The 50,010-nt window shown below is 47.4% G+C and carries 47 protein-coding genes, 1 riboswitch and 1 other annotated feature; of the genes, 30 read left to right on the forward strand and 17 right to left on the reverse strand.

From position 1 onward, the window contains the following. The 12 genes from A372_RS0106670 to A372_RS0106725 form a co-directional block, all read right to left on the reverse strand. A partial coding sequence (locus A372_RS0106670) for a stalk domain-containing protein (protein WP_019420052.1) occupies nucleotides 1–634 on the reverse strand: 634 nt, incomplete at its 3' end. Between the two features lie 204 nt (nucleotides 635–838). Continuing rightward, nucleotides 839–1,558 carry a stalk domain-containing protein gene (locus tag A372_RS33440; protein WP_019420053.1) on the reverse strand — a complete coding sequence of 240 codons (720 nt, stop codon included), beginning with the start codon at nucleotides 1,556–1,558 and terminating at the stop codon, nucleotides 839–841. A 93-nt stretch (nucleotides 1,559–1,651) separates the two neighbouring features. Continuing rightward, entirely contained in the window at nucleotides 1,652–5,179 is a 3,528-nt protein-coding gene (locus tag A372_RS0106680) for a phage tail spike protein (RefSeq protein ID WP_019420054.1), read from the reverse strand. Nucleotides 5,180–5,191: 12 nt separating this feature from the next. Beyond that, entirely contained in the window at nucleotides 5,192–5,833 is a 642-nt protein-coding gene (locus tag A372_RS0106685; RefSeq protein WP_019420055.1) for a phage tail domain-containing protein, read from the reverse strand. 11 nt (nucleotides 5,834–5,844) lie between these two features. Continuing rightward, a complete protein-coding gene (locus A372_RS0106690) occupies nucleotides 5,845–6,480 on the reverse strand; it encodes a hypothetical protein (RefSeq protein WP_019420056.1) in 636 nt (211 codons plus the stop codon). Nucleotides 6,481–6,494: 14 nt separating this feature from the next. Next, nucleotides 6,495–7,088, reverse strand: a complete 594-nt coding sequence (locus tag A372_RS0106695) for a distal tail protein Dit (protein ID WP_019420057.1) — start codon at nucleotides 7,086–7,088, stop codon at nucleotides 6,495–6,497. A gap of 13 nt (nucleotides 7,089–7,101) precedes the next feature. After that, entirely contained in the window at nucleotides 7,102–11,841 is a 4,740-nt protein-coding gene (locus A372_RS0106700; RefSeq protein WP_019420058.1) for a hypothetical protein, read from the reverse strand. A 51-nt stretch (nucleotides 11,842–11,892) separates the two neighbouring features. Beyond that, nucleotides 11,893–12,054 (reverse strand): hypothetical protein, encoded by a 162-nt coding sequence (locus A372_RS37215; protein ID WP_019420059.1) that lies wholly within the window; start codon nucleotides 12,052–12,054, stop codon nucleotides 11,893–11,895. A gap of 17 nt (nucleotides 12,055–12,071) precedes the next feature. Continuing rightward, complete coding sequence (locus A372_RS0106710) at nucleotides 12,072–12,554, reverse strand: hypothetical protein (protein WP_019420060.1); 483 nt, start codon at nucleotides 12,552–12,554, stop codon at nucleotides 12,072–12,074. A gap of 451 nt (nucleotides 12,555–13,005) precedes the next feature. Beyond that, complete coding sequence (locus A372_RS0106715) at nucleotides 13,006–13,776, reverse strand: hypothetical protein (protein WP_019420061.1); 771 nt, start codon at nucleotides 13,774–13,776, stop codon at nucleotides 13,006–13,008. Between the two features lie 42 nt (nucleotides 13,777–13,818). Next, nucleotides 13,819–14,541 carry a hypothetical protein gene (locus A372_RS0106720; RefSeq protein ID WP_019420062.1) on the reverse strand — a complete coding sequence of 241 codons (723 nt, stop codon included), beginning with the start codon at nucleotides 14,539–14,541 and terminating at the stop codon, nucleotides 13,819–13,821. A gap of 215 nt (nucleotides 14,542–14,756) precedes the next feature. After that, nucleotides 14,757–16,031, reverse strand: a complete 1,275-nt coding sequence (locus A372_RS0106725; RefSeq protein WP_019420063.1) for a hypothetical protein — start codon at nucleotides 16,029–16,031, stop codon at nucleotides 14,757–14,759. 157 nt (nucleotides 16,032–16,188) lie between these two features. Here A372_RS0106725 and A372_RS0106730 point away from each other — a divergent pair, with 157 nt between their 5' ends. The 5 genes from A372_RS0106730 to A372_RS0106755 all read left to right on the forward strand — a co-directional run bounded on the left by A372_RS0106730 (nucleotide 16,189) and on the right by A372_RS0106755 (nucleotide 20,618). Further along, entirely contained in the window at nucleotides 16,189–17,514 is a 1,326-nt protein-coding gene (locus A372_RS0106730) for a DNA sulfur modification protein DndB (RefSeq protein WP_019420064.1), read from the forward strand. A 26-nt stretch (nucleotides 17,515–17,540) separates the two neighbouring features. After that, nucleotides 17,541–18,518, forward strand: coding sequence for a phage lytic cycle repressor MrpR family protein (locus A372_RS0106735; protein WP_019420065.1), 978 nt, complete (start codon nucleotides 17,541–17,543; stop codon nucleotides 18,516–18,518). Between the two features lie 192 nt (nucleotides 18,519–18,710). Then, entirely contained in the window at nucleotides 18,711–19,148 is a 438-nt protein-coding gene (locus tag A372_RS0106740) for a hypothetical protein (protein WP_019420066.1), read from the forward strand. A 69-nt stretch (nucleotides 19,149–19,217) separates the two neighbouring features. Beyond that, complete coding sequence (locus A372_RS0106745) at nucleotides 19,218–19,490, forward strand: hypothetical protein (RefSeq protein ID WP_019420067.1); 273 nt, start codon at nucleotides 19,218–19,220, stop codon at nucleotides 19,488–19,490. 411 nt (nucleotides 19,491–19,901) lie between these two features. Beyond that, nucleotides 19,902–20,618 carry a transglycosylase SLT domain-containing protein gene (locus A372_RS0106755; RefSeq protein WP_019420069.1) on the forward strand — a complete coding sequence of 239 codons (717 nt, stop codon included), beginning with the start codon at nucleotides 19,902–19,904 and terminating at the stop codon, nucleotides 20,616–20,618. Between the two features lie 380 nt (nucleotides 20,619–20,998). Here the strand turns inward: A372_RS0106755 and A372_RS0106760 are convergent, their stop codons facing one another. From A372_RS0106760 to A372_RS0106775, 4 genes are all read right to left on the reverse strand, one after another. After that, complete coding sequence (locus A372_RS0106760; RefSeq protein ID WP_019420070.1) at nucleotides 20,999–21,535, reverse strand: PepSY domain-containing protein; 537 nt, start codon at nucleotides 21,533–21,535, stop codon at nucleotides 20,999–21,001. Nucleotides 21,536–21,700: 165 nt separating this feature from the next. After that, the gene (locus tag A372_RS0106765; RefSeq protein WP_019420071.1) at nucleotides 21,701–22,453 is read right to left on the reverse strand and encodes a PepSY domain-containing protein; all 753 of its coding nucleotides are present in this window, start codon (nucleotides 22,451–22,453) and stop codon (nucleotides 21,701–21,703) included. Nucleotides 22,454–22,466: 13 nt separating this feature from the next. Beyond that, the gene (locus tag A372_RS0106770; protein WP_019420072.1) at nucleotides 22,467–23,822 is read right to left on the reverse strand and encodes a sensor histidine kinase; all 1,356 of its coding nucleotides are present in this window, start codon (nucleotides 23,820–23,822) and stop codon (nucleotides 22,467–22,469) included. A gap of 6 nt (nucleotides 23,823–23,828) precedes the next feature. Then, nucleotides 23,829–24,524, reverse strand: a complete 696-nt coding sequence (locus A372_RS0106775; RefSeq protein WP_019420073.1) for a response regulator transcription factor — start codon at nucleotides 24,522–24,524, stop codon at nucleotides 23,829–23,831. 179 nt (nucleotides 24,525–24,703) lie between these two features. Beyond that, a riboswitch (FMN riboswitch) is annotated at nucleotides 24,704–24,861 on the forward strand. 318 nt (nucleotides 24,862–25,179) lie between these two features. Between A372_RS0106775 and ribD the strand changes: the two genes are divergently transcribed. The 18 genes from ribD to A372_RS0106865 all read left to right on the forward strand — a co-directional run bounded on the left by ribD (nucleotide 25,180) and on the right by A372_RS0106865 (nucleotide 41,988). Then, nucleotides 25,180–26,349, forward strand: a complete 1,170-nt coding sequence (ribD, locus tag A372_RS0106780) for a bifunctional diaminohydroxyphosphoribosylaminopyrimidine deaminase/5-amino-6-(5-phosphoribosylamino)uracil reductase RibD (protein ID WP_019420074.1) — start codon at nucleotides 25,180–25,182, stop codon at nucleotides 26,347–26,349. Further along, entirely contained in the window at nucleotides 26,330–27,007 is a 678-nt protein-coding gene (gene ribE, locus A372_RS0106785) for a riboflavin synthase (RefSeq protein WP_019420075.1), read from the forward strand. The genes ribD and ribE overlap by 20 nt, the downstream gene beginning before the upstream one ends. 19 nt (nucleotides 27,008–27,026) lie before the next feature. Then, a complete protein-coding gene (locus tag A372_RS0106790) occupies nucleotides 27,027–28,265 on the forward strand; it encodes a bifunctional 3,4-dihydroxy-2-butanone-4-phosphate synthase/GTP cyclohydrolase II (protein WP_019420076.1) in 1,239 nt (412 codons plus the stop codon). Nucleotides 28,266–28,329: 64 nt separating this feature from the next. Beyond that, nucleotides 28,330–28,797 carry a 6,7-dimethyl-8-ribityllumazine synthase gene (ribH, locus tag A372_RS0106795; RefSeq protein ID WP_019420077.1) on the forward strand — a complete coding sequence of 156 codons (468 nt, stop codon included), beginning with the start codon at nucleotides 28,330–28,332 and terminating at the stop codon, nucleotides 28,795–28,797. A 62-nt stretch (nucleotides 28,798–28,859) separates the two neighbouring features. Beyond that, nucleotides 28,860–29,657, forward strand: coding sequence for a segregation and condensation protein A (locus tag A372_RS0106800; protein ID WP_019420078.1), 798 nt, complete (start codon nucleotides 28,860–28,862; stop codon nucleotides 29,655–29,657). After that, complete coding sequence (gene scpB, locus A372_RS0106805; protein ID WP_019420079.1) at nucleotides 29,626–30,243, forward strand: SMC-Scp complex subunit ScpB; 618 nt, start codon at nucleotides 29,626–29,628, stop codon at nucleotides 30,241–30,243. Before A372_RS0106800 ends, scpB begins: the two co-directional genes overlap by 32 nt. Nucleotides 30,244–30,245: 2 nt before the next feature. After that, nucleotides 30,246–30,944 (forward strand): metal-dependent hydrolase, encoded by a 699-nt coding sequence (locus tag A372_RS0106810; protein WP_019420080.1) that lies wholly within the window; start codon nucleotides 30,246–30,248, stop codon nucleotides 30,942–30,944. A gap of 162 nt (nucleotides 30,945–31,106) precedes the next feature. After that, nucleotides 31,107–31,784: a DUF2953 domain-containing protein gene (locus A372_RS0106815; protein WP_019420081.1), complete on the forward strand. Its 678-nt coding sequence runs from the start codon at nucleotides 31,107–31,109 to the stop codon at nucleotides 31,782–31,784. Beyond that, nucleotides 31,757–32,212, forward strand: coding sequence for a GerW family sporulation protein (gene ytfJ, locus A372_RS0106820; RefSeq protein ID WP_019420082.1), 456 nt, complete (start codon nucleotides 31,757–31,759; stop codon nucleotides 32,210–32,212). Before A372_RS0106815 ends, ytfJ begins: the two co-directional genes overlap by 28 nt. Nucleotides 32,213–32,406: 194 nt before the next feature. Continuing rightward, complete coding sequence (locus A372_RS0106825; RefSeq protein WP_019420083.1) at nucleotides 32,407–33,648, forward strand: D-alanyl-D-alanine carboxypeptidase family protein; 1,242 nt, start codon at nucleotides 32,407–32,409, stop codon at nucleotides 33,646–33,648. A 27-nt stretch (nucleotides 33,649–33,675) separates the two neighbouring features. Then, nucleotides 33,676–34,332, forward strand: a complete 657-nt coding sequence (locus A372_RS0106830; protein WP_026010936.1) for a nucleoside recognition domain-containing protein — start codon at nucleotides 33,676–33,678, stop codon at nucleotides 34,330–34,332. A gap of 100 nt (nucleotides 34,333–34,432) precedes the next feature. Continuing rightward, a complete protein-coding gene (locus A372_RS0106835) occupies nucleotides 34,433–34,978 on the forward strand; it encodes a spore maturation protein (RefSeq protein WP_019420085.1) in 546 nt (181 codons plus the stop codon). A 283-nt stretch (nucleotides 34,979–35,261) separates the two neighbouring features. Then, complete coding sequence (locus A372_RS0106840; protein ID WP_019420086.1) at nucleotides 35,262–36,002, forward strand: pseudouridine synthase; 741 nt, start codon at nucleotides 35,262–35,264, stop codon at nucleotides 36,000–36,002. Nucleotides 36,003–36,262: 260 nt separating this feature from the next. Next, complete coding sequence (gene resA / locus A372_RS0106845) at nucleotides 36,263–36,784, forward strand: thiol-disulfide oxidoreductase ResA (RefSeq protein WP_019420087.1); 522 nt, start codon at nucleotides 36,263–36,265, stop codon at nucleotides 36,782–36,784. Nucleotides 36,785–36,812: 28 nt separating this feature from the next. After that, the gene (resB, locus tag A372_RS0106850; protein WP_019420088.1) at nucleotides 36,813–38,477 is read left to right on the forward strand and encodes a cytochrome c biogenesis protein ResB; all 1,665 of its coding nucleotides are present in this window, start codon (nucleotides 36,813–36,815) and stop codon (nucleotides 38,475–38,477) included. Beyond that, entirely contained in the window at nucleotides 38,474–39,733 is a 1,260-nt protein-coding gene (ccsB, locus tag A372_RS0106855) for a c-type cytochrome biogenesis protein CcsB (RefSeq protein ID WP_019420089.1), read from the forward strand. Before resB ends, ccsB begins: the two co-directional genes overlap by 4 nt. Nucleotides 39,734–39,832: 99 nt before the next feature. Further along, nucleotides 39,833–40,549: a response regulator transcription factor gene (locus A372_RS0106860; protein WP_019420090.1), complete on the forward strand. Its 717-nt coding sequence runs from the start codon at nucleotides 39,833–39,835 to the stop codon at nucleotides 40,547–40,549. 2 nt (nucleotides 40,550–40,551) lie between these two features. After that, a complete protein-coding gene (locus A372_RS0106865; RefSeq protein ID WP_019420091.1) occupies nucleotides 40,552–41,988 on the forward strand; it encodes a HAMP domain-containing sensor histidine kinase in 1,437 nt (478 codons plus the stop codon). Nucleotides 41,989–42,144: 156 nt separating this feature from the next. Here the strand turns inward: A372_RS0106865 and serA are convergent, their stop codons facing one another. After that, nucleotides 42,145–43,731, reverse strand: coding sequence for a phosphoglycerate dehydrogenase (gene serA, locus A372_RS0106870; RefSeq protein WP_019420092.1), 1,587 nt, complete (start codon nucleotides 43,729–43,731; stop codon nucleotides 42,145–42,147). A gap of 65 nt (nucleotides 43,732–43,796) precedes the next feature. After that, nucleotides 43,797–44,039: a binding site (T-box leader), on the reverse strand. Between the two features lie 247 nt (nucleotides 44,040–44,286). Here serA and A372_RS0106875 point away from each other — a divergent pair. From A372_RS0106875 to prsW, 7 genes are all read left to right on the forward strand, one after another. After that, entirely contained in the window at nucleotides 44,287–44,877 is a 591-nt protein-coding gene (locus tag A372_RS0106875) for a type II CAAX endopeptidase family protein (RefSeq protein WP_019420093.1), read from the forward strand. Further along, on the forward strand, nucleotides 44,874–45,263 hold the full coding sequence (locus tag A372_RS0106880) for a hypothetical protein (protein WP_019420094.1): 390 nt from the start codon (nucleotides 44,874–44,876) through the stop codon (nucleotides 45,261–45,263). The genes A372_RS0106875 and A372_RS0106880 overlap by 4 nt, the downstream gene beginning before the upstream one ends. 6 nt (nucleotides 45,264–45,269) lie before the next feature. Beyond that, complete coding sequence (locus A372_RS0106885; RefSeq protein ID WP_019420095.1) at nucleotides 45,270–46,103, forward strand: metallophosphoesterase; 834 nt, start codon at nucleotides 45,270–45,272, stop codon at nucleotides 46,101–46,103. Between the two features lie 72 nt (nucleotides 46,104–46,175). After that, on the forward strand, nucleotides 46,176–46,625 hold the full coding sequence (locus A372_RS0106890; RefSeq protein WP_019420096.1) for a hypothetical protein: 450 nt from the start codon (nucleotides 46,176–46,178) through the stop codon (nucleotides 46,623–46,625). Nucleotides 46,626–46,891: 266 nt separating this feature from the next. Beyond that, nucleotides 46,892–47,512: a genetic competence negative regulator gene (locus tag A372_RS0106895; protein WP_019420097.1), complete on the forward strand. Its 621-nt coding sequence runs from the start codon at nucleotides 46,892–46,894 to the stop codon at nucleotides 47,510–47,512. Between the two features lie 176 nt (nucleotides 47,513–47,688). Then, the gene (locus A372_RS0106900) at nucleotides 47,689–48,939 is read left to right on the forward strand and encodes a Glu/Leu/Phe/Val family dehydrogenase (RefSeq protein ID WP_019420098.1); all 1,251 of its coding nucleotides are present in this window, start codon (nucleotides 47,689–47,691) and stop codon (nucleotides 48,937–48,939) included. A 2-nt stretch (nucleotides 48,940–48,941) separates the two neighbouring features. Continuing rightward, a complete protein-coding gene (gene prsW / locus A372_RS0106905; protein WP_019420099.1) occupies nucleotides 48,942–49,712 on the forward strand; it encodes a glutamic-type intramembrane protease PrsW in 771 nt (256 codons plus the stop codon). The last annotated feature ends 298 nt before the right edge of the window (nucleotides 49,713–50,010 follow it).

Consider the following 50,010-nt stretch of genomic DNA (forward strand, 5'->3'; position numbering starts at 1 on the left):
CATTTAAGTCATCACGCAATTCTCCAAAGAAAAAGCTATTTTGATCAATAACGGATAAAAATAACGGTGTTTGCCCATTATTGTCTGGTATATCGACATTCAAGTCATTGCGTCTAATTGCCTTATATGCTTCATAGTTATCTTCAAGCACAACATAATGCATCAGGGTCATACCGGTGTCGGAATCTTGCGCATTTACATCTAAAGTTCCATTGTTTAAAGCTTCCTTGATCTTGGCAGCATCCAGTTTTCCGTCAGTAGAATAGGTTTCTTTCAAATTTTTCATTTTCACCGTCTTAATTGTAGTTTTCGTTTTGTCATTTTTGGCCGTGTTTTTTTGATTTTTTTCTTTGTCCACGTTTGCTTTCTCTTTCAGCGTAATTTCAGAAGAAGTAACAGATTGTACTGAATAGCCTAAAGCGCTCGCCGTGTCGCGAAGAGGGAGATAGGTTTTCCCGTTCACATTTAAAGGAGATTCGCTTAGTTTTGCTTGATTCTCGCCAACTACAACCTTGATATTCATTGGCATTGCTTTATAAAATGTTGCTGCGCCTACGGCTGTGCCCGCAGTTAAAATTGCTCCAACGAGTAGTCCCAGCAAAAATGCAGGGGTTTTGGTTATTAGCTTTTTCACTTTCAGATACCTCCGATTTTTAGCGTAATACCATATATCGGCAAAGATAAATGATAACTTTAGATTACATCACTCTAACTGTTTTTCATCGGCTTTGACGTGATTTGCTGTCTCTCACGTCTTGAAATTAAAAAGCCACTCCATTGAAGAGTGACTTAAATGAATTCATATCTTAATATAAATGATATTAAGGAATGATAGATATTATTTCTTCATATACATATACAAACGAAAATAATCAGGTGAATCTTTTTCAGTGTAGTCAATAGCTTGTTTACCAGATGCATCCTTTATTGAAGCATCGACCTTTAATTCATCTAACAATTCTCCTCGGTAAAAAAGATTTCTGTTTGTTACAGCTATATGCAATGCCGTTTGTTTGTCTTTGTTTTGAATATTGGGATCCAGATCATTGCGTCTAATCGCTTTATACGCTTCATAATTATCTTCTAAAATCACATACATTAAGAGAGTATTACCTGTATCAGTATCTTGCGCATTTACATTCAAAGTTGCATTGTTTAAAGCTTCCTTGATTTTTGCAGCATCCAGTTTGCCGTCAGTAGAATAAGTTTCTTTCAAATTTTTCACCATCTGATTTTCTTTTTTCTGGATATTCTCTTTTGCTTTCGAGTCATTGGTTTGAGCAGAGGTGTTTTGGCTGATTCCTTCCTTAAGCGTAACCGTTGAATGGGTGACAGATTGTACGGAATAACCCAAGGCATTTGCCGTATCTCTAACGGGAAGATACAGTTTCCCATTCACATGAAGTGGAGGATTGGATAATTTCGCTTCCGTGTCATTCACAACAAGCTTCACATTCGATTGAGTTGCTTTTAAGTATGTAGTCGCTCCCACAACAGTTCCGGCAGATAAGGCAATACCTATAAAAATGCCCGTTATTAATATCGTTATTTTTTTCATTGAAACGTTGACCTCCAATATATAGGGAATAGTTCTATTGTACTATATATCGGAAAATGAGCATCGTTATTTTAGAGAAGTTAATCAATTATTTTAATTTAAATCTATTCTCGACGCTGTAAACTTGATATTTGCACCTGCTTCAAAGTTTATATTTCTTTTTGCTTTTAGATTTATATCTCCGCTGTGGGTCATTTCAAAAGTTGTTCCATTAGCCAGATCTATATTCAAATTACCGCCATTCACAATAATATCAAAATCTTTGCTAGATAATTGAATCAATTTATCTTGAGAATATAGAAATACACCGTCATCATTTAATTCAAGTCTCCTATCTTTCCCAGTGTTACCTGCACCATAAGCAATCTTGTATCCACCTTTGTATTTTGTCTCGACCGCCTTTCCGCCATTAGGGGTTCCGTCACCCAAGCCAATCGTACGTGTAGGCTCTGCTTCGTGACCCGAACGTTCAAACGTAATGATTTGTTTCACTTTTTCATCCATATCATATGCCATTGCGGGCCACGGAGTAGGTTCTATTGTCATTTCTCCCGTTCTTTCCGATGATAGCCAGTACAGAAGTCTGCCGTCAGACAACTTTTTCTGCTTGCCGGTCCCCTCCTTGATTCGGCCCGTAATAAACTTAATGCTGTTGCCTTCGATTTTGATATAGTTCGTCCAGCCTTTCTCGGCGGCATTGGTTAAAGTGGAAACTTTGCCGGCAGTCAGATTGGAAATAAAACCGTCTTCATTGGTAAGCATATTTGCGGCAATCAATTCTGCATCGATGGCGGCCGCGCCAATGACGTCCCATTGATTCATGAATAGTTTTTTATTTTCCGAATCCAGAAGCAGATTGTTGTCGCCATCCGTAACGAGCAATTTGCGGAATATGGCCGTTCCGTCCATTTTAATCCAAGCAGGACACGCTTCCGGTATTTCGCTCCCAAAGTACAGCCCATGCTCAGGAAACATGGAGATGATGCCTCCATATTTATCCTCAAGGACCAAGTCTGATCCCCGAATATGGCCGTCTTTGAAGAGTGAATGTTTGATTTCGGCTGAATCGGCAACCAAACGATTCATCCACACATTGCCGAAGTAATCGGCATGGAAGGGGGCATCGGCCCAGCGTGAATTGCCCAGAGCCAAGCCATCCTTGTTGATGGTAAAGACGCGATCGCCTTCGCCGGCTTGGAAATTGCCCTTCATATACAGGTCGCCATCGGACGAGGTGTAGAAGGTCTTGTCGAAAGTACCGTTGCGGCTGCGCTCGATGACGAATCCATCCTCGCTGTTGACCGTGGTGCGGTTCACAATGGTGTTGTCGGCACACTCGGAGGAACGGTAACGGTTTACGACCATGCCGAACTTATCCGGTGTTTTGTCATACAAGCCAAGCCGCATCACTTCGCGTTCGCACCGATCAGATACTGTTAGCTTAGGACCTTCAATCGTGAACAGGCCGTCGGGGTCGCCCACGACGACACGTTGCCCCAAAATGATTTTGCCGAGCACCTGCTCCGCGATGAGGCCGTCAGGCGTAATGGCCGTCTCGTAGCGGAGTCCGCCGCTGCGCGTCAGCCCGAGCGCGCCGTGCGTCGCCCGCAGGAAACGCTGGGAATCATGCGGGTCGATGATCGTGATGCCTTTGCGATCGATCGTGACGTATTCGTTGGACGCCATGTTGATATCGTTCGTCACTTTATTCCAGAAATGCTCGAACAGCTTGCTCATTTCTGAGGTATCCACCACCGCCTTGCCCCATTTATGCTTGTTGCTGTCTACGGTAACGGAGGTGTTTTTGCTGTCATAAATAAATTTCTCCAGCTTCTTCCGGTCATTCGTCAAGTCCTTGGCGTTGCTGATCGTAAGCTGGATGCTCGAATTTTCGTAATCATAGCGGATTTCGGAAATTCGCGCTTCTATTTTGATGTCAAGCAGTTCGTAAGCAATCCGAACATAGTCGCCGATGACCAGCTTGTCCCAATTCCGCTGCTCTTCCACGATATCGAGAAAATGAATGATGTCGATGCTGAACTGGGTTTGCGGGAGCTGCAGCTCTTTGAACTTGCTCTCGGCCGCCTGATAGAGGTCTTCTTCCTCGACATATTTGTCGTCCGCAAACTCTTTTTCAATGACGTAGTAATTCAGCTCCAGCAGTTGATCGTCCGTAAAGTTGCGCGCGGGGGAGAAGTCCTGCTGCAATTCGGCAATCGCCTGCTGCACTTGCTCTAATTCATGCGTCAGATTCGCCAGCTCGATTTCGACGGCTTTCATCTGCATGTGCTTGTGATCCAGACTGAACTTGTCGATAAGCTCCTGCTCGTTGTTGCCCGCTTCGAATTCCTCCAGCGAAATGTTGGCCACCTGCAAAAACACGTCAACATTCGATCCGCCGCGCACTTCCACGGCAACGTTCTCCGCCCGCTGCACCTTGCCGAGCAGCACCCACGTGCCCGATTGGACGGGCTTGGCGGCTCCATTAAGCGTAACCTGGACGCCAGCGGCAGAGCTTACTTTGCATAGCACCGCGTAAGGATAGATGTCCTTCACGGGGAAGCTGCGCGAGCTGGAGGAATCGTGAATATATGTCTCGAAAAACATTTTGCCGTCGAACTGCTGCGCAAGCATCGTGTTGGTGATGACGGCTTCGTTGTTTTGCAGCTTGTGCAGCTCGACTTCCTTCTGTGTCAGGCTCTCTTCCAAGCGTTTCCGGGCGGAAAGCTGCTTGGCGAATTCCTCTTCTCTGGCCTCGATCCGTTCTTCGTAGTCAAGCAGGGCATGGCAGAGCGAATCGCTCATATAGTCGCTTGAGCGGATGACCGTGTTGCTCGCGTCCCGTTCAAATGGATACATGAAGTAGCTAAAATTCTCGATGTAACTTTGCCCGGTTGGGTTCACTTTGTGGATGCTCAGTCCATCCTGGCCAAATGCTTTCAGGCGGGTTACCATTTCGTCCGCTCTGGACTCCTTGCCGAGCGACTTCAAATATTTGCCGTACGAAAATCGCAGCCCTTTGTTCACGCCGAACCATTCGGGCTTCATCATGGATACGGTCCGCCGGTTCGTATCCCACCGCACAACGGCATTGTACGTCTCTGCGACCTGATAGACGGCATCCAGCACCGTCGTATTGCCGAAATCGAACGCGCGATAAGTAAGCTTGAAGTCCGCATCCAAATAATCGATGGTCCAAACCGTATTGGACAGCACGTCGCGCAGCACTTGCTCGGCATGGACCGATTCCACGGCGTAATCGCGAATCAGCTTGTCGCGCAGCTCATAAGGAAGGGCATAGCCATGTATTTCTTTGTAAGCAGTCTCGCCGTCGCCGTTCTCGTTCGTTGAATCAATCATATAGCGCTCTGTATGTTCGCCCAACACGACTTGGACATGATAGCGTTCCTTCAGCAGGGCGATATTTTTGTTGTTCGCGAGCCTATGATTGATGTCGATTCGATAGGGGAGCTTAAACGACAGTTCATTGACGGACGACAACAGGATGGATTGGTTAATATCGTAGGCCTCGCTCAGCTTGCTTATCGTCTCTCCGCTCGGCTTCACCAAGAATAGCTGCGGTTTGAGCGGTTTTTTCAAGAAATCAATATCTCCTAACATCGGATCACCTCCTTATTGAATGCGTTGGAATTGATATCGGAATTGGAAGTTGGCGTCCCCGCGGATTTTAAGCACATTTTTGCCAGGCGGAAGGTCCAAATAGTTGTCATTGAAGCTGCCGTATCGATAGGTGGCGGCCAAGCTCGTCTCGATATGCTCCTGCTCGCTGTTGACATATACCGTTTCCTGATCAAGCAAATCCGCAAAGCGGAACTCGGCGTTGCCTTGCGACGTGTTGACCACGGCAAATTCGCCTTGTCCTTGCTTCGTTATCCATATCTCCGGCTTGCAATTCAGATCGCCTTTGTTGTCGAATACGGCAACGGGCTCGAAATGCAGGGAGAGTTCGCGGAAGGCAGGGGAGACCGAGTATCGATCAGACTGCAGCATGACCCGGAACCGGAGCAGCATATCGTGCAGCGGCGTGTCAATCTCGGCGTCCGGAATGCTGCCGCCATTGACGCACGGCTTCCAATCAGTCCACGAATCGCCTTGATCCGCCGAGAGGGAGGTCTGCACATGGACCTTGCTGTTGCCAGGAGCATCGCTCTTCCACGTCATCCGCGTCAGGGCGCCGTCTCCATGCAAGGAAACAGGGATTGGGGGAGATGTGTAGACGCCTGACAGGTTGCTCAAAGAAAGCCAATTCGCCATCGTTCACACCTCTATTCAATTTTGCCAAACGGTCTGAAAAGCGCGGATATTCCGCTTTCCTTCCATTTGGCAATGCGATATCCCAGCCATACCACGGTGTTATCGTAGATGCTCGTGCCGCTCGTCAAGCTCCAGTCCGGTTCGGACGCCCCGGCCTCGCCTTCGGTGATGCATACATAAAAACGGCCGTTGTCAACGGTCGGGAATACGATATCGTGTTTGAAATACAGCTTGGAGCGCTGCCAAGCGGAAGCGCCGCGTGTGTCTTGAACTTCCCGCTCCGCCGAGCTCGGGAAGACGGGCTCCGTCACTCCGGAATGGCCTGCCTGGATGCAAATGTAGACGTGGCCGTTGTCTTCGGGCGGAATGATGCAGTCTCCATTGCGATAGGAGGCCAGTGCCGTCCACGCGGGAGCCGTACGTCCCGTTCGCGTATTGACCCAGCCGGCATACTCGCCGATGGCGGGCTTCGAGTTCCATATGATGTCGCTCTGCTTCCACAAGCCTTCTACAGGCGGGGAGGGGGCGTCGTCTTTGGATGCTTCATCCAAGGCGGAAAAGTTCTCGCCGAGCTCTTGAATCGTTTGATAGATTTCATCCGTATATTCCGGGATGTGCAGCTTTAGTTTTTTCGTTCGTTGTGACATGTTGTGCTCCTTTCTTATGTAATATCCGGCCAGGCTGCGCCGGAATAGTCGCTCCATCGCGGCACCTTGGAGTCCAGCACAAGCTGCCCGGAGGCATCTTCGGCCAGGCCTGGCTTCGTGCCTGCGGAGAAATCGCTGATGCGATGGTCGAGACGGGTATCTTGCCATTCATACCAAGGGGATGAATAGACAGGGGAGTAGGAATAGGGCGAATCGCAGCGGAACGTGAGATTGACATAGCCTTGCGACAGCGCGTTATGAACCAGTGTAGGCTCGTCGACTGCCAGGGCATAGAAGACGCGCTCGGGGTCGCTGGAGAAGATCAGCTCCTTGTAATAGTCCTGTTCCGTCAGCCATCTGGCTATCTCGCGGATTTGCCGCGTATTCCACGTCTGTTCAAAGGCGAATGACACTTGAAACTTGAGCGGGTCTTTCGCAATGCCTTGGAAATAAGGCTTGCTGCGTCCGCCGATTCTGACCTCCTGCAGCGTGCGCGGGGCCGCGAAAGGCTCTTCCAGCATACCCGAGTTGATGTTTACGTTCACGATGCCGTAATCGCTGCATTTGATCCCGGCATAGGAGAAGGATTCGGAAGATCGGATTGTCAATGGATGTCACCTCCTAAATATTGACGCCGCGCGCTTTGAGGCCGTTAATTAAGGAAGCCGCCATGTCGCCGCCGTCTTTTGGCCCGAAGGCTCCCGTAATGGCTACGTGCAAATTCTGAATCGTCGTGCCGGCATGCGTTGTATTCTGCTGCTGCGTGAAGCTGGGCAGCTTCATGTTCCGGATGGAATCGACGATGTTCCGGGTAATATCGACCACCTTCAGCAAGTTGAAGGAATCGGATTGATTCAGCACGATCTCTTTCTCGTGGGCGAGCAGGAATTTGCCGCCGTTTCCACCCCATGGGGGAGTCATGCCGCCTGACTTCGCGGAGAACGGCTTCATGTTTTCTAACTCGTCATGGGATTTATCCGGGAAATTGTATAATTTGCGATAGGAATCGTTTATTCTGCGCAGCTTGTCGATTTCTTCCTTGATATGAATGATGTCAATCGAATTGGGCTCGGTTCGTTGCAGCTGGATCACTTGCTCGGTCAAGAATTCGGCACGCTGCTTGTTGGCAAGGTACTCTTTCCAGCTTCTTTGCTTCTCGGCATCTTCGTTCTGTTTGCCTCCGCTTGCTTGTCCCGGCACAGTGGAGCTTCCGGAAGGCGCTTTGCCGGATGAATCGATAGTGTCGCGATACTCCTGCGTATTGGTGTAATCCTGCTCAAAGCCGTATCTGATGTTGTCGGCAATTTTCGAGCCGAACCGCTTGCTTTGCTCTTCGAGATAAGCAAAGAACGAATCATAGTTTAATTGTATCTCGTTCAAGGCCGTATTTACGGCGGCTTTATCTTCATTGAGCAGGGACTGCTTCAGGTCATAGAAGTATTTCTCGTCTTCGAGGATTTGCTTGTAATGCCGTTCGATTTTGCGCTTCTCTTTATCGAGCTTGTCGAGCGCGTCCTCGTGCTGCTTATCCTCGAGCTCTCTTTCTTTCTCGATTGTTGTTCTCCGGACTTCAAGCTGATCGGAGAGGCCTTCTTTGACGAGCTCGCGCTCGCGATCGAGCTTGAACTTGTCGATTTCTTCATTTTTGGAATCGAGCTGCTCCTGCAGCGCTTTTCGCTTTGCTTTTGCTTCGAAGGAATTGTCCAGCGCCAGCACGCTGATCTTGTCGGCAATGTCCTGCCGCTCCTTCATCAGTTTATTTAACTGCGCTTCGTAATCCTCTTCCGCATTGGCCCGATCCAGCGACTTGAGCCGAGCGTTGATGATGTCTTCGTATCGTTTCAGCTCGTCATCCAAATGTTTGACTTTATTGTTATGGCGCTCGTTCTCGCCGCGTATTTCTTCTTCGATTGCTTGCTCGCGAAGTTCTTTTTCCTTCTGGAGCATGTTCTTGTAATTCTCGATGATGCTGTCAGCCCGATCGGATCTGGCTTTCGCTTCCGCATTGTTCATATCGGCAATTTGCTTCAATACGGTGCGCTGATATTCATTGAGAGCATCAAGCTTGGCTTGGGTGAGGCTCCTTTCCGCGATGGATTGGCTCTGATTTAGTTTCCGTGTCAATTCCGCGGTTTGCGATTCAATGGATTGTGCAGCTTGGGCGTAAACGGAAGCAATGGCCTTGTCGATGTCTGTGGCCGCTTGCTGCTTCTCGGGCGTGTCCAATGAGCCCAACAGGCTTTTCTGGAATTCCAGCTCTTTCATCTGATCCTCGAACCCGGAGATGAGGGCGTCCGCTTGTTTTTTCCCGAGGTCCTCGGATTGAGTGACTACCTCTTCATACTTATTGTTTTGAGCATCCAGCAAAGTCTTGAGGTATATTTCCGCAGCCCGTTTCTGGGCGTCCGTAGACTTGCCGCTTCGGATCAATTGCTGGGTTTTATAGATTTCATCATTGATTTGCTTTCGTTCGTTGACGATGTTCTGGACAATCTCTTCCGTATACGTAGCCAACAGCTCTTTTTCTTCCGTGGTGTTGATTTCACCCAGCATGGCAATTTTATGCTTGGACTTGGCTTGTTTCGTTTCGCTGGTGTTCTGAAGACGTTCCAGGCCTTTGCCGAATGTGTCCGCTATGCCCATGACCGCTTGGTTTAACTTTGAATCTGCGTCATTGATTTGCTGGGGAAGATTGAGATATTGTTCGACAAAGGATTCGATCGTTTGGATCGAATGGCCTTGAATGGTGTCCGTGCCGCTGTTGGCGATGGATTCCAGCTTCTGGCCGACGTTCTCGATGACAGCGCCGTTCTTATCTAGCAGCCCGGCCTTGCCAAGAATGCCTCTCAGCTCTTGCTGCTGTTTGACATGCGAGTTTTTTAGATGATCCAAGGATTTCGTAAGATTGTTGTAGAGCGTCAGTCTATTATTAAGTGCTTTGTCGTAATCTTTACCGGAGGCGATAGCTTCATCCAGCTTCTGCTGGTTTTTGTCCAGCGCCGCATTCGCTTTCGTGACGGCGTCCTCTAATTTGTTTATTTTGAGACGGGACTCATAGGCAGCCTTGTCTTTGCTGCTGGAGGAGGAGCGGGACGAAGAGCGGGAACTTACCCCAAACATTGGATCATTGAGAGGTCCAAACATTGCTTTAATCTTATTTTCACTTTGCGTAATAGAAGTGACGTAAGTATCAATAACATCTATTTCTTCGTCAATCCTTGCATTTTTTTCTGCCGTTATGTTTTGAAACTCTGGAATAGCATTGATTGCCGGAGAAAAGTACCCTGTTCCGCTTAATGTGTTATGAGCATTTTTTTGCTCCTTGAGTTCCTTAATTCGTTTTCTAGCGTCTGCAACATTTTTTATGATTTTCAGTTCTGTGCCGTATGCACCTAAACGTGCCAATGTATTATTTAAGGTAGCAGTAGTTTCCTCTTTTTCTTTCTCCATGCTTGCGATGGCTTTTTCAATTCTTGCTTTACGAACCTTTTCCAAAGCGCCATCTTCAAAAGAGTAAACATTTGCAGTCATCTTAATCTGCTCTGCAAGTTCGGGATATCGAGTAATTAGGTCAGCAATTTGCTCTGACGATAATGCATGCCCATTATTAACATCGTATATAAATTGATTAAGTGTTTTTAACTCGGAAGTGTGATCCTGCAATGTTTTTGTCGCAGTTTCAGCATTTTCGGCGGCATTGTTTAACGAATTATTAAAATCTTGCCCTTCTTTAGAAGCCTTTTTGAAGGAGTCACCCAGACTTTCAATTGTTGCATCGGTTAGATTTAGAACAGCTTTAATTTGATTAAAGCGATTAATTTCATCGCTTGAGATTACTCCATCTGACAAAATTTCTATCAAGGTCGCTAGGCTCTTGGTGAATTCATCAATTTTATCTTTGTCATTGACTATATCGGAACCAAGGGAATCGACAATACTTTTCAATTCCTTTGAAGTATCTGGATTTACTTGAATAGAGTTTAGCAGCAAAAGTTTTTCAATGGTAGAGTATATATTATCTCTTAAATCATCTGAGGCAATCGCAATTTGCTCTTCTTTCTCCAGAAGCTGTATTGTAAGTTTAGTAACTTCAATATTGGTCCGTCTTAGCAGTTCTGCATGGTCCATTTTAACAGAGGGATCAAAAACTCCAAAATTCTTTCGAAAGTGCTGTTTGGCCTCTGAGTTTGTTAAATCTTTCTTGAGATTTTTGATTTTTTCTATTTTTTCACTATATGAATCCTTAGCTGATTCAATATCAAGTTTCAATAGAGCTTGGGTTAGTTTTTCTGTTCTTTCGATTTCTCTTTCGACAGCATTTGCATTTTTTAAGTGCTTCTGACCTTTATCATCAATGGATGCTACCAGACCCGGCATAAGAGTGGACAATCGCTCAATTACATTCAGATAAGACTGTTCTTGTTCGTGATTTGCGAACTTTTTCCCATCTTTGGTTACCGCTTGAAGATAATTATAAGTGTTGACAAGCTCTAATATTTCATCTTTATGAGCTGTCCATGACTCGGTGCTCTGTCTCGTTTGTTTTTCTAATTCGATTTGTTGCTGTTTTTCTTCTTCATATTTATTGTATAAATAGGTTAGACCACTCACTACTGCCCCAATAGCGACAGACAACCCCAAGCTTAAAGCAGATTGTAGAGCAACCGTTGCTATTCGTGCTTTGATAGCCGAGCTGGTATAAATTTCTGTGAATACCGAGAGTGCTTTGAACTTTAGTCCACCTTGAGCTATTGCTTCAAAGAATAGGGAGACCATAGATGTATCAAACAGCTTTTTAAAAGCGTCTATATTTACATCTTTAAAAAAATCGTTAACTGTTTTTTCAAACGGATTGGATACAGGGCTTGCCTTCGTTTGGGCTGCGGATTCAACACTCGTTGTAGTTGCTTCGTTACTCCCCATTTCGTTGGCCGACTGTACACGAATTAAATCTTGTTGCTTTGCTTCGAGCCTCTCCATATTACGAATTAGAGTCAGGATAGCGTCGGTTTCTTGGAGGATTGCTGATTTTCTATCATTTATATGTTTTGTGGCTTGGACTGAGCTATCTATACTTGCGCGTATCCTTTGTGTGACTCTATGGATTGCCTCACCAAGAAAGAAATTTTTTGCTATGATTTCTTCAATGAGTTTCTTTTGGAGCTCATAGTGTTTTATTACTTTTTGCCCGGATGAAAGCAATACATCCACGCTTTTCGTATACTTCTGATCAAAATCTACACTTAGTTTTACTTTACTAAGCTTGGGATGCTTCTCGATCTTTTTGATTGCCTTATTGATCTCTTCAACTGTCTTCGTAATATTCAAGGAACCGGTCAGCAGGGTTAAATCGTTTTTCATGGCTTCCACTCCTTTCCTTCATGATGAGCGCATGCGCATTCGTCAGCATGCTCATTCACTTTCTTGGGTGTCGTGCTCCTCCGCGATGGGGTGGGAGAGCAGGTAGCGGATTTCATACATCGCATCCTGCTGAGAGAAGCCTTCGACCGGCGTCCGGTTCAGAAACTGCAAAATATTGCTGACGATGTTGTCTGACAATTCATATTTAGGCATGAACGTTCACTCCTTTGCTAAGCGGTCTCTGTATCTTTTTCCGTGTCTGCGTGTTCGTTGTTCCATTTTTCAAGCTCCTGATCAATCGCTTGGTTGAATACGCCTAGAGCGGCATCCAATTCCTCGAACAGCATGTGCAGCTCATCGATTTCAAAAGCATCCAAAATCTTTTCGGTATAGTCGCCATCATTGAGCAAATGAAGCATCTCCATATATTGCTCAAAGGTTTCGGCATCGGTCTTCAGCGACGTAAAGTACTTGATGGCCAGCATCGTTTCGAGGCCCAGAATCAGGCCGGCATCAAATGGCTGCTTGGTTGTCAATGCTTCGGTCAAGATGCGCAAAAGCTCTGCTTTGAGCTTGTTTTTCCGGGAAGGGCGAAATACGGTCTCGACATCGACCTTCGTGTTGTTGTCGAACACGACTTGTTTTTTAGGTTTGTATTTTTCATTGGTTTCTTTTTTTACCTGGGTCAAGGTGAGATTTTTGAGTTGTGCCATGTCGGATTCCTCCTTATTAAAATGAAATAGGGGAGGAAGAATACTCCCCTAAATAAAAGCGAAACGGATTCAACTGGGACGGAAGCGGAACGAACGCCTCCCAATCTTCCCCCCAATGTGACATCCATTGGATTCTGTGCAGTGAAAGCAGCATGGAGACCGCTTAAGATTAAGTTCCATTGGAATATGTCCAATGCGATTCATTGCTTTTGCACTTATTCCGGTGTATGCACAGAAAAATAGTCAAATCCATTGGATCAAATCCAATCAACAGGCCGCTTAGCCGCGCAAACCCAACTTTCTGCTGCACATTTTCCAGTGGAGCCGTCTCTTGGGCTGTTCCAGCAGTTCCACCTCTTTGGCGTTCCAGTGGAACCGCCTCTTAGGCATCTTCAGCGGGCCGCTTTTCAGGCCGCTTCAGTAGATCTGCCTCCTGAAGCCGCAGTGTCGATTAATCCTCGTAAATGACCATATCTGCCAGCGTGTCCACGCCATTTACCTTCGCAGGGAAAATATCAAACACGAGGGACAGCGAGCTTGGATCACCAGTAGGGCTCATCGTCAGGGTGAAGTTCGGCTGGAGCTTCGCCTTGTAATAAGTCATTTGCATCGGAACCATTTCGCCGCTCACTTCATCAGCATAGAGCGTATCGCCGACGATTTTCACATATTTCGGGAACGCCTTCGCGTTGAAGGACAATTTATGGGCAGTCGTCGCCTGAAATTGATAATATACTTCCACTTCTTGACCTACAGCCACAGTGGAAGTGTCAGCAAGCTTCACTTCGGCAGAGGTTACCGATGCCACGTCTTGAGGGGAGCCTGTAACGCCGTTAGTAAACTCGAATACGCTAACCGCTTTATTTCCGCCAACTGGAGTTTTGCTCAGCTTGATTTTCTTGCCGTTCGATCCGTCACTCTCAACCAGAACGATTTCACGCTTGTAGATGCTTTGCGGGCCGTTCGTAATTTCATCGCCTGCCAGCAAGGCGAGATGCTGCATCGTAAAGATTTGCGTTTCCAGCGTAAGCGTAGCGCCCTTATCGCCATTCCATGCAATTCGGCGCGGGTTGCCGCTTCCGCCGCGTGCGTATACCGTTTCACCCGTCCATTCATTTTGTGCGGATGTGGCGTAGTCCATATATAAGATCGGCGCGTTTGTTGCGTAATCAATAATTTGTGTGTCCAAAATTTCGCGGGAACCGTATTTTCCTAATGTCATAGTGTAAATCCTCCTAATATGTCTGTTTAATTTTAAAAAAAACTATAATTTGCTTTTAACAATCCATTCAGGCAATTGGTCATTTTCTTTCATGTAACCATTCGCCCAGACGGGCAGCATGCGGTTGTGGCTTTCCTTCAGACCGATTCGTTCGAACTGCTCGTACGCTTGATACACGGTCAGCTTGCCGACATTAAATACATTGATATCGTTGCCTTCTGCACTGCAGAGGATGGACAAAATGTCTTTCAGTTCTAAGGCATTTTGCTCCGCATCATTGTATTTCCTTCTGGCCCTTTTCAACTTCTCGAACATGATTTTAGCTTTATTATTTTTTGGTTTTAATTCAGCTTTAGCCTCACTGACCTGGCCATTCAGCTCTTGAATGACACGGGAACAGAAACGATAGTTATCTTTAGTAAGAAAAGGCCTGCCATCAACAACAAATTGCCGCGTTGCGCTATCGAACTGCACGTCATCCTTTGTAAAGAAGGATAGGGCTTTGCACAGATAGGCCCTCGTTGTCTCCTCATGCGTTAACAAATCATAGTCATCCGCAGATTCGATTATCGAATATCTGTCATCATCGATGCGAAACACATCTTTAAAAATTTTTTCTTTATCAAAAGAACAAAACAGCAGATAAATGTAATAGTTATGCTCGCCGACCTCGGCAATGTCATCAATTAGAGGAGAGTAGAGGCGGATTCCATGATCCAATGACACGGGTCTTCCGAGAAAAGCTGCTAGCCGGTTAATATGCATGTTGATCCCTCAATGAATGCTTATTATGTAGTGCATAGCTCATAAGTATCGTCTTTATACAATGAAGTTCATTGCGCACCACTCCGTTTATAATATTTTAATTATGTATATTTTACTTTTAATAATCAGATACGCCGCCTCTCTCATCCTCTCACTATATATAGAGGCATTGGAGGAAAAATGACCACTTTTTCATTTAAAAATTTTTCGGGTGTCTATAAGAGCCCCTTTTTACGCTTTGTTACGTATCTGTTATGCGACACGCAATAGGTTTTCGATATTTTATCAGCGATGCTCTGTACCATTCGTTTCACTTGTCGCATATTGGCTTTGTTGGAATAGGTCTGCTGCACATGTTCGGTGGCGCGTCTGATGATTTCCGTCTTCGGATTTATCGTAAAGGTCATCAGCTTACACCGCTTTTCATGATCGGTCAGCTTGTCATCCGTTAAAATATCATTGGTCTTCTCATGATGGATGTAGGACATATTCATCCGATACGACTCACTTTGCTGCAGCAGGATATTCAGAACATCTCTTTCCTTTGGCTTTAAGTTGGTAATTGCAGCTAATTCCTTAACCTCCCTTAGTATTTCATATAAGTCTTCATCAACACGGCCGACATATTTTGAGCTCAGTTCAAAATAATGCAGCAAAATACCTTGAATATGTTCTCCCTTTTTGAAATCAATTTTATTGTCGCTTACTGAAATATAATGGTCTTCGTCAAAATAACCGGTATCCTCATCCCATACATAGACAGAGGTGCCGCTCGATTCAAATGAAAAAACGCCGCGCAACTTTTCTCTAACAATAAACATTTCGTACTTTAATTCTCCAAGCAGCTTCCTCATTTTTCGTGCTTTGACATCGTTCAATGGCTGCTTATTGGTAGCTGCTGTAGCTGTTGCCTGCAGTTGTTTCTCTAAATGATGAATATTCAGCATGATTTGTTGGAGCGGCGCATACTTCTCGATATCTTTTTTTGAAACCTTTCTATCTTCCTGTTGTCTTTTCTCGGATTTTCGTTTGATTAACATCTCTTGAATGCTGTGCTCTTGGAGGGCCAGCTTCGATTCTGGAACGTTCTCAAATACGAGCGCTTCTCTATATTTATTTGTCGATTTTCTATGCTCAGATAGAGTGGGATATTCATTTTTTATATTATTGCACTTGCCAGAAAGCACATCTTGTTGGTGCAGCTCGTCCTGAAAATCCGTAAATAAAATATAGTCGGCTATTTTGGATAAGCACTCGGAAAATTCATCATTTTCACATAAAAAATCATTATTTGTTTTTATATGTCTGTTTGAGAACTGCTTGGTTTGAATGTAGCTATGGAGCCATGATTGGTTGCGCAACACCTCTTCACACCATGCGACGCGTTCATCGCCATACTGCAAGGAATAATCAAGCTGCTGAAATAGTTGATAGAGCAAATCTTTTAAGCCTTCGTTTTTGATATCATATGGTATATATTTCTCTTCCATGTTCAATCGCCTCCTGGAGTCGTTTCGTACAATCATTTTACAGCATAACTCCACGGAAAACAAACATATGTTCGCATTTGATGATATATAGTTCTCACTTATATGTGTGTATGCTATTATATCCACGAAGAGTGTGGACTTGAAAGGAGAAGGAATAATGACGGAGGAATTATTATTATTCGATACGTTGCCTTCCTTATTTGCGGACATTATTAAAAATAAAGAACAACAAAGAGAGATTGATAACCTATTAGTAGAGAGACATTGCTTTCCAAGAAGCTTGTTTATTGAAATGTTAGCGAATTATGAAGTCATTCATAGCTTGTCAGAGGAAGAATTATGTGTGCTTACCTTAGCTTTGTACGAAGTAACCGGCAATGAGCAGGCTGCTCCCGCCCATTTTTATAGTAAGAGAGAAATAGCGAAAGCGGCTAAATATGAACGTCAAAGCAAGGACGACATTACGTTGCCTTATACGATGGAAGGGGTAATCGCAGCCCCATCGGGAAGAGACTTTGTCACGATGCTGTCTTATCAGGAGATTCGACGGCTATGGAATTCCAAGGTGATTACGTACAATTTGCAAGCGCAACGATTGTCAAAGAATAAGCTGCTGAAGGACGGTACTATAACCGAAAAACCGGATATCAATTTGAAAAGTGTAAAAAATATTACACGCTTGATGCTTGAAGGGAAATATAAGGCGGATACCCTGCTTATCAATATATTAGTTGATGGACATGATCGCGTTGCATACGAAGCTGGCAGCTTAACCGTTTATGAAGGAACGACAGTCAATCTGATCGATGGGATGCACCGCGTTCAAGCGATATTGAACGTCCTTGAGGAAGAACCGGATTATGAAGGGATAATGAATGTAGCGATTAAATATTATCCGCTAAGCGAGGCACAATTTCTTCTTGGACAGATCAATACGGTCAATCGTTTTGACAAAACGCTAGTAAAGCATTATATGGCCGAGAGCATCGGTTCACAGGTCGCTAAAGATCTGATGCTGCTTCCGGAATTGAAAAAAAGAATATCTATTAAGACCTCAATCGATAAGAAGATGGATTACCTTACCAACTTTGCGGTCCTGTCTGAATCAATCGATCATATTTTCGAGCCTCAAAATAACAAAGACCGGTATGATATTACCGAAGTATTAAAGAAGTTTTTTGGCTACTTGATTCCCGCTTTTGAAGCAGAATTTGTAACCAATATGCAGGAAACGGCGAAAAAAAGCTGGATTAATCATCATAATACATTTGTCGGGTTTATCGTCGTAGCCAAAAAATTGTACGACACGTATGGAAAAGATTATCCGGTTGATGAAATTGTTCGTATAATTGGAAGCATCGATTTATCTCGTGATGGCTCGCCATTCGATGAGCTGATGACGACACAAGGAAAAGTAAATTCCAACAAAGTAAAGCGTCAGATTAAACAGTTTTTTGAGCAAAAAGTTGAGGAATTCATGTAAATCAAGCTTTCTGGGGGTGTGGAACAATGGCCAATATCGTTTATGAAAATAAGTTTTACAATGAAGAAGTGAAGCGCAGGTTCATGCAGGAGTACGCCGCAGGCACCCAAAAAATAATAGCCAGACTGTTTAAAGTGTCTCAGACGCTCGAAAATGATGTAAACAAGGATCTGTATGACTTTAATCGCGAACAACTAAGACGCTTATTTTATTTGTACTTGCCCAAGACAGTGTACTCAAGCCGAGCCAACGTGACATGGGTGTCAAAATATATAGATTGGGCGATAGACGAAGGTCTGGCACATGGTCTTAATCCATTAGATGGGGTAGCGAAAGAGTGGAAAGAGCAGTTTGTTATCAAAGGGATAAAGAAGTATTGGACGGATCAAGAAATCGATAAAATTATTTTAAAATGCGTCAATGCCCAGGATGCCGTCATCGTCAGCTTATTGTTCAACGGCGTCCGCGGCGTTGCGAATAGCGAGCTGCTGAATTTAAAGAGCGAAGATGTGGATGCAACGAGCAATCAGCTGACACTGTTAGACGATAAAGGCAACCGCAGAACGATTGCCGTCAGCGAGCAATGCATTGATTTATGTGTGAAAGCGCTGCGAGAAAGTGAATACGAAAAGAAAAACGGGAATCCAAGCATCGATATTAAAGCTCCAACAGCATGGTTGGTCGAAAATAATTATGTCATAAAATCTTCTCACACCAGAACAGAGCATTTTAATGAGGCCGAAAAAAATATTATTCACCGCAGACTATCTAACATTGCCAAAGAAATCAAGGAACCGAGCTTCACGCCAATGAATATTCGCTACTCGGGGATGCTGGCGATGGCCAACAATTTATACGCACAGTTCGAACGACTGGAACGAAGCGAATATAAGTTGATCATGAAGCAATTCAATGAAGAATCAGAACAGAGCGGTTATCGCATTCGAAATGAATTTTTGAATCTTCCTAAGCTTAGAGAGCTATATAAGTGTAATGAAAAGTAGGCGGAAAACAATATTGCCAAACTTATAGAGCAGCAAAAAACTATAAGATTATTTTAAAAAAATGTTGTGATAATAAACAGGTTGCTGTAATCCACCATCATAAACGCCCTTTATACTAGAAATATAGAGGTTGTTCAACAAGTTCCGTGGTCTTTTTGAACACACATATAACAGGCAGAGGGGGGTTCTTGAATGGCAGCATGTCCAATGGTAAAGGAAGAATGGGGAAGCAGGCGAGATTATTTTTTATTGTGGTTAATTGAAGCTTGCGGCCTATGTACGGAAGGAAGCACGTTTCGTGCAATAGAGGAAGCCGTCCAAGCTGAACAAGATGTTGACGATTGGCATCGTTTTTTTAGAGGAGATGTGGATGCGTTAGAGGAAGCTACAGACGATTATATTGGTTGGAAACGCAGTAACTATTCTGAAATTGAATTTATATATGATTATTATAAAAATCGCATAACCGCCTTGGAAAAGCTGTTCCGTAAAAAGTGTTCAAGCTGGGAATTAGTGAAGCTCGATCAAAAAATAGTTCGCGGTGAGTTGTCTGCTTCCAGAGTATACAACATCTGTATCCATGACGAATGGTATAATTCGCTAAGTAAAATAGTACGAGCAAAATGGTGAGAGGCTGACAGCAAGCTTCTTCCTGACATTATAAAAGTAAAATATGCATAAAATGAAGAGGTGATTCCTGTGGTCCCGAATTATGAGAAAACGATTAAGCGCGTATTGATTCCGCAATACAAATGGCATCAAGTGGAGGAGGAAGGACGCACCAAATTGGTCAAAACGAAAGAATTGCAGTCTGATGAATATGGAAGACCTAAGATTGGCGGAGTAGTCGAAGATCGGATGTTTCAATTTCAACATTTTTTATATGATTCTGAAAAGTATGGCGGGGCAGAAACAGATTATCAACGGAAAAAACAATATATGGCCCACTACGATTGGTCCAATCCTTCCTAGTGGAGTTGAACCGATGAATCATACCTATGTCGATCCGAACGAGACTGCGTTCTTCATGTCACTAGATTCGGAACAAACGTTAGCGTTATACCAATTGGTTTGCATGTGCTTCGAAAAGGCACATCATATGCAATCGGATTTTGTATTAACAACGTCCGAATACAAATTGCTGGGCTCTCTATTAGCCAGAATGGAACACGCTGATTTTCCAGTCGTTCCACTTCGAAACTGCAAATATATGTATTGAAAACGGATGAGAATCCATGGAAATTTGCTGTAATAACTGTGGTAATTGATGTAAAGGCGTGTTTTATGCGCGATTATATGGTTTAATGTAAAGATGTGTTCGGCAGAATCTCCTCTGAATGGACAAGCCTGATATATTCTGGAGAACATGATAAGGAGTTGGATATGGCTAAAATAGTTCTCTCTATCTTGAGCGCATTGGTGTTGATTACTCCCCCGGCTCGGGAAGAAACGAACAAGGTAGCGCTGTTGTTGGAAAAATGGAGGGCAAGCAAAGCAATTGTCGTCGATATTTCACGTTCGTTTATTAAGGACAGATCTGCAGTCGTGCAAGCTAGCGAGGGGGTCAAGGCGGAACAGATAAAAACAAAAGAAGTATCCGTCCTCGGAGTGAGCGATAACCGTCGTCCGAATATCCCATCCGTCACATTGTCCGATAAAGTTCTGGATATCATCTGGAAGGAAACGAGCGCGGAAGGTATTAACTATTACACGTTCCTGGCGCTCATCAAAGCGGAAAGCAACTTTGACGCCGAAACCGTCTATCATAACGATAACGGTACGACCGATTACGGCTTGGTGCAGATGAATTCACGGAACATCGGCAGATTGGCGAAGGAAATTCACGTCAGCAATCTGGACGTATTCAATCCGGACCACAATATCCGGCTTGGCATTGAAGAGCTGATTGAATGCAGGGAATACTGGGAAGACACGTATCAGGGCGAAAAGCTGGAGAAAGCGATGCTGCTCGCATATAATCGCGGCCGGGCAGGATCAGAGCGATGGATCAACAATAAAGGCACGATCGACAGCTCTTATACGAAAAAAGTGATGAAGTATAAGAAACATTTTGAACGGGAAGCAGCAAAGCACTCGTAGTCAGAGCAACATGGATTACTAGGGATTAAAAGATGAGCCGTACTGGTGTCAACGATTACCGTAATGGGAAAGAGGCAAGCAGCGAGCGCAAAAGCTCACTTGATAACAATCGTACTTATTATTGAAGTTTACTATGAAGCACTTATGAAGCATTCTATTAACTCCGAATATATATCCTCCCATTCTCATTACGCCTCTTATTAATATGTATTACGAGAGCTCGATAAATCCCGTGCGCAACCCTGTCAGAGATGCACCTTTTAGAACGGCAGCAGGAACATCTCGGTATCCGCTCCGTTCCGAAAGGTGTATTTTCGCAATGCATCATTCTAAGGGAGAGGCAGTTAGCCCCTCCCTTAGAATAATAAAGATTCCCTGTTTTAATCGTCCCATTCGACTTTCAATACATTTCCTGTTGTTGCAGAGACATCGACTTGGGCTTCCTTTCCCTTGCCTGTCCGTATATCCACCTCGTATACATAGCTGCCGTCATCCTCATCCAGATCGACTTCCTTCACGATTCCGGCTACCTCGGCAAGAGCTATCCGTTTTGCCTGCTCCTTGTTGATTTTCACTTGGGTACCGTTAGGTCTAGAATTGGAATCAGCATGATTCTCATGGTCGTCGTCATCGTGGTGCTGCCACACCTTTCCAGATACGGCATCCACGTAAACGTCAGTCTTATCGTTGTCATAATCGAATTGGTAGACGAGCCGTCCGTCCTTTATTTCAAGCTCGATTTCTTCAATAGTGCCTGCATATGCTTGCAGGGCAAGCTTCTTCGCTTGATCTTTGCTTATTTTCACCTGATGCTGTGATTGGCTTCCGTCTTTGGCGCTCCACGGTTGGGCCGTAACGGCAGCTGCTCCTCCCAACGTCAATGCTCCAGCCAATGATAGGATAATGATCTTTTTCATGTTTGTGACCTCCTAATTTGGTTTAACTTAGCTCCATCATAGGACGTCAACATGAGAAGAACACGATAACAAGATTAAAATTTGATGAGAGACAAGTTGATGCGATGTCGAATAACCTCACGGGATGCTTCGTGATCAAAAGGGAGATTTTTGAACAATCTCAAGCTAGTCCTCCCATGAGATGGACAGCACCTCTCCTGTATAAGCATGAACCTCTATCTTTACCTCCTCTTTTTTATCCGTAATGATTTCCACTTCGAAGAGAAGGGTATCGTCGTCGTCCTCCAGCTCAACCGAGTGCACTGTGCCTTTCACTTTAGCGAGCGCGATTTTTTTGGCTTGTTCGGCGCTAATTTTCGGCTGTAATGTTGGCTTGTCTTCTGACGTGCCGTCAGCATCTTCGACTTCTGACATATACACGACGTCACCGGTGTCCGCACTCACTTCGACGATCGCTTTGCCGTGATTTTTGGTTTGGATAGTGACCACATATACTTCCGTGCCGTTGCGCTTGCTCTTTTTCACTTCCGTCACGTCACCTTGTGACTTCGAGAGCGCAATGCGCTTCGCCTGTTCGTCCGTCACAACCGGCTTAGGAGCGACATCGGGAGCCGGAGTGTTATCAGGGGCATTGCTGCGGGACGCTGCCACATGAACAATATTTCCTGTCACCGCATCGGCCTGAATGTCGTAGGCACCATTCGACGACTTCAAAAGCATTGTATATACAGCGTGTCCTTTGCCGTCGCTCAATTCCAGCTTCGTCACTTTTCCGGGGTAGACGGCTTCGACCTTTGTCTTGATCTCTTGTTCGGACAACAAAGATGGCCGCTGATTAAATACTAGGCAGGCTATCCCCGCAATCAAGAGGATGGCTGCGATGACACCGCCGAATGCAATGCGCTTGTTTCGATTCATTTTAGTAACCACCTCATCGCAGTGTCTTCACAGGAATCCTTACCATGAAGCTTGTTCCTGCGCCTTCTATGCTGTTCACGTCAATCGTTCCTGCATGGGCGTCGACGATTTGCTTCGCAATCGATAAGCCTAGTCCTGTGCCGCCGGTTTCCCGACTGCGGGCTTTGTCCACCCGGTAGAACCGATCGAAGATGTGCGGAATATCTTCTTGTGGAATGCCAATCCCGCGGTCATTGACGCTGAAAAACGCACCAGCATCATCGCAGCCCATGTGCAGCTCGATAGGGGACGTGCTGTATTTCAACGCGTTATCAAGCAGGATGAACATCAATTGCTTCATCATCTGTTCATCGACGAAGGCACCTACCTCGCGCTCTTCACTGTGCAACGTAATCGGACGGTCATGCACCGCCTGTATCAGCCTAACCACATCTTCGCCAAGCTGCAGCAAATCCGCCTGTGACAACTCAACGGCCTGTTCCATATCATGTCGGGCAAGCGAGAGCAGTTGGTTCGCCATCTCCTTCATCCGGACGGATTCGGAGTAGATCGCCTCGACGGACTCTTCCAGCACCTCTGGCTTGTTCATTCCCCAACGCTTCAGCATACGCGCATAGCTCTCGATGACGGTGAGCGGGGTCTTCAACTCGTGGGAGGCGTCAGAGACGAACTGCTGCTGCTTCTCGAAGTTGTTCTTCAAAATGTCAATCATGCTGTTGAACGTGTTGCCCAATTGAACCAGTTCATCGTTTGCGCTGCCGGTGAGCTCAAGCTTTTTGAAAATTCCGTTGCGTCGAATTTCTGACATGGTCGCATTTAAAGAGTGTATCGGACGCAAGATGACATTGCTAAGCATTTTACCGGCAATAAAGGAAGGGATGAGCACGACGAGCGATGCGGCAAATAAGACGGCGAGCAGCAGCTTCATATTTTGTTGGGCCGATGCCAGGCTTTCCGTCACTTCCAGAGCGGCGATGCTGCCGTCTCTCCAAATGATCGGGAAATACGACTTTGCGATGAGAGTGCCCTTCAATTTGGACAACTCTGTCGTTTGCGCGCTCTTATAGGCCGGAGCAATGCCCGCGAATTCCGGCTCCTTCGTCACCGTCACGATAGAACGCCCATCCTCCTTAATGACGCGAATCATGCCAGACGATGGCAAGTACGCGCGCAGCAATTCGGCAGCCGGGATTGCAAGCTCGGAAGGCTTCATGGCTTCGGCGATGCTCTGGGTGCGCATTGCAATCCGATCCAGCTCTTCATTCGTTATCATGCGATTGAAAAGGAAATAGATAGACGTGTTAATAATAAGGACGATGAATAGCAGTCCGACCGTCGAGAACAACTGAATCTTGTGTTTGAGATTCATTGGAAGCTACTCCTTCAGCACATATCCCACGCCTCGCACGGTATGAATGAGCGGGGGAGTATAATCATAATCCATTTTTTTGCGCAAATATCGGATATACACGTCCACCACGTTCGTATCGCCCACGAAATCGTATCCCCACACATTGCTCAAAATTTGTTCCCGGTTTAACACTTGGTTGGCATGCATCATCAGGAACTTGAGCAGATCGAATTCGCGTGCCGTCAGCTCGATGGGGACGAGATGACGTGTAACTGTGCGGGATTTCTCATCCAGCGCAAGATCGGCAATTTCCAGCAAACCTTCATTCCCTTCGTTGCCTCGCTGCAGCTGTTGCCGAATGCGAAGACACGCCCGGATTCGAGCAAGCAGCTCCTCAATCTGGAACGGCTTCGTAATATAATCGTTCGCGCCCATGTCGAGACCGCTAACTTTGTCCGGAACGGAGTCCCTTGCCGTCAGCAGAATGACCGGCGTCATATCTTCAGCTGCCCGAATGCGGCGCAGCACCTCAAGACCGTTGAGGCCAGGCAGCATCACATCCAGCAGAACGAGATCCCATTGCTGCTCATTATATTTTCGAAGTCCCTCGGTGCCGGAATGTTCGATGTCCGCCGTGTAGCCTTCATACTCCAGCTCCAGCTTGATCACGCGTGCTATCTTTACATCGTCTTCAATAATTAAGATGTGTCCATTGTTCATCGTTGCATCTCCCGGAATTTATCGTATGGGTCTATATTGTGCCGCTTCGGCAAAACGTGCTGTAATTAAGGATATCCCGTTATCGTGTCATGTTCAACATGAGCGGGGATGCCCGGTTGCATTTTTCAGCGACTAATGATAAACTTCTATTCGCAAGGCTTTATCATTCATATATTTTGACTTACCTTCAGGGCAGGGTGTAATTCCCGACCGGCGGTGATGGGCGATGACCGAATCTCGGCAAGTCCTCAGTCCGTGACCCGGGCGAGCAAGTTCGCACGGTGGATCTGGTGCAATTCCGGAGCCGACAGTATAGTCTGGATGGGAGAAGGGGCGTCAGGAGAAGGACCTTTTTTTGGTTCTTTATAGTTCTTTTTTTCACAATGCGAAGTACACACGAAGCTGTGTGCAACGTTTATATTGGCGTATGATACTTTTTCAGCTGTTGTTCAAAAAGGACCTTTTTGAATACGCGTTTTTAGAATTTTCTGAAAAAGTGTTATTTTTACTGCCGATTTTTACTTTGCGCTAATTGTGAAATGAAGTACATACCTGTAAGCTCATATGCTCTAGCCCTTCGGAGGAACCGAAGGGCTTTTTTTGTTCCCGAATAACCCGATCAGGGAAGAATTGCAGGAAAGGAGGATTGAAATCGGTGCACGATGTCATAAATGATGAATTCTACATGCAGCTGGCGCTCGACATGGCGGAACGGGCGGTGGGGCAAACGGAGATTAACCCTGCGGTCGGATGTGTGATTGTGCGTGAAGGCCGCGTAGTCGGACTTGGCGCCCATCTGAAGCGCGGTGAAGGCCATGCAGAGGTGCATGCGCTGCATATGGCGGGAGATTCGGCCCTAGGCGCAACCGCTTATGTGACGCTTGAGCCATGCAGTCACTATGGGAAAACGCCTCCCTGCAGCTTGCGTTTGGTGGAGTCTGGCGTATGCCGCGTCGTCGTTGCGTGCCAAGATCCGAATCCGGCCGTAGCGGGGAACGGTATTTCACTGTTGCGCGCTAACGGCATCGAGGTTACCGTGGGGGTGCTGGAGGAACGGGGGCGCGAGCTAATTGAAATGTTCGCCAAATATATTACGACACGTCTCCCGTACGTCACGCTTAAAACAGCCAGCACGCTCGATGGCAAAATTGCGACGTCTGCCGGAGACAGTAAATGGATATCCAATGCGGAAGCGCGCGAGCGGGTGCATGCAATGCGTCATCGTCACCAAGCCATCATGGTCGGCAGCGGAACGGTGCTGGCAGACAATCCATCGCTCACGACTCGCCTCGCTGTTGCAGGCTTGCATCCGATGCGCCTCATTGTAGATTCCAAGCTGCGCCTCCCGATAGATGCCAAGGTGGTGACGGACGGTCTCGCACCAACGGTTATTTTTACGACCTCGCACGCAGATGAAGTGAAGCGGATTGCTTTACAGAAGCTTGGAGCCGAGGTAATTACGGCAGGAGACGGCGAACATGTAGATTTGCGGCAAATGATGACATGGTGCGGCCAGCACGAGATTGGCTCCGTCCTTCTCGAAGGCGGAGGCCAACTGAACGGAGCGATGCTGGAAGCCGGTCTCATCGACAAAGTCATCTTGTTCTATGCGCCGATTATTGCAGGCGGCAGCCTCGCGCCGGGAAACTTCTCTTTTGCCGGTGTCGAACGCATGCAGGATGCGTATCGGCTGCAGCAAGTAAAAGTAGAAACGCTAGGAGATAATATTTGCATTAGCGGCTATCCATACGGGAAATCTTCTGAAAATGGGGGAGCTTCAGAATACGATAAGGAGGTAGAGGACGATGTTCACGGGACTTGTTGAAGAGATAGGAAAGCTTCAGTCCGTGACCAAGCGCGGTGAGGCGATGGTGTTGCACATTCAAGCGGCCAGCGTGCTTGAGGGCATGAAGATAGGAGACAGCATCGCCATCAACGGTGTCTGTCTGACGGCTACCTCCTTCAACCGTTCATCGTTTGCGGCGGATGTGATGCCGCAAACATTTCGGCATACGAATCTGAAAGATTTGCGTCCGGGCGACCCTGTTAATTTGGAGCGGGCAATGGCAGCAGACGGTCGCTTTGGCGGTCACATTGTGCAGGGACACGTAGATGGGATGGCCACCATTGTGAGCCGGACGCCGGAGCATAATGCGGTCGTGTTCGAATTCAGAGCGGCACGGCCTGACATGGCGAAATATATGATCCCGAAAGGTTCAATTACGATAGACGGCATTAGCCTGACGATCATTCATACTGATCAAGGCGAGTTCGCCGTATCCATTATTCCGCACACGCTGGCGGAGACGGCGCTCTTTTTCAAACAGCCTGGCGATACGGTGAATATTGAATGCGACGTACTTGGCAAATATGTCGAGCATTTGCTTAACTATCGTATATCCGCCGTGGAAGACAAGCAGAACAGCACGGCAAAGTCAAGTTCGCTGAGCGCTGCTTTTTTGGCAGAGCACGGCTTCATGTAACCGATAAGGGGGAAATTCCATGAATGAAATCATTCACTTTGATTCGATAGAAGATGCAATCTACGATTTGATGCAAGGCAAAGTGATCGTAGTCGTAGACGACGAGGATCGCGAAAACGAAGGTGATTTTCTCGCGCTTGCGGATAAAGCGACTCCGGAAGTCATCAACTTCATGATTACGGAAGGACGGGGGCTTGTGTGCGTTCCAATTACAGCGGAACGTGCCGAAGAGCTCGAACTGCCGCCTATGGTTACACACAACACCGACAACCACGGCACCGCATTCACCGTATCTATCGACCATGTGGACACGGCGACGGGGATATCGGCCCATGAGCGTTCACTCACGATTCTGAAGATGCTCGATCCGGCAGCTAAGGCGCATGACTTCCGCCGTCCCGGCCATATCTTTCCGCTGATCGCGAAGTCGGGCGGCGTGCTCCGTCGTGCGGGACACACCGAAGCGGCGGTCGATCTGGCCCGTATGTGCGGTGCCAGTCCTGCTGGAGTCATCTGCGAAGTCATTAAAGAAGATGGAACGATGGCTCGTCTGCCGGATTTGATGGAACTAAAGGAAAAGCATGGTTTAAAGCTCATTTGCATCAAGGACCTTATTCATTACCGCAATGAGAAGGAACATCTGGTGCGTCGCGAAGTAGAAGTGAACATGCCGACCGACTTCGGCACATTCAAGGCGATTGCGTATACGAACGAAGTCGACAACAAAGAACACGTTGCTCTCGTGAAGGGTCACATCGACGGTACGAGTCCCGTGCTCGTCCGCGTTCATTCCGAATGCTTGACGGGTGACGTCTTCCATTCTCACCGCTGCGATTGCGGGCCTCAGTTCGCTGCCGCCTTGCAGAAGATAGAGGCAGAGGGAACGGGAGTGCTGCTCTATATGCGTCAAGAGGGTCGCGGTATCGGACTGGTTAATAAGCTTAAAGCCTATAAGCTGCAAGAGCAGGGCTTGGATACGGTCGATGCGAATCTGAAGCTGGGCTTTCCTCCGGATTTGCGCGATTATGGCATCGGTGCGCAAATACTGAAAGATATCGGTGTGCGTGAAATCCGGCTTATGACCAACAACCCGCGCAAAATTAAAGGGCTCGAAGGGTACGGGCTTGAAGTGGTTGAACGTGTTCCGATTCAAATGGAAGAAAATGAGGACAACACGCGCTACTTGCACACGAAAGCCGATAAAATGGGCCATATGCTGAAATTTGATTCGATTGAACAGAACGAACACAACCAATGACAGGCGCATTTCATTTGCACGCAACCTGCAATTTAAAACTCAAACTCAATGGGAGGTTTCACCTATGCCACATATATTTGAAGGACATTTAGTATCCGATGGATTGAAATATGGGATTGTTGCCGGACGTTTTAACGAGTTTATTGTAAGCAAACTTGTATCTGGCGCGCTTGATGCTTTGAAGCGGCACGGTGTCAAGGATGATGAAATCGATGTAGCCTGGGTGCCGGGAGCATTTGAAATTCCTTTAATTGCTCAAAAAATGGCAGAAAGCGGCAAATATGATGCCGTCATTACGCTCGGTGCGGTTATTCGAGGATCCACTCCACATTTTGACTATGTATGCAGTGAAGCTGCTAAAGGCGTAGCGCAAGTGAATATGAAGACAGGCGTACCGACCATCTTCGGTGTGCTGACTACCGACTCCATTGAACAAGCAATTGAGCGTGCTGGAACGAAAGCCGGCAACAAAGGGTGGGAAGCGGCTGCTACCGCGATTGAGATGGCAAACTTGACGAATCAGTTAAAATAGTGCTTATTTAATGTAGTGCCCTTTTTGGGCGCTACATTTGTTTTTCACGGGAGGTTCACGGGGTGTCCGTAGTAACGTATAAATTGGATTTGTTCGAAGGGCCGCTCGATTTGCTCCTGCATCTTATCGATAAAGCGGAAATTAATATTCAAGACATATCTATTAGCGAAATTACTGATCAATATATGGATTATTTGCACAATATGCACGAGCTCGAGCTTGAAATTACGAGCGAGTTCCTCGTTATGGCGGCAACCTTATTATCGATGAAGTCACAGCAACTGCTCCCTAAACCTCCGGTGATGGACTGGGAAGATGATTTTGTGGATTACGATGATGATGATATGGATCCGCGTTCGGAATTGATTCGCAAGCTGATTGAATATCGCAAATACAAAGGCATCGCCGAGCATCTGCGCGAACGCGAGACTGAACGCAGCTTGATCTTTACGAAGGAGCCGGAAGATTTATCGCCGTACATGCCGACAGCTCAGGAAAATCCGGTGGAGGGGCTGCATGTGACGGATTTGATCGCCGCTTTCCAGAAGGCGCTCCGCAAGGCGGCAAGACGTACTCAGGTGGCGACCATCCACCGGGATGAAATATCGGTGAAGGACCGGATTCAAGATATTGTACGGGCGCTGCGCCCGGTCGGCAACGGCGGCAAGACGATGTTCTCCAAGCTGTTGAGCGAACAAATGTCGCGGCATGAGATCGTGGTTACGTTTCTCGCTCTGCTTGAATTAATGAAGATGAAGCAAATACAATGCTATCAAGACCAATTATTCGAAGATATCGTGATTCAATGGAACGGTGAGGTGGAAACGGATGGACTTTCAGATGTTGAAGTCGATTATTGAAGGTCTTCTGTTTATGGCGGGAGATGAAGGGTTAAATAATAAGCAACTGGCAGAGATTACGGAACAGCGTCAGGAGATTGTGCAAGAAGCTATCAACGATTTGCAGGCAGAGATGGAGCGGGCCAAGCGCGGCATCCAAATCGTCGCCATAGCAGGTATGTATCAACTGGCTACATTGCCTGATCATGCGCCGTATTTTGAACGCATGGCATATTCGCCTTCTCGTTCATCCTTGTCCCAGGCGGCGCTAGAGACACTATCCATCGTGGCTTATCGCCAGCCGATTACCCGGGTGGAAATCGAGGAAGTCCGCGGTGTGAAATCGGATCGGGCGATACAGACGCTCGTCAATAAAGATTTAATAGAGGAAGTCGGACGGGCAGAAGCCATCGGTCGCCCCATTCTGTATGGAACGACTAAATCTTTTTTGGATTATTTTGGTCTGTCAGCGATTCAGGAATTGCCTGAAGCTTCTTTATTTGAAAAAACAGATGGATTAGAGGAGGAAACACAGCTTCTGTTCGAGAAATTAGAAGGACGTCAGCTGACGATAGAGGATGTGAATGAAACTGAAGGAGGAAAATAACGATGCGAATTCAATTTCACGGCCATTCCTGCATTCAATTGGAGACCGAACATCACCGTTTACTCATTGACCCTTACCTGACCGGCAATCCGGTCGCGACCGCCAAGCCCGCGGACATCGCTGTCGACTATGTGCTGTTGACACACGGGCACGGAGATCACATTGCCGACGCTGCCGCCATTGCGAAGCAGAATGATGCGACTATACTTGCCGTGGTAGAACTGGCAGAGTACATGGAACGGCAAGGCGCGAGAGCAGTCGGTATGAACTTGGGTGGATCCTGCACCTTTAATTTTGGCATGATTAAATGGGTGCCAGCACTGCACAGCTCTTCGTATACAGTGAATGGAGAAGCCATTTATTTGGGAAACCCCGCTGGGATCGTGCTGCAAATGGACGGCCTGACATTGTATCACGCTGGCGATACGGCACTGTTCAGCGACATGAAGCTGATTGGTGAACGTTTCAAACCGGATATTGCCTTTTTGCCTATCGGGAGCTTCTTCACGATGGATCCAGAAGACGCGCTGCTTGCCGCCCAATGGGTACAAGCCAAAGTCGTCGTTCCGATTCATTACAATACATTTCCTCCTATTGAACAGGATGCTTCGGCATACATATCCAGATTGAAATTAATCGGCATTCATGGCGTTGAGCTTCAACCAGGTGAATCCTTAGAGACGTCCGATTTAAACTTATAGTGGGCTAGCGTTTGAGCGGGTAAGAGCCTGTCTGTCAAAGATGTTCATCGTCTTTGACAGACAGGCTCTTTATCATGTAATGGATGAATCTTGAATCCTGAAAGTATGCTCAGTTGGTTGAAAGGCCATAATACGGTTAGTTCAGGAATTGGGGGGAGGCATATGATCATAGGAGCAGTAGTTATCATCGTGCTTCTTCTATTGTTGGTCTATATACTTGCCTCGTCTGTCGAGTGTAAGATTGTCATCCATAAGTCAGGCGAGTATGAGCGTATTGCCATATTTATTCGACTCTTCTTTGGACGGATTCGATGGCGGTATGAATGGCGCTCGATCCGCTTTGTCGATTGGGATGAAGGCTTTAAGATACGGGTTAATAAGAAAGACAATGTAGGAACCGGCCATGCTCGCAAAAAGAAGGGTCGCATCAATAAGCGGATAATCCATCACTATGCAGAGAATATGAGTTTGCTTCTCCATCATACACGAGATTTGATGGAGTGGATCGGTGAAACGCTGGATAAAGTACAGTGCAATTCGTTGATATGGGATACGGAAATCGGTCTGCGCAATCCCGCGACGACAGGGATCGTGACAGGTGCTTCTTGGTCTGCAAAAAGCTTGTTTGTCGGATTTCTGACGAGGCATATCCGTTTCTATCGCAATCCCGAGCTGGATGTAATCCCACACTATAACTATCCGTTTTTTTCCACAAGACTTGTTTGTATAACCAAAATTCGCACCGCGCACGCTATAAGTGTCGTTCTTAAGTTAATCATCCGCATCGTTCGCGCAGAAGGAGGAGTCAGAACATGGCGGAACATCCTATCGAAGGCTTAATGCACGCCGCGTTTGAGAATATTAAAGCGATGGTGGATGTCAACGCAATTGTTGGCGATCCGGTGCAAACACCGGACGGAAGCGTAATACTTCCGATTAGTCGAGTTGCATTTGGATTTGCTGCAGGCGGAAGCGACTTTCGCACCGAAGAGAGAGAACGTCAGCAGGGAGAGTCCGGGGCACAACAGCATCCGTCAGCTGCCAAGCCCTTTGGAGGCGGGAGTGGGGGCGGTGTATACATTACGCCTATCGCTTTTTTAGTCGTCGGTCAGCAAGGAATTAATGTGGTGTCGCTCGATAATCAAACGCATCTGTTGGAAAAAATTATTGACGTCACGCCAAAAGTGTTGGATCGCATAGAGGCAATGATGAGCCGCGCGCCATCCAAATCGAAACCTGTGTCAGGTGAAGATATTATTTTGCCGTAGAAGAATGACGCAAAGGTTGGCGTCAAGTTCACTGTCCTTCGGAAAATGCCGTTCCCGCAATGGCCGCGAAGGAGACAGTGAGCTTGGCGCCTTATTGCATTAGCCCGTTGCAAGCAAAGAAATTGGACATACCTGGTCTCGCGTAAGCATACATATGAAACAACTTGACCGGTACGAATGTGAAGGAGGAACTTATGAACAGATTTCCATACGTGGGACAAGTTGCGAAATTGCTCCTCATCAGTATGGTGCTGATGGGAATGGGGGCCGTAGAAGTGTTCGGACAACCCGCTTCGCCGAACGATACGGAAGCGACTATCCAGACGACGAAGCCAGTTCCGTCCGGTCAGAAGCCTGCACGCATTTCACTGCCATCCACGAATGCTAAGGCTGCGGCATTAATCGATGTCAAGACAGGCCGATTGCTGTATAGCCATAACGGTGACGCGATGCTGCCAATGGCAAGCACCACCAAGATTATGACGGCGATCGTGGCGATTGAACATGGGCGTCTCAGTGACAAAGTGAAGGTTAGCGGAAAGGCGTTCGGAAAAGAAGGCTCCTCGATATATTTAAGGCTTGGCGAAGAGATGAGTCTGAACCATCTGTTGTACGGATTAATGCTGCGCTCGGGCAATGATGCAGCGGTTGCGATCGCGGAACATGTGGGCGGGTCAGAGGAAGGGTTCGTTTATATGATGAATGAGAAAGCCAAGATGCTTGGGTTAGAGCACACGCAATTCCGCAACCCGCACGGACTCGATGCAGAAGGACATTACACAACGGCTAATGAGCTCGCCCAATTATCCGCCTACGCGCTTCATAACAGCATCTTTCGTGATATCGTGCGCACTCAGGTGAAGATGGCCCCGAATCCGTATGAGAAGTGGGATTACAAATGGATGAACAAGAACAAAATGCTTCGCTTGTATGAGGGGGCGGACGGTGTGAAGACGGGATATACGTCAGATGCTTTGCGCTGTCTTGTCAGCTCAGCCACGCGAGACGGACAGCAATTGGTGGCGGTCACCTTGAATGATTCGAGCGATTGGGTAGACCACTCACGGCTGCTTAATTATGGCTTCCAAGCGTTTCCGATGACGTCGTTGGTGGAAAAGGGGCAGGAAATTGAAGGATATCCCTTGCAAACATCAAGTGAGGTTGCTTATCCGATAAGTGCAGGAGAGCGAGAGCGCATTGTGACGGCTGTGAGCATTCTGGACAAGAACAGTCTGGATGCTCGTTTAGGTCACCGCGGACGGCTCATAGTGAAGCTGGATGACAACGTGATCGCAACGGTTCCGTTAACGGATTCCAATGCCTCCGCCTCCTCGCCTGCGTCGTCCATGCCATCTTATGAAGGACAGGCTGCTACGCTTGTGGGCAAGTGGTTCGCAAAAATGCGCTATGTGGTTGGTTCACTATTCGGCGCATAATCTCATCTTCAATAGGAGGCGGAAACGATTGTAAATGCCATTTGGATGTTTATGCTGCTAGTCGGCTTTATCGCGGCTGCTGCTCAAGGCCGTATTGAGGCGGTCACAGAGGCAGTGTTCGACGGTGCAAAAACGGGGGTGACCGTCAGCTTCGGTCTGATTAGCGTCATGGTGTTCTGGCTTGGTATGATGCGCATCGCGGAAGACGCAGGATTATTGAAGCGTTTGGCCAAGGCGCTTGGGCCTATCGTGCGGTATTTGTTCCCAGATGTGCCGCGGAACCATCCGGCCTTAGGCTTCATCATGTCGAACATGAGCGCGAACCTGTTAGGTCTTGGCAATGCTGCCACTCCGATGGGGATTCGCGCCATGCAGGAGCTGCAGAAATTAAATCCGAGCAAAGACACGGCGAGTCCTGCCATGTGCACCTTGCTGGCCATTAATACGTCAAGCATTACGCTTATTCCGACGACCTTGATTGCGATTCGGATGAATTTCGGCTCGGAGAACCCAGCGGAAATTGTCGGCACGACCTTGCTGGCCACGATTGTCGCCACGTGTGCGGCCATTGCGGCGGATCGATGGTATCGACGGCGCAGCAATGCACCGCCAGGAATGACGACACGCCGCAAATCTGGACTGTCGGCACAAGCCAGCGTGGAGTTGCCTCCAGTGCCGGATTAATGATATGACGCACGGTCGAATGACGGCATGCGCCGCCATTGCAATCTACGGACTTATCTATCTGCAGCTTCTGTAATGCTTCGGAAAGGACGGTTCGCTCATGTATTCTTTTGTTACCACGATATCTGCATGGGCCATTCCAGCCATTGTCGTATTTATTCCCCTATACGCTTATTTTCGCCGCGTGCCCGTCTATGAAACGTTCGTCGAAGGCGCAAAGGACGGTTTTCAGACCTCGATTAATATTATCCCAACCTTAGTGGGGATGATGGTGGCGATTAGCGTTTTTCGCGCCTCAGGGGCAATGGATTGGATGGTCAGTCTGTTCCGGCCGCTGCTCGATGTGCTTGGTGTGCCGAGCGAGGTGATGCCGCTCGCTTTTCTGCGGCCGATAACCGGGGCCGGTTCGTTGGCGTTTACGACGGATTTGATTAAGACGTATGGTTCTGATTCACTCATCGGACGAATCGCTTCTACGATCCAAGGCAGTACGGATACGACGCTGTATGTGCTGACTGTGTACTTCGGGGCCGTAGGTATCCGCAACGGGCGCTATGCGCTCAAAGTCGGACTCTTCTCTGATCTGGTAGGCTTTGTGGCAGCCATTATCGTATGTTTGCTTGTATTTGGCTTCATATCAGGATAATATCTATATAGCTTGAAAGAAATGAATGACCAAGGACTGTCTTAAAAGGTCTGTATGACCTGAAGGACAGTCCCTGTTTTTGTCTGCAGAAGGACAGGTTGAGGGGGATCAATGCAGCACGTACTATCGAGAACAAGTATCCCTCACGTGTATTTATCTACGTTTGGGTCAGCTGCTTACGTATCTTGTCAATTCGACAACCAAATTTCGACAACATTTTGAACAGTCCTTCTTGTGGTATTGTTCACAAAAGGATATCATTATCATGAGGTGACAAACGTATATGGAAGAACGTTTACAGAAGATTTTAGCGAATGCAGGTATAGCATCGCGTCGAAAATGCGAAGAACTTATATTAGCCGGCAAGGTTGAATTGAACGGGGAGGTTGTTACGACTCTCGGAGTGAAGGCGAACCCTGCCAGTGATGTCATAACGGTGAACGGCAAGCCGCTCAGAGTGAAGACGGATAAAGTCTACTTGGCGTTTCACAAGCCGAAGGGTGTAATTACGAGCACATCGGACCCAGAAGGACGCAAAACGGTTATCGACTTTATTAAAGGCGTTGGCACACGTGTATATCCTGTCGGACGTCTGGACTACGATTCCGAAGGATTACTGCTCCTGACGAACGACGGTGACTTAGCCAATCGCTTGACGCATCCACGCCATCACGTGGCGAAGATTTATCATGTAACAGTGAAAGGCGTTCCGCACGGGGATGCGTTGGAGAAGCTGAAGAAAGGCGTCATGTTGGATGACGGTATGACTCAGCCTGCAGAAGTCGAATATCACGATGTTGATATGGAACGTAATATTGCAACCATTAGTGTCATCATTCACGAAGGGCGTAACCGCCAAGTCCGCCGCATGTTTGATACAATCGGTCATCCAGTCATTAAATTAAAGCGGGTTCAATTCGCCAATATTACACTGCAAGGCATCGCGCGCGGGAAATATCGCCATTTGACCAAGTCTGAAGTAAATGAGCTGCAAATGGCGCTCTTGTCGAATCGTACCCCTTAACGGAATGAACCGCGCCATTATATCTGCCCTTGGCTAAGACACATAATTTTCATATTGAGGAAGATATGACCGCTGGTCTTTGAATTATAATGATCGTGAGTGGTGTAATGAATTTGTTGAAAATCTTCCTCTAAAATGTGAATAATGTCATAGAAGTGCGAGTTCAAAAAGAACCATTTTCAGCTGATGTCGAATCGCATCTTGGGATGCTTCGTGATCAAAAGGGGCTTTTTGAACAACTTCTGGAAAGGGCGTTGGTAATGGGCAAGCGGAATAAAACAACCCAGATCATCATCTTGGTCGTCATTCTCGTACTCGGCGGCTTCGCCGTAAGCTCTGCCTTCAAGAAGCCGGAGGTGCCGAAGGAAGGCAGCACGATCCCGGATCTGCCATTGCAGCAATTGAACGGCAGCGTCGTGAAGCTGGGGGATTACAAGGGCAAGGCGCTCGTGCTCAATTTCTGGGGCTCGTGGTGCGAGCCGTGCGAACGGGAAATGCCGACGCTGCAGAAGGCGGCGGATGAGTGGAAGGCCAAAAATGTTGAAATCGTCGGAATTAACTATGGCGAAGATCCATTGGTCGTACAAAATTATATGAAAAAGGTCAATGTGCACTTTACAATGCTGCTTGATCAGAAGAAGAAAGTAACGGAAGCGTTTGGGATCCGACCGCTCCCGACCACATTTTTCGTGAAGCCGGACGGTAAAGTTCACGCCATCCATATCGGTGAACTCACCCAATCTCAACTGGATAAATATCTTCAGGAGATAACGGGACAATGATAATCGATAATGGAAGGAGGACAATGTAGTGCGGTTCGACAATACGAAATGCGAATGCGGCCACCAGAACGCAATTGGAACCGTTCTCTGCGAAGCGTGCGGGAAGCCGCAGCATGAGGAACCCGCATTGGATGAAGTCCTAGAGATGCGGTATGACGGAGTTGCGCGAAAATCGCAAAAAGCGAATCCGTCCATTATCGATCGCATTTGGAACTTTTTTTCATCCGTCAAGGTAGCGGTTTATTTAATCGTCATCACACTGATAGGCTCGATGTTCGGCACGATCTACCCACAGGAAAGCCAGTTCATCAATATTGACGCTTCGTTGTACTATAAGCAATCGTATGGGACAATGGGGCACATTTATTATTTGCTCGGCTTGTCCCATACCTACGAGTCTTGGTGGTTTATTACGCTGCTCGTCATGATTGGGGCGTCGCTCGTCATCTGCAGTCTGGATCGGGTGCTGCCGTTATATCGCGCCTTGCATAAGCAGAAAGTGCGCAAGCATGGGCAATTCATCACCCGTCAGCGCATTGTGTACCAAGGCGACATACAGGATTCACCGAATACTTGGCTCGACGGGATGAGCAAGTCGCTCAAGAAGCGAGGATACAAGATCGTCCGCGATGAGGATGCGCTCTTGGCGGAGAAAAATCGCTTCAGCCGTTGGGGTCCATACATAAACCATATCGGGCTTATTATCTTTTTGTTGGCTGTTCTGGCCCGCAGCATTCCAGGATGGCATATGGAATACTATGATGCTTTTCCGCAAGGTCAGCCGAAGGAAATACCGGGTACGCCGTTTTATTTGCAGAATGACCACTTTACGGTTGAATATTATGGCGAGGAGGACATGCCCGAGCAATTCGTCAAGGAAGGCCGTGTCATAGCGAAGTTGTTCGAGACAAAGGCGACGTTGTATCGCTGCGTGGATAAATGCGATGAACTCGCCGCCGAACCGGTACTAGAAGAAGTGATGAAGCATGATATACGCGTGAACGAGCCATTGGAGTATGAAGGCTTGATGGTGTATCAATTCGACTTCGATCTGACACCAAGACTTGTTGCAGTAAAGCCAGTGCTGGAGAATCCGCAGACTGGGGAAGTGTACGGACAGTTCGAGCTGAAGATCAATCGTACGGAGACCCACTATGAAGTCGGTCCTTACACCTTAGAACTCACCCACAAATTTATGGATTTCGGACTTGATGAGAATGGGAAACCGACAACGAAGTCTCAAGACCCGAATGCACCTGCCTTTATCTTTATGATTAAAGGCCCGGGCCTGCCGAACGAGGGCGAGCCATATATGTATTTCCCTCTTCAAAAAGACAAAGTGAAGTTTCAGCAAGACGTCATCAATGGCGAAATAGCCAACAAGTTCGATTTGCATGTCCAATCGATGAACGATGTAACACTGTCTGAATCCACCAGCTATCTGAATGTGCGCAAAGATACAGCGATGCCGTTCATTTGGATAGGAGCTGCCATCAGCATGATTGGCCTTATTATGGGCTTCTACTGGCAGCACCGCCGCATATGGCTGCGATTGGATGGGCAACAGCTGGCGCTCGGAGCGCATACGAACAAGAACTGGTATGGGCTTCGGAATGAAGTCGCCCGAGCTTTGCAAGCAGTGGACATTGAAGTCGATGCTAAATCTATCGATCGTGGGGGGAGTAAGGCGTGACGTCATTAGAATTGAGCCAGGACGCATATGTAGTCGCGTTCTTCTTATTTTGTATTTCATTCATCCTGTTCGTCTATGCGATGCCGGGCAAAAAAATGAAGACACACGACCGGGCGCGCCATGAGCGCAGGTGGGGCAGAATTTCATTTACCGTAACGGCCATCGGCTTTGGCAGTCAGCTCGTCTATTTTATCTCTCGCTGGATTGGAGCGGGACATATCCCGGTCAGCAACATGTACGAGTTCATGTCGTTCTTGGCGATGATGATTATCGGCGCATTTGTCGTCATGTATCTCATTTATCGTTCGGCGGTGCTTGGCGCATTTGCGGTTCCGCTGGCCGTCATTATTATGGCTTATGCTTCTGTCTTCCCGAGTGAAGTGCAGCCTTTGATTCCTCAGCTCGATTCGGTCTGGTTGAAAATACACGTTACGTTGGCAGCGCTCGGCTATGCTTTTTTTGCCGTCGCCTTCGTAGCCGCACTGCTCTATTTGCTGCGGACGGTGCGTTGGGATTCGGGAAGCGACCGGCGTTCACAACGTTGGCTCGAATTCACAATGGGATGTATAATTGTTGTTATCGGCTTCATTGCTGTCGTATTCAGCTTCCGCGCCGCGGACTATGAAGTGATCGTCAATCAAAAAGTGGAAACGGTCGAAAACGGCCAAATCAATAGTAAAATAGAATCGGTTACGTACACGATGCCGCCTTTGATTGCACCTTACAACAGTGAAGAAAGCTCTTTAGAAGCGGTGCCGAGCTTTATCGGCATGAAGCTGCCGCTGATGGAAGCTCCTGGCTGGATGAAAGGGGTGCAGGCGGGACGTAAGCTGAATACGGTTATTTGGTCACTTCTTGCTGGTCTTGTGCTGTATGCGGCAATCCGGCTCATCTTGCGCAAACCGATTGCAAAAGCTATCAGTCCGCTGGTGCAGGGGTTAGATCCCGATCTGGTAGATGAAATCAGTTATCGTTCCATCGCCATCGGATTCCCTGTCTTTACATTAGGGGCACTGGTCTTTGCCATGATTTGGGCACAAATCGCCTGGTCCCGCTTCTGGGGCTGGGATCCAAAAGAAGTGTGGGCGCTCATTACATGGTTGTATTACAGCGCCTATCTTCACCTGCGCTTGTCCCGCAGCTGGCATGGCGCAAAATCTTCATGGTTGGCCGTTATCGGCCTCCTGATAGTGATGTTTACGCTTGTCGGCGTCAATCTCGTCATTTCCGGGCTTCATTCTTATTCTGGAGTCTGACCATTGCGCCGATAACGATTCGGTCGAACGACTGCGGCTTCTGTCCTGCTGAACTTCAGTCGTTCATACTTTTTGATACCGTTGGAAGGAGAGTCGTTCATGTCCGAACAAGTGAACCGCATCTTGGTCGTAGATGATGAAGAACGGATTCGTCGCCTGCTTAAGATGTACCTGGAGAAGGAAGGCTACGAAATTGAGGAAGCGGAGGATGGTGAAATCGCGCTTCGCAAAGCGGTTGGCGAGGATTACGACCTAATACTGCTGGATGTCATGCTTCCTGGCATGGATGGGATCGAAGTGTGCACCCGCTTGAGACAAGTCAAAGCGACACCGGTTATCATGCTCACTGCCAAGGGCGAAGAGATGAACCGGGTGCAAGGCTTTGAGGTCGGGGCGGATGATTACGTAGTGAAGCCGTTCAGTCCGCGAGAGGTGATATATCGCGTCAAGGCAGTGCTGCGTCGCTCATCGGCTACGGCATTTTTGACGAACGATCCAAAAGCAAGCAACAACATCGTATTTCCTCACCTGATTATCGAGCATGATGCCCACCGGGTGACGGCAGGCGGACATGAAATCAGCCTAACTCCAAAGGAATATGAGCTGCTTCATTATTTAGCCGTGTCTCCGGATAAAGTGTTTTCGCGTGAAGAATTGTTGAAGGATGTATGGAATTATGAATTTTTCGGCGATTTGCGCACGGTTGATACCCATGTGAAGCGGTTGCGCGAGAAATTAAACAAAGTTTCACCGGAAGCGGCTACGATGATCACGACCGTGTGGGGCGTCGGTTACAAGTTAGAGGTGCCGAAATAATCGTGAAATTTTGGCGCAGTGTAGTCGGCAAGCTGTGGATGACCATCATCGGTCTCGTTGCAGTCGTCATGGCCACGTTGGGTGTATACTTGCTTCCATATATCGATAGCAACTTTACCCATCCTAACGATATAAAACAATTATTCGTATATACCGCTATTACCGGGTTCTCGCTCACGACCTTTTTCGCTTTGTTTCTATTTACTAAAATTACGCAGCCGCTTCGCAAGCTGAAGCAGGCTGCCGATACGATTCGCCAGGGCGATTATTCGACGCGCGTCACGATCCCTTCCTCCGATGAGATTGGGGAATTGTCGCGTACGTTCAACCACATGGCCGAAGAGCTGAAGATGACGATTCAGGATTTGCAGCACGAGAAGGAGCATTTGGCGAGCGTGCTGCGGAGTATGACTGATGCGGTCATTACATTTGACGCTTCAGGGAGCATGCTTCTCGCCAACCCGCATGGGGAAGCGATTTTGAACCGTTGGAATTCGATGGAGTGGAATGTCGACGTAGAGCCGTCCGATCCTTCATCAGTTCCCGTCCCGATGAAGCCGCTGTTCCAGAAGGTCATTCGAGAAGGCGAAGAAGTGTCAACACGCGTCCATGTCAGACAGGAAGTATGGTCTGTCATCGTGGGGCCGCTTCATGCCGACAGCCGCGTGCGCGGAGCTGTAGCCGTGCTGCGCGATGTGACGGAGGAGGTGCGGCTTGAGAAGCTGCGCAAGGACTTCGTGGCGAACGTCTCACATGAGATTCGGACGCCGCTGTCGATGCTGCAAGGATACAGCGAAGCGCTGCTGGACGATATTGCGGCTTCGCCAGAGGAACGGCAGGAATTAGTTCAAGTCATTCATGACGAATCGCTGCGCATGGGGCGTTTGGTCAAGGATTTATTGGATTTGGCCCGCATGGAGGCGGGACACTTGCCTATGCATTGGAGCGAAGCGGATGTGCATGAGCTCATTCATCGCGTATACCGCAAGTTTTCCGTTATTGCCAAAGAAAGAGACATACCCTTGCACATGTCATTGGATGCGGAGGATCCTGTCCTGCCTGTTGCGGACGAAGATCGCTTGGAGCAGGTGTTGACGAATTTGCTCGACAATGCGCTCCGTCATTCTTCGTCAGGGGAAGAAATACGAATTCGTACCGAACGAACGGTGTCGTCAGGCGGAGAGGAACTGCTGTGGATTCATATTGAAGACCATGGTCAAGGCATTCCTTCGGAAGACGTTCCCTACATCTTTGAACGCTTCTACAAAGCCGATAAGGCCCGTAAGAGAGGGGCTTCTGGCGGTACGGGGCTGGGATTAGCCATCGTCAAAAACATTATTGAAGCCCACAACGGCATCTTACGTGTCGACAGCGCGTTGGGTCAAGGGACAACATTCTCCTTTGCGGTGCCTGTTCGTGCACCAGAAGATGCAAAATGACTAACAAACGACAACTCCCTTCCCGCCATTTCGGCAGAGAAGGGAGTTTTTTGTTGAGATCTGCATCTCAGTTGCTGTCAGAGTAACGCGTTTTTTTACTATAAATCTTGTTCGTCGTGGAACAATTTTATAGAGGCTGAACACGCACGTACTGCGTTACAGCACGATTTCCTTCGCTTTAATAATATCCGCATTGTTTTTCAGTTGCGCAAGCACAACTTTCGAAATCATCTTATCGACAGACAATACCATGATGGCTGAGCCGCCGACAATTTTCCGTCCGACCTGCATCGTCGCGATATTGACGTCATTGGAGCCGAGCAATGTGCCGACCGTTCCGATAACCCCAGGCTTGTCATTATGCGAGATGAGCAAAATATGGCCTTCTGGCGCGATATCTACTGGATATTTGTCGATTTGCACGATTCGCTCGCCGTATCCATTTAACAGCGTACCGGCTACCAGACGCTCTTCCGAACTTGTCCGAAGCGTTACCGAGAGCAGATTGGTGAAGCCCTTTGCGATGTGCGATTTTTGCACAATGATGTTGATGTCTCTTACTTTTGCCAAGTGCATGGAATTCACGACATTAACGTCCGAGCCTAAATGCTGGGAAAGAATGCCCTTGACGATTTCGCGTGTAATCGGCTGCGTGTCCACTTCAGCCAAGTCACCAGAATAGTTGACGACGATCTCATGGACGGCACTTTTGGCCATTTGGGAGACGAATTGCCCCAACTTCTCGGCAAGACCGAAGTATGGCTGAATCTTTTTAAGAACATTTGCCGGCACAGGCGGCATGTTGACCGCATTCTTGAATGGTTCGTTGCGTAAAATATGAAGCACCTGCTCCGATACGTCCACGGCCACGTTCTCTTGCGCTTCCACGGTCGATGCACCTAAGTGAGGGGTTACAATGACCTTAGGATGGTGCAGGAACGGATGGTCCGCCTGCGGCGGTTCCGCTTCGAAGACGTCGAAGGCTGCACCAGCAACGATGCCTTCATCTAATGCTTCGATGAGCGCATACTCATCGATGATGCCGCCGCGCGCGCAGTTAATAATGCGCATGTCTGGCTTCATCACTTCGAACTGCGGGCGAGAAATCATGTGGCGCGTCTCGGCCGTCAGCGGTGTATGGACGGTAAGGAAATCCGCCGCACGGATAATTTCGTCTACTGAACCGAGCTTAATACCAAGCTTCTCGGCTCGCTCCTCCGTCATAAACGGATCGAAGCCCATCACTTCCATCCCGAATGCTTTGGCCCGCTTCGCTACCTCGCTGCCGATACGGCCCATGCCGAGGACGCCTAGCGTCTTGTTCGACAGCTCTACGCCGAGGAACGATTTGCGGTCCCATACGCCGCTAATCGTCTTCACGTAAGCTTGCGGGATGTGGCGGGCAAGCGCCATCATCATCGCAAAGGCATGCTCACACGTCGTAATTGTATTTCCGTCCGGAGCATTAATGACAATAATTCCGCGCTGTGTCGCCGCCTGCAGATCGATGTTATCGACACCGACCCCTGCGCGTCCAATAACTTTCATTTTCTTGGCTGCTTCCATAATACGCGGGGTAACGCGTGTCTGGCTTCGTACCAACAGCGCGTCATACTCTCCGATAATTTCCACCAGCTCGTCTTCCGACAATCCCGTTTGCTTTACTACCGTAACATCCTGTGCATCCACCAACTGCTGAATCCCGAAATCGCTAATCGGATCCGAAACTAACACTTTAAACATGGTTTCTCCTCCTTTAGATCTATGTTTACATATAAAAAAACTCCCATCCGCATACTACGACCGTAGTAAGGGACGAGAGTCTTCTTTCGTGGTGCCACCCTTATTCGCTGTTCGTTCACACAAACAGCCTTTTCATCTCATAAAGAGATAACGAACGATATCGGGTTCGAACCGTTCACGCCTACTAACTATTCGAATTCAGCGCAACAACTCCGGAACGCTGGAACATGACAATCCACCGCCGATTCCCACCTAACATCGGCTCTCTGTAGGCTTCTTTGCCCGTTCGTTTCCTTCACCGTATTAACTCATGAAATTTTACTTAATGTACCATGCTTCCAGAACAGTGTCAATAGGTTGAAAAAACGAAAATGAAATCTTTGAAATGAGTGAAAACGCTTATTTTTCCCCGTTATAACGAACAAAAACACAACACATTGCATTTTACGTAAAGATTTTCTCTTTTCGCCAGCTAAGGTTGAATGATTCTTAAAGTTTCTGCTATGATTCATCTATTGGTTCATATTTAAACAGAATTGGTTAGGCAGGGATGGAATGAAACAAAAATGGAAAAACTTCAAGTCGCGACAGGTCAATGTACAAGACTTAGACGACCGCATTTTGCTAATTAACTTATATTTGACTCAGGCCATAACCCTTACGATAGGCTTGGTATGGATTTGGCTGCAAGGAAGAAATCCGTTCAAGCTGCTAAGCCTGCCGGAAGGCTGGACCTGGTTGTGGTGGGGATGTGGCCTCGCCGTTGCTGTCGTACTGTTCGATATTGCGATATCCCGCTTCGTGCCGGAGGAACTGAACGATGATGGTGGAGTCAATGAGAAGCTGTTTCGCAAGCGTCCGGTATGGCACATTTTCGTCATCTCCTTTATAGTAGGAGTATGCGAAGAAATGCTCTTCCGGGGAGCTGTACAGCATGCGTTTGGCCCGTACTGGACCAGCATTATGTTTGCAACCATCCATGTTCGGTATTTACGCCACTGGCTCCCGACCTTGATGGTATTTTTAATTAGTTACGCTTTGGGGATCGTCTATGAATGGACGGGAACATTGTGGGCTCCAATTATGGCTCATTTTGTAATTGATCTTATTATGGGACTTATCATACGGTTTCGGAGGGAAGCATGAGCGAGAATCATTCAGACCCGTCCTTTCGAGGGTTCTCTCGCAGTCAAGACTCAATCGTACATAGCCCGGCACTGGATGCACTACGCCAATTGAAGGAAGATACGACGGACACATCAGAATCAAAAGTCGATCATCATTCGAACATCAAGACAAAGACAGCAAATCATCAGGCGGATATATCCGCTAGAGAAATGGCAGCTGTCGCTGCCGTTTCTCCATCTATAGATGAAGATGAGGACCGTTCTCTACCATCTCGTAAAGAATTGTATCCTTCCGACTATGCGAAGTTGACGAATTGGTTTTACAATGTTCTATTTTTGTTGTTTATCGGGTTATTAGTCGGACTTCTATTATGGGGACGCCACAAAATGGCGCTGGAGGGATAATCCGCCATGCTTGCTGCTGCTGTTATCATTGGTGTTATCGCAGTTATCGGTGTTCTCTTCGGGTATATGCTGTGGGAAGCTCGGGGACTTACAATTACAGAAGAAGAAGTGGTATTAGAGCGGTTGCCGTCATCCTTTGACGGGGTCCGCTTGTTCTTTATTACCGATTTCCATCGCAGGATGTTGACACAGCGGCATATGTCGCAACTGGAACAGCATGAGAAAGCAGAGCTAGTGCTGGTCGGCGGGGATATGATTGAGCGTGGTGTTCCGCTAGAACAATGTTTGTATAATATGAGTTGTCTGCGCCAATATGCTCCGGTAATCGCGGTGCATGGCAACCACGACTATAAAGTGGATATCCGCAAATTGGATGACGATCTGAGGGATATCGGGGTTAAGCTATTGGATAATGAAGCGATGCGGCTCGAGCAGAGCGGCGAATTCATATGGATTGCGGGCTGGGATGATTTCAGCTCGGGAAGAACCGACATCCGCCTTGCCATGAGCGAGCCGAGAGGCGAACCGCATTGCACGATCGTTCTTACTCATGATCCGCTGTCTCTGCGGGGGGTGGATGTCAAGGACATTGATGTGGTGCTGTCAGGTCATACGCACGGCGGTCAAATATGTGTTCCGGGGTATGGTCCGCTGCGAACGGGCAAGTTTTACCGAAAATATTTAGCGGGCTGGTATGATTTTCAAGACGAAGCCAATCAGCGAACGAAGCTGTTCATCAGCAGGGGATTCGGCACGTCCCATCTGCCTTTTCGCTTGAACAGCAAGCCGGAAGCGCATTTTATAATACTCCGCTCCGGAGCCAAAGCCAGTGTTTCCTAAAATTAATCCGAATGCTTCGCACATCCGGCGCTCACACTACAACTGATCCTAACAAACAAGGAGGGAACAGCAGTGAAGGTGACATCATTTATTTCCGGAGCGGCAATCGGAATATTGGCGGGGATGTACATGGCGGATCGCCGTTCGCTTGCGAATCTGCAGTCCAAGCTTCAACTCGCAGGCGACATGGTACAGGATGTGATGGGGAAAGCGAAGGACAAAGTAATGGACTCCACGCTTACCAAGAAGATGTCCAACATGACGACGCTCATGGATTCGAAAGCGCAGCATAGTGTCGACGGGTTCAGCTTGGACCGGATTAAAGCATTGATTGATGGCGACCCAGAAGTTAGACGCAAAGTCGATGCCATTCTGAGTGAGAATGGATTGGCTCCGGTTCCGGCGACGATGGCATCCAATAAGTCGTCAGCGGCAGAGTCGGCGTCGCAAAATATCGCCAAGGCCCAAGTGGCGGATCGTTCGAAATCCGCCAGCAGCACCGAGCAACAATCAACTCATTAATCGTGTGCTTCTAACTGGAATGAACCTCTTTACGCATGTCCATCGTTAAGGATTAATTATGGTTTACTCGATGAAGCAACCGCATTAGAGCGGTTGCTTTATTTTTGTAATAATTGACTTTTCCATACATAACCTTGTACGTCTATTTTATGTAGTGCAAAACATTTGAAATAATGATAACATGAGTTACATAGAACCATTTTCAGCACATATTATATGTTGCTTCATAATCTGTTATAACCGAAGCTGTAAAGGAGGGTCCTGTCATGAAAATCGAACGTCTAAGTCAAGATAAAATCCGTATTTTTCTTACGTTCGACGATTTATCGGAGCGCGGGATCCAACGCGAGGATCTGTGGCAGGAAATGACTAAGCTGCAGGAGTTGTTCGCGGAAATGATGGATCAAGCGTATACCGAACTCGGATTTGACGCGACGGGACCGCTTGCCGTAGAAGTATTCGCAATGCCTGCACAAGGCATGGTCGTCATCGTCACACGAACCCGTTGGGACAGCGCATCACACCATGCTCACGGTGTGGATGAAGATGAACTGGACGACGTATACGAAATGGAAGTTACACTGGAGGAAAGCGACACCATCGTGTTCGCGTTCCGTGATTTTGAACATTTCATCGAAGCGGCTCATACGGTGAACGGTCAATTCCCCGTCTCCGGCGCGCTCTACCAATATAACGGACAGTGGATATATCACGTGGAACCGGCCAATATGGAGCCCCATCGCTTGCACGGCTTTATCGCCATTTTAGCGGAATATGGGGAAGCAACGTCGGTAACAACCGCTGTTTTGGAAGAGTACGGTACCTGCATCATTGCAGAAGATGCGATATCCGTAATTTGTGCTCATTTCAAAGCGCGACGTGTCTAAGCGCCGTGCATCGTCAACAGGGAGCGCTTATTGGATCATCAATATGTGAGCTCCCTGTTTTTAATTTGTCATCACTTGTCAATCAATATATGCTGACTTCCTCTCATTGGACACTACATAACCAACATCATAGAATCAATGAGCCTATCTAACTAAACTCTATGAGGTGAATCAAGATGTCCGCACAAGATCACAATTCTCTTCTTCAATCTACACAAGTTGTAATCGAGCAAGCTCTACATCGTTTAGGTTATGGACAAGACATGGTCGATTTGTTAAAAGAACCGCTGCGTATGCTGACCGTTCGTATTCCGGTTCGGATGGATGACGGTAAAGTGAAGATGTTTACTGGTTTCCGAGCTCAGCACAACGATGCTGTCGGTCCGACTAAAGGCGGGGTTCGTTTTCATCCAGAGGTGTCAGAAGAAGAGGTTAAGGCGCTTTCCATCTGGATGAGCTTGAAATGCGGAATTGCCGATCTCCCTTATGGAGGCGGGAAAGGCGGGGTTATCTGCGACCCGCGACGGATGTCCTTAAATGAATTGGAACGATTGAGCCGCGGCTATGTTCGCGCGATTAGCCAGATTGTCGGGCCAACGAAGGATATTCCAGCGCCTGATGTCATGACAAATGCGCAAATTATGGCATGGATGGTGGATGAGTACAGTGTTATCCGGGAATTTGATTCTCCTGGCTTCATTACCGGCAAGCCGATTGTGCTCGGGGGCTCGCAAGGTCGTGAGACAGCGACTGCGCAAGGCGTTGTTATGATGATCTACGAGGCATTAAAAGTGAAGGGGATCCCGCTCAAAGATGCGCGTGTCATCGTGCAGGGCTTCGGCAATGCGGGCAGTTATCTGTCCAAATTCATGCATGAAGCGGGAGCCAAAGTTGTCGGCATATCCGACGTGCACGGCGGGTTGTATGACCCGAATGGATTGGATATCCCGGATTTGGTTGACCGTCGCGATTCCTTCGGTACGGTAACAAATCTGTTCAAAAATACGATTTCGAACGAAGAGCTGCTCATTCAGCCTTGCGATATTCTTGTACCTGCAGCGATCGAGAATCAAATCACCGAACATAATGCGCATCAAATTCAAGCGCAGATCATTGTCGAGGCGGCAAATGGGCCGACTACGATTGAAGCGACGAAGATCGTTACGGATAGAGAGATACTGCTCGTGCCTGATGTGTTGGCGAGCGGTGGAGGCGTTATTGTGTCTTATTTCGAATGGGTGCAAAATAATCAAGGTTATTATTGGAGTGAGGAAGAAGTGATGCAGAAGCTGCAGAAGCTAATGACGCGCGGATTCCTAAAAGTGTACGAAGTACACCAGACGAAGCAAGTTGACATGAGGCTTGCCGCCTATATGGTCGGTGTCCGTAAAATAGCGGAAGCGGCTCGCTACCGGGGGTGGGTGTAAGCGTGACTTGTATTTCGGCCATGACTACTTTTGTTGCCAGCATCACAGAAACGGCCGTGCAAACAAGCGAAAGTACGACGCCAATCCTGCCATTGTTAACGGCAGCGATTGCCCCGGGAATTGCTTTGTTAGTTTACTTTTATTTAAAGGATCGATACGATTACGAACCGATTCATATGGTTATTCGTATTTTCCTGCTCGGATTTTTAATCGTATTTCCCATTCTTATTATTCAGTACGGACTTGTGCAGTGGTGGGGAAATAGTCCTTATGTATTCTCGTTTATCATCTCAGCCGGTGTCGAAGAGTTCGTTAAGTGGTTTGTCCTGTATCATATGATTTACAACCATGTCGAGTTCGACGAACATTATGATGGGATACTGTACGCGGTAGCAGTCTCACTTGGTTTTGCCACGATTGAGAACGTGCTGTATGCATGGGCGAATTATACCTCATTCTCGCATCTGCTGATTCGGGCGCTGCTGCCAGTGTCTGGGCATGCTCTGTTTGGTGTAATAATGGGCTACTATTTAGGAAAAGCCAAATTTTCAAAAGGAGGCCGTTCCCGCCGTTATTTGCTGTATTCCATAGGTATACCTTTGTTCTGGCACGGTGTATATGATTTGATATTGCTTATGGTGACTCGCTATTGGATATGGTTCGTCGTTCCTCTCATGATCTTTCTCTGGTATTACGGGATGGGCAAGGTACGGCATGCCAATGCGCGCTCTCCGTTTCATTCTGTTAATCGCGAGGAAGAGATTAATATGTAGCGTGTTGGTAAATACTGTACACAAATGCTCTTTTTTTAGTTTAATCACCAAAATAAGGAGGACTTGTGTGCGGGTAAAGGTAACCATTCGCTGCAGACAATGCGGTGAGAAATTTATTCTACGGGGCAGACGGGAAAGGGGCCGGGTCGAGACCGGCTTCAAGCAATGCGTATGTGACAATCGTGAAGATTTCGTAATTGATGAACAGCCCATATAGGATGCTTCGTGATCAAAAGGTCGCTTTCAGCACCGAGAAGGTTGCGTGAAGCCGAAGAAGGAAGGAACGGAGTGTAGGCAA

It is taken from the genome of Paenibacillus sp. OSY-SE (assembly GCF_000283315.1).
GTDB lineage: Bacteria > Bacillota > Bacilli > Paenibacillales > Paenibacillaceae > Paenibacillus_B > Paenibacillus_B profundus.

What these genes read in the sequence shown, in the direction of transcription:
- A372_RS33440 (WP_019420053.1), bottom strand. Translation starts at nt 1,558, where the DNA reads ATGAAAAAAATAACGATATTAATAACGGGCATTTTTATAGGTATTGCC.
- A372_RS0106680 (WP_019420054.1), bottom strand. Translation starts at nt 5,179, where the DNA reads ATGTTAGGAGATATTGATTTCTTGAAAAAACCGCTCAAACCGCAGCTA.
- A372_RS0106685 (WP_019420055.1), bottom strand. Translation starts at nt 5,833, where the DNA reads ATGGCGAATTGGCTTTCTTTGAGCAACCTGTCAGGCGTCTACACATCT.
- A372_RS0106690 (WP_019420056.1), bottom strand. Translation starts at nt 6,480, where the DNA reads ATGTCACAACGAACGAAAAAACTAAAGCTGCACATCCCGGAATATACG.
- A372_RS0106700 (WP_019420058.1), bottom strand. Translation starts at nt 11,841, where the DNA reads ATGAAAAACGATTTAACCCTGCTGACCGGTTCCTTGAATATTACGAAG.
- A372_RS37215 (WP_019420059.1), bottom strand. Translation starts at nt 12,054, where the DNA reads ATGCCTAAATATGAATTGTCAGACAACATCGTCAGCAATATTTTGCAG.
- A372_RS0106710 (WP_019420060.1), bottom strand. Translation starts at nt 12,554, where the DNA reads ATGGCACAACTCAAAAATCTCACCTTGACCCAGGTAAAAAAAGAAACC.
- A372_RS0106715 (WP_019420061.1), bottom strand. Translation starts at nt 13,776, where the DNA reads ATGACATTAGGAAAATACGGTTCCCGCGAAATTTTGGACACACAAATT.
- A372_RS0106720 (WP_019420062.1), bottom strand. Translation starts at nt 14,541, where the DNA reads ATGCATATTAACCGGCTAGCAGCTTTTCTCGGAAGACCCGTGTCATTG.
- A372_RS0106725 (WP_019420063.1), bottom strand. Translation starts at nt 16,031, where the DNA reads ATGGAAGAGAAATATATACCATATGATATCAAAAACGAAGGCTTAAAA.
- A372_RS0106730 (WP_019420064.1), top strand. Translation starts at nt 16,189, where the DNA reads ATGACGGAGGAATTATTATTATTCGATACGTTGCCTTCCTTATTTGCG.
- A372_RS0106735 (WP_019420065.1), top strand. Translation starts at nt 17,541, where the DNA reads ATGGCCAATATCGTTTATGAAAATAAGTTTTACAATGAAGAAGTGAAG.
- A372_RS0106740 (WP_019420066.1), top strand. Translation starts at nt 18,711, where the DNA reads ATGGCAGCATGTCCAATGGTAAAGGAAGAATGGGGAAGCAGGCGAGAT.
- A372_RS0106755 (WP_019420069.1), top strand. Translation starts at nt 19,902, where the DNA reads ATGGCTAAAATAGTTCTCTCTATCTTGAGCGCATTGGTGTTGATTACT.
- A372_RS0106760 (WP_019420070.1), bottom strand. Translation starts at nt 21,535, where the DNA reads ATGAAAAAGATCATTATCCTATCATTGGCTGGAGCATTGACGTTGGGA.
- A372_RS0106765 (WP_019420071.1), bottom strand. Translation starts at nt 22,453, where the DNA reads ATGAATCGAAACAAGCGCATTGCATTCGGCGGTGTCATCGCAGCCATC.
- A372_RS0106770 (WP_019420072.1), bottom strand. Translation starts at nt 23,822, where the DNA reads ATGAATCTCAAACACAAGATTCAGTTGTTCTCGACGGTCGGACTGCTA.
- A372_RS0106775 (WP_019420073.1), bottom strand. Translation starts at nt 24,524, where the DNA reads ATGAACAATGGACACATCTTAATTATTGAAGACGATGTAAAGATAGCA.
- ribE (WP_019420075.1), top strand. Translation starts at nt 26,330, where the DNA reads ATGTTCACGGGACTTGTTGAAGAGATAGGAAAGCTTCAGTCCGTGACC.
- A372_RS0106790 (WP_019420076.1), top strand. Translation starts at nt 27,027, where the DNA reads ATGAATGAAATCATTCACTTTGATTCGATAGAAGATGCAATCTACGAT.
- ribH (WP_019420077.1), top strand. Translation starts at nt 28,330, where the DNA reads ATGCCACATATATTTGAAGGACATTTAGTATCCGATGGATTGAAATAT.
- scpB (WP_019420079.1), top strand. Translation starts at nt 29,626, where the DNA reads ATGGACTTTCAGATGTTGAAGTCGATTATTGAAGGTCTTCTGTTTATG.
- A372_RS0106810 (WP_019420080.1), top strand. Translation starts at nt 30,246, where the DNA reads ATGCGAATTCAATTTCACGGCCATTCCTGCATTCAATTGGAGACCGAA.
- A372_RS0106815 (WP_019420081.1), top strand. Translation starts at nt 31,107, where the DNA reads ATGATCATAGGAGCAGTAGTTATCATCGTGCTTCTTCTATTGTTGGTC.
- ytfJ (WP_019420082.1), top strand. Translation starts at nt 31,757, where the DNA reads ATGGCGGAACATCCTATCGAAGGCTTAATGCACGCCGCGTTTGAGAAT.
- A372_RS0106825 (WP_019420083.1), top strand. Translation starts at nt 32,407, where the DNA reads ATGAACAGATTTCCATACGTGGGACAAGTTGCGAAATTGCTCCTCATC.
- A372_RS0106835 (WP_019420085.1), top strand. Translation starts at nt 34,433, where the DNA reads ATGTATTCTTTTGTTACCACGATATCTGCATGGGCCATTCCAGCCATT.
- A372_RS0106840 (WP_019420086.1), top strand. Translation starts at nt 35,262, where the DNA reads ATGGAAGAACGTTTACAGAAGATTTTAGCGAATGCAGGTATAGCATCG.
- resA (WP_019420087.1), top strand. Translation starts at nt 36,263, where the DNA reads ATGGGCAAGCGGAATAAAACAACCCAGATCATCATCTTGGTCGTCATT.
- A372_RS0106860 (WP_019420090.1), top strand. Translation starts at nt 39,833, where the DNA reads ATGTCCGAACAAGTGAACCGCATCTTGGTCGTAGATGATGAAGAACGG.
- serA (WP_019420092.1), bottom strand. Translation starts at nt 43,731, where the DNA reads ATGTTTAAAGTGTTAGTTTCGGATCCGATTAGCGATTTCGGGATTCAG.
- A372_RS0106875 (WP_019420093.1), top strand. Translation starts at nt 44,287, where the DNA reads ATGAAACAAAAATGGAAAAACTTCAAGTCGCGACAGGTCAATGTACAA.
- A372_RS0106880 (WP_019420094.1), top strand. Translation starts at nt 44,874, where the DNA reads ATGAGCGAGAATCATTCAGACCCGTCCTTTCGAGGGTTCTCTCGCAGT.
- A372_RS0106885 (WP_019420095.1), top strand. Translation starts at nt 45,270, where the DNA reads ATGCTTGCTGCTGCTGTTATCATTGGTGTTATCGCAGTTATCGGTGTT.
- A372_RS0106895 (WP_019420097.1), top strand. Translation starts at nt 46,892, where the DNA reads ATGAAAATCGAACGTCTAAGTCAAGATAAAATCCGTATTTTTCTTACG.
- A372_RS0106900 (WP_019420098.1), top strand. Translation starts at nt 47,689, where the DNA reads ATGTCCGCACAAGATCACAATTCTCTTCTTCAATCTACACAAGTTGTA.